37 protein-coding genes and 3 pseudogenes are annotated in these 40,855 nt (G+C 61.2%); 15 read left to right on the forward strand and 25 right to left on the reverse strand.

Annotated features, from left to right (window positions below):
- Nucleotides 1–72 precede the first annotated feature (72 nt).
- The 7 genes and pseudogenes from BG455_RS16480 to BG455_RS16515 all read right to left on the reverse strand — a co-directional run bounded on the left by BG455_RS16480 (nucleotide 73) and on the right by BG455_RS16515 (nucleotide 7,057).
- A pseudogene (locus BG455_RS16480) lies at nucleotides 73–1,432 on the reverse strand (IS3 family transposase).
- Between the two features lie 49 nt (nucleotides 1,433–1,481).
- Nucleotides 1,482–2,267: pseudogene (locus BG455_RS16490) on the reverse strand (IS5 family transposase); the annotation flags it as partial.
- 229 nt (nucleotides 2,268–2,496) lie between these two features.
- Nucleotides 2,497–4,590 carry a catalase gene (locus tag BG455_RS16495; protein ID WP_071471122.1) on the reverse strand — a complete coding sequence of 698 codons (2,094 nt, stop codon included), beginning with the start codon at nucleotides 4,588–4,590 and terminating at the stop codon, nucleotides 2,497–2,499.
- An 82-nt stretch (nucleotides 4,591–4,672) separates the two neighbouring features.
- Nucleotides 4,673–5,695: a DUF3618 domain-containing protein gene (locus tag BG455_RS16500; protein WP_071471123.1), complete on the reverse strand. Its 1,023-nt coding sequence runs from the start codon at nucleotides 5,693–5,695 to the stop codon at nucleotides 4,673–4,675.
- Nucleotides 5,685–6,086, reverse strand: a complete 402-nt coding sequence (locus BG455_RS16505; protein WP_084386545.1) for a phage holin family protein — start codon at nucleotides 6,084–6,086, stop codon at nucleotides 5,685–5,687. Before BG455_RS16505 ends, BG455_RS16500 begins: the two co-directional genes overlap by 11 nt.
- Nucleotides 6,083–6,604 (reverse strand): hypothetical protein, encoded by a 522-nt coding sequence (locus tag BG455_RS16510; protein WP_071471124.1) that lies wholly within the window; start codon nucleotides 6,602–6,604, stop codon nucleotides 6,083–6,085. Before BG455_RS16510 ends, BG455_RS16505 begins: the two co-directional genes overlap by 4 nt.
- Nucleotides 6,605–6,739: 135 nt before the next feature.
- Nucleotides 6,740–7,057 carry a hypothetical protein gene (locus BG455_RS16515; protein ID WP_143079949.1) on the reverse strand — a complete coding sequence of 106 codons (318 nt, stop codon included), beginning with the start codon at nucleotides 7,055–7,057 and terminating at the stop codon, nucleotides 6,740–6,742.
- 157 nt (nucleotides 7,058–7,214) lie between these two features.
- On the opposite strand from BG455_RS16515, the gene BG455_RS16520 reads away from it, so the two are divergent.
- The 5 genes from BG455_RS16520 to BG455_RS16545 all read left to right on the forward strand — a co-directional run bounded on the left by BG455_RS16520 (nucleotide 7,215) and on the right by BG455_RS16545 (nucleotide 13,602).
- Complete coding sequence (locus tag BG455_RS16520; protein ID WP_071471126.1) at nucleotides 7,215–8,696, forward strand: cytochrome c; 1,482 nt, start codon at nucleotides 7,215–7,217, stop codon at nucleotides 8,694–8,696.
- Between the two features lie 4 nt (nucleotides 8,697–8,700).
- On the forward strand, nucleotides 8,701–10,299 hold the full coding sequence (locus BG455_RS16525; protein ID WP_071471127.1) for a flavin monoamine oxidase family protein: 1,599 nt from the start codon (nucleotides 8,701–8,703) through the stop codon (nucleotides 10,297–10,299).
- A gap of 1 nt (nucleotide 10,300) precedes the next feature.
- Nucleotides 10,301–10,738, forward strand: a complete 438-nt coding sequence (locus tag BG455_RS16530; protein ID WP_170124797.1) for a c-type cytochrome — start codon at nucleotides 10,301–10,303, stop codon at nucleotides 10,736–10,738.
- 730 nt (nucleotides 10,739–11,468) lie between these two features.
- Entirely contained in the window at nucleotides 11,469–12,806 is a 1,338-nt protein-coding gene (locus tag BG455_RS16535) for a flavin monoamine oxidase family protein (RefSeq protein WP_071471129.1), read from the forward strand.
- A 394-nt stretch (nucleotides 12,807–13,200) separates the two neighbouring features.
- Nucleotides 13,201–13,602: a class I SAM-dependent methyltransferase gene (locus BG455_RS16545; RefSeq protein WP_425438778.1), complete on the forward strand. Its 402-nt coding sequence runs from the start codon at nucleotides 13,201–13,203 to the stop codon at nucleotides 13,600–13,602.
- A gap of 10 nt (nucleotides 13,603–13,612) precedes the next feature.
- On the opposite strand, the gene BG455_RS16550 is transcribed toward BG455_RS16545, so the two are convergent.
- Nucleotides 13,613–14,755 carry an alpha-D-ribose 1-methylphosphonate 5-triphosphate diphosphatase gene (locus BG455_RS16550; RefSeq protein ID WP_071471132.1) on the reverse strand — a complete coding sequence of 381 codons (1,143 nt, stop codon included), beginning with the start codon at nucleotides 14,753–14,755 and terminating at the stop codon, nucleotides 13,613–13,615.
- A gap of 80 nt (nucleotides 14,756–14,835) precedes the next feature.
- Between BG455_RS16550 and BG455_RS16555 the strand changes: the two genes are divergently transcribed.
- The gene (locus tag BG455_RS16555; protein ID WP_071471155.1) at nucleotides 14,836–15,513 is read left to right on the forward strand and encodes a DUF1045 domain-containing protein; all 678 of its coding nucleotides are present in this window, start codon (nucleotides 14,836–14,838) and stop codon (nucleotides 15,511–15,513) included.
- On the opposite strand, the gene phnN is transcribed toward BG455_RS16555, so the two are convergent.
- The 7 genes from phnN to phnG all read right to left on the reverse strand — a co-directional run bounded on the left by phnN (nucleotide 15,488) and on the right by phnG (nucleotide 20,542).
- On the reverse strand, nucleotides 15,488–16,030 hold the full coding sequence (gene phnN / locus BG455_RS16560) for a phosphonate metabolism protein/1,5-bisphosphokinase (PRPP-forming) PhnN (protein WP_071471133.1): 543 nt from the start codon (nucleotides 16,028–16,030) through the stop codon (nucleotides 15,488–15,490). The genes BG455_RS16555 and phnN overlap by 26 nt on opposite strands.
- Complete coding sequence (gene phnL / locus BG455_RS16565; protein WP_071471156.1) at nucleotides 16,027–16,713, reverse strand: phosphonate C-P lyase system protein PhnL; 687 nt, start codon at nucleotides 16,711–16,713, stop codon at nucleotides 16,027–16,029. The genes phnN and phnL overlap by 4 nt, the downstream gene beginning before the upstream one ends.
- A 57-nt stretch (nucleotides 16,714–16,770) precedes the next feature.
- Entirely contained in the window at nucleotides 16,771–17,541 is a 771-nt protein-coding gene (gene phnK / locus BG455_RS16570) for a phosphonate C-P lyase system protein PhnK (protein WP_071471134.1), read from the reverse strand.
- Nucleotides 17,538–18,386: an alpha-D-ribose 1-methylphosphonate 5-phosphate C-P-lyase PhnJ gene (locus BG455_RS16575; protein WP_071471135.1), complete on the reverse strand. Its 849-nt coding sequence runs from the start codon at nucleotides 18,384–18,386 to the stop codon at nucleotides 17,538–17,540. The genes phnK and BG455_RS16575 overlap by 4 nt, the downstream gene beginning before the upstream one ends.
- A 76-nt stretch (nucleotides 18,387–18,462) precedes the next feature.
- A complete protein-coding gene (locus BG455_RS16580; protein WP_071471136.1) occupies nucleotides 18,463–19,539 on the reverse strand; it encodes a carbon-phosphorus lyase complex subunit in 1,077 nt (358 codons plus the stop codon).
- On the reverse strand, nucleotides 19,539–20,105 hold the full coding sequence (phnH, locus tag BG455_RS16585; RefSeq protein WP_071471137.1) for a phosphonate C-P lyase system protein PhnH: 567 nt from the start codon (nucleotides 20,103–20,105) through the stop codon (nucleotides 19,539–19,541). Before phnH ends, BG455_RS16580 begins: the two co-directional genes overlap by 1 nt.
- Entirely contained in the window at nucleotides 20,102–20,542 is a 441-nt protein-coding gene (gene phnG / locus BG455_RS16590; protein WP_071471138.1) for a phosphonate C-P lyase system protein PhnG, read from the reverse strand. The genes phnH and phnG overlap by 4 nt, the downstream gene beginning before the upstream one ends.
- A gap of 87 nt (nucleotides 20,543–20,629) precedes the next feature.
- Between phnG and phnF the strand changes: the two genes are divergently transcribed.
- From phnF to BG455_RS16605, 3 genes are read left to right on the forward strand one after another with little or no spacing between them, the layout of a single operon-like run.
- Nucleotides 20,630–21,364 (forward strand): phosphonate metabolism transcriptional regulator PhnF, encoded by a 735-nt coding sequence (gene phnF / locus BG455_RS16595; RefSeq protein ID WP_071471139.1) that lies wholly within the window; start codon nucleotides 20,630–20,632, stop codon nucleotides 21,362–21,364.
- A gap of 49 nt (nucleotides 21,365–21,413) precedes the next feature.
- Nucleotides 21,414–22,595 carry an alpha-D-ribose 1-methylphosphonate 5-triphosphate diphosphatase gene (locus BG455_RS16600; protein ID WP_071471140.1) on the forward strand — a complete coding sequence of 394 codons (1,182 nt, stop codon included), beginning with the start codon at nucleotides 21,414–21,416 and terminating at the stop codon, nucleotides 22,593–22,595.
- A gap of 7 nt (nucleotides 22,596–22,602) precedes the next feature.
- A complete protein-coding gene (locus BG455_RS16605) occupies nucleotides 22,603–23,151 on the forward strand; it encodes an NUDIX domain-containing protein (protein ID WP_071471157.1) in 549 nt (182 codons plus the stop codon).
- Nucleotides 23,152–23,166: 15 nt separating this feature from the next.
- Here the strand turns inward: BG455_RS16605 and BG455_RS16610 are convergent, their stop codons facing one another.
- From BG455_RS16610 to BG455_RS16650, 9 genes are all read right to left on the reverse strand, one after another.
- Entirely contained in the window at nucleotides 23,167–23,799 is a 633-nt protein-coding gene (locus BG455_RS16610; RefSeq protein ID WP_071471141.1) for an LbetaH domain-containing protein, read from the reverse strand.
- Nucleotides 23,799–24,446, reverse strand: coding sequence for an SDR family NAD(P)-dependent oxidoreductase (locus tag BG455_RS16615; protein ID WP_071471142.1), 648 nt, complete (start codon nucleotides 24,444–24,446; stop codon nucleotides 23,799–23,801). Before BG455_RS16615 ends, BG455_RS16610 begins: the two co-directional genes overlap by 1 nt.
- Nucleotides 24,447–24,519: 73 nt before the next feature.
- The gene (phnE, locus tag BG455_RS16620; RefSeq protein ID WP_071471143.1) at nucleotides 24,520–25,377 is read right to left on the reverse strand and encodes a phosphonate ABC transporter, permease protein PhnE; all 858 of its coding nucleotides are present in this window, start codon (nucleotides 25,375–25,377) and stop codon (nucleotides 24,520–24,522) included.
- Nucleotides 25,374–26,294, reverse strand: a complete 921-nt coding sequence (phnE, locus tag BG455_RS16625; protein ID WP_071471144.1) for a phosphonate ABC transporter, permease protein PhnE — start codon at nucleotides 26,292–26,294, stop codon at nucleotides 25,374–25,376. The genes phnE (BG455_RS16620) and phnE (BG455_RS16625) overlap by 4 nt, the downstream gene beginning before the upstream one ends.
- A gap of 1 nt (nucleotide 26,295) precedes the next feature.
- Complete coding sequence (phnC, locus tag BG455_RS16630) at nucleotides 26,296–27,114, reverse strand: phosphonate ABC transporter ATP-binding protein (protein ID WP_071471145.1); 819 nt, start codon at nucleotides 27,112–27,114, stop codon at nucleotides 26,296–26,298.
- A gap of 82 nt (nucleotides 27,115–27,196) precedes the next feature.
- Entirely contained in the window at nucleotides 27,197–28,117 is a 921-nt protein-coding gene (phnD, locus tag BG455_RS16635) for a phosphate/phosphite/phosphonate ABC transporter substrate-binding protein (protein ID WP_071471146.1), read from the reverse strand.
- A 99-nt stretch (nucleotides 28,118–28,216) separates the two neighbouring features.
- Nucleotides 28,217–29,143, reverse strand: a complete 927-nt coding sequence (gene phnD, locus BG455_RS16640) for a phosphonate ABC transporter substrate-binding protein (RefSeq protein ID WP_071471158.1) — start codon at nucleotides 29,141–29,143, stop codon at nucleotides 28,217–28,219.
- A gap of 437 nt (nucleotides 29,144–29,580) precedes the next feature.
- Complete coding sequence (locus tag BG455_RS16645) at nucleotides 29,581–30,348, reverse strand: TOBE domain-containing protein (protein WP_071471147.1); 768 nt, start codon at nucleotides 30,346–30,348, stop codon at nucleotides 29,581–29,583.
- Between the two features lie 21 nt (nucleotides 30,349–30,369).
- Nucleotides 30,370–31,281 carry a LysR family transcriptional regulator gene (locus BG455_RS16650; protein WP_071471148.1) on the reverse strand — a complete coding sequence of 304 codons (912 nt, stop codon included), beginning with the start codon at nucleotides 31,279–31,281 and terminating at the stop codon, nucleotides 30,370–30,372.
- Between the two features lie 130 nt (nucleotides 31,282–31,411).
- Between BG455_RS16650 and BG455_RS16655 the strand changes: the two genes are divergently transcribed.
- The 5 genes from BG455_RS16655 to atzF are packed head-to-tail and all read left to right on the forward strand — an operon-like array spanning nucleotide 31,412 to nucleotide 38,350.
- A complete protein-coding gene (locus BG455_RS16655) occupies nucleotides 31,412–33,019 on the forward strand; it encodes an ABC transporter substrate-binding protein (RefSeq protein WP_071471149.1) in 1,608 nt (535 codons plus the stop codon).
- 4 nt (nucleotides 33,020–33,023) lie between these two features.
- Nucleotides 33,024–34,049, forward strand: a complete 1,026-nt coding sequence (locus tag BG455_RS16660; RefSeq protein WP_071471150.1) for an ABC transporter permease — start codon at nucleotides 33,024–33,026, stop codon at nucleotides 34,047–34,049.
- On the forward strand, nucleotides 34,046–34,918 hold the full coding sequence (locus BG455_RS16665) for an ABC transporter permease (protein ID WP_071471151.1): 873 nt from the start codon (nucleotides 34,046–34,048) through the stop codon (nucleotides 34,916–34,918). Before BG455_RS16660 ends, BG455_RS16665 begins: the two co-directional genes overlap by 4 nt.
- A 4-nt stretch (nucleotides 34,919–34,922) precedes the next feature.
- Nucleotides 34,923–36,575: a dipeptide ABC transporter ATP-binding protein gene (locus BG455_RS16670; protein WP_071471152.1), complete on the forward strand. Its 1,653-nt coding sequence runs from the start codon at nucleotides 34,923–34,925 to the stop codon at nucleotides 36,573–36,575.
- An 11-nt stretch (nucleotides 36,576–36,586) separates the two neighbouring features.
- Nucleotides 36,587–38,350 carry an allophanate hydrolase gene (gene atzF / locus BG455_RS16675; RefSeq protein WP_143079950.1) on the forward strand — a complete coding sequence of 588 codons (1,764 nt, stop codon included), beginning with the start codon at nucleotides 36,587–36,589 and terminating at the stop codon, nucleotides 38,348–38,350.
- Between the two features lie 357 nt (nucleotides 38,351–38,707).
- Here the strand turns inward: atzF and BG455_RS16680 are convergent, their stop codons facing one another.
- Nucleotides 38,708–39,112, reverse strand: coding sequence for a (R)-mandelonitrile lyase (locus BG455_RS16680; RefSeq protein WP_071471153.1), 405 nt, complete (start codon nucleotides 39,110–39,112; stop codon nucleotides 38,708–38,710).
- 370 nt (nucleotides 39,113–39,482) lie between these two features.
- Here BG455_RS16680 and BG455_RS16685 point away from each other — a divergent pair.
- Nucleotides 39,483–40,572: pseudogene (locus BG455_RS16685) on the forward strand (IS110 family RNA-guided transposase).
- Nucleotides 40,573–40,855: the final 283 nt, after the last annotated feature.

A 40,855-nucleotide genomic window follows, 5' to 3' on the forward strand; every position in this document is an offset into this window, starting at 1 on the left:
GAAGATAACGCTTGCCAAATAGGGGGCATCCACACACGCCCCGGGTTTACCGGAGGGTGATTTGTTCATATTTCAGGCGACCATATCGAGTGTGTTCAGGTTTGCATAGAATGCCTCCTCTGCTTCTGCGGGTGTGATGTATCCGATGGGTCCAAATAGCCGGCGGTTGTTATACCAATCGACCCACTTCAGCGTTTCCCATTCGACTTCGCGCATCGATTTCCACGGTCCGATCTGGTTGATGACCTCGGTTTTGAACATATGAAGGGGACCGTGGCCCCAGTGGGGCCGCGTAAGCCCCGGAATGGATGACGGATTCAGCGAGAGCATTGTCATAGGAATCGCCTACTGTTCCAACTGACGGATCAATGCCAACTTCGACAAGGCGCTCGGTATATTTGATCGACAGATATTGCGATCCGCGATCTGAGTGGTGGATCAAAGCCTTGTTATCAGGCGTTTTTCTTTGCCATATTGCTTGATCCAAAGCGTCGAGAACGAACTGCGTCGCCATTGATGTCGAGACCCGCCAGCCGACGATGCGGCGCGCGAAAACGTCGATGACAAAAGCCACATAGACCGTTCCCGACCACGTCGGAACATAAGTGAAGTCGGAGACCCAGAGTTGATTGGGTCGATCTGCTTTGAATAAGCGGTTTACCTTGTCATCTGGGCATGGCTGAGAGGCGTCTGGGTTCGTGGTGACAACTTTTTTACCACGAACTACCCCCTTTATCCCCAGGCTGCGCATCAATCGCTCGACCGTGCATCGTGCAACCTCCTCACCGTCTCGTCGCAAGACATGCCAGATCTTCCGTGCCCCATAGAGCTTGCGGTTGTCCTCCCAGGCAGCATTGATCTTGATGCAAAGCTCCGCATCAGACTTTGCACGCACTGACGCCCGATCAGGATCACGCGCGATGGCGCGCCGCTCATAATAGGTGGATGGGGCGATTTGCAGCATTCTGCACATCGGCCTTCGCCATTGGGCTTGAACCAATGGCGCCTTCAATGGCTCAGCCCCGAACTCACCCCTGTGATCTTCAATGAAAGCAGTCACTTGCGAAACGGGCGGTCGAGCATCTCAGGCATCGCTCTAAGCGATGCCGCGCTGCCTTCGATCCTGGGCAAAATAAGCGGACGCCTTCTTCAGGATTTCGTTGGCCTGACGCAGTTCACGGTTCTCGCGTTCAAGCTCTTTGATACGAGCCTTCTCGGCACTGGTCGGTCCCGGCCGCTCGCCACCATCACGTTGGGCTTGACGCACCCAATCGCGAAGACTGTCTGGCGAACAGCCCAATTTGCTGGCGATCGCAGCATGCGCTGCTGCGTCGCTTCGATATTCGTCACGATGCTCCGCGACAAGCCGCACCGCACGTTCGCGGAACTCGGGTGAATACGGCTTCGTGGTCTTCTTTCGATTCTGTTCCATGATGGGCAATTCTCCGAGAGTTTTGCCCTCCGGTAAACTCGGGGCGGTTCATACGGCTGCGGGCGTGACATCCGGTCCAGCGCTTCCAGAACGCCCTGCCATAGTACTGGGTGGCACGCAGGGTTTCGTTTCGGGCGATGGCGGCTGTGCAGTTCGCTTTCCACGGGCGCCCGTTCTTACGGATCGGTATTATTGGAGTGGCCTGCCGGTCGAGGATGGCAGTGTGGCAACGGAGCGTGTCATAGGCGCCGTCGGCGGTCACGGTGCCGATTTCCTCACTCTCAGGGATCTGCTCCAGCAGTTCCGGTAGAATGGGGCTGTCACCGTCGCTGCCGGGTGTGAACTCGACAGCCCGAATGTCCGAAGTTGCCGTGTCCATGGCCACATGCACCTTGCGCCACTGGCGTCGGCCCTGAACGCCATGCTTGCGGGCCTGCAATTCTCCATCGCCCAAGAACTTGATGCCAGTGCTGTCAACCAGCAGGTTCAGCGGACCATCGGCGCGCCGGTAGGGGATCTGGACCGACAGCGTTTTCTGCTGCCGACACAGTGTCGTATAGTCCGGCACAGCTCAATCCAGCTTGGCTAACTTCATCAGGCTGGCCACCATCCCAGTCGTTCGCCGCAACGGCAGCTTGAAGAGAACCTTGATGGTCAGGCAGAACTGGATTGCGGCGTCGGAGAACACAGCAGGCCTACCCGGGCTGCCGTCAGGCGGCGCGAGCCAGGTCATGTCCTTGTCCAACAAGATCAGCAGTGACCCGCGCTTGCGCAGCGATGCCGTGTAGTTGGACCAGTTCGTGGTGCGGTAGCGGGCGGGTGATGGCTTGCTCATGGCGCCCGTCTAACCGCTTGGATTCGCGATGTGTATCCTCAAACGTCAGAGTTCTGCAACAACGCCGAACAACGCGTATCCTGACCCTCGGGAAGCGTTAAAGACAGACCAGAGGATGATAAAGGGCTGCGCTCGATGGACCATCTGTTTGGATGGTGTGCGGCATCGCTCTCCATGCAAGGCCTGCGCGGGCGCAATCCGTCAGATTGATCCCGCGCAGGGCTATGTTTCAGACAGCCAGCATGGCTTCGCGGTCCCAGAAGCGCAGCGATCTGCAGGCGGTGACGAATGCCTCGGCGGATGCGGCATCGCTCAGCGCATGCATGCCATCGTCCTGCGCCCCGTCCAGCCCGCTGGCCGCGATCAGGTCAAGTGCAGTCTCGCTCCACCCGATATGTTTGCAATGCGCATGGGCATCTTGCACGAAATCAATCGCCGCTGGGGACAAGGCAAGATTCTGCGTGCCCGGGATCAGGGCCACGGCGTCGAACAGGACCGAGGGCGCGCCGCCAAGCTGGTCCGTCACCGGGTGCAGATGGTCGTTGTTGCACATCGTCCCGCCAATCTTTGGCGCAATCACCCGCACTACCCCGCCTTCGTCTTCCACAGCGCATGTCAGCGCCATCAGCAGCCCGCCATCAAACCCGTCGCTGATCAGCACACCCAGAATGCGGCCCTTGAAACTGTCGGGCGGGCGCGACTGGATGCTGAGCGCCCGCGACGGTTTCAGATCCATCTGCGTGGGCTGCGCCGCCGGGGGCGGCTTCGGCATATCAGTAAGGCCGAGCTTTTCGGCGGCACCTTCGGCAAGCTCCGTGTCAATATGCATCAGATGCGCAACCATGCGTTCGCGGATCGCGGCTTCCTTGCATTTGGACAATTCGAACACCAGCGCCGCAAGAATATGTCCCTGCTCGGACGCGGTCTGGCTGATATAGAATTGCCGTGCCTGACTGTAATGGTCGGCAAAGCTTTCAGGGCGCAGCCGCAGCTTGTCGCCGGTCACCGGCTGTTTGTAGCTGACATAGCCTTCCAGCGGATGCGCGCGCGGCCCCTCCCCCCAGCCGTTGGGTTCATAGTTCACGCGGCCCTTGCGGGCGTCGGTCTGCATATGCCCGTCCTGCTGGTAGGTGCTGACCGGGCAGCCCTTGGGGGCATTGACCGGCAGTTTGGTGAAATTCGGGCCGCCCAGCCGTTTCAACTGCGTGTCGAGATAGGAGAAATTGCGCCCCTGCAACAGCGGGTCATCCGTGAAGTCGATGCCGGGGATCACATTGGCGGTACAGAATGCGACCTGTTCCGTCTCGGCGAAAAAATTGTCCACCGCACGGTTCAGCGTCAGGGTGCCGACCAGTTCCACCGCGCAGTCCTCTTCGGGGATGATCTTGGTCGGGTCCAGCACGTCAAAGGCGAAGCTGTCGGCAAAGTTCTGATCGAACATCTGCACGCCCAGATCCCATTGCGGGGAATCGCCCCGGTCAATGGCATCCCACAAATCGCGGCGGTGGCGGTCAGGGTCGGCGCCGTTGCTTTTGACCGCCTCATCCCAGACCACAGATTGCAGACCCATGCGGGGTTTCCAGTGGAACTTGACGAAAGTAGAGACCCCTTCGGTGTTCACAAAGCGGAACGTGTGGACCCCGAACCCTTCCATCGTGGTGAAAGAACGCGGAATGGTGCGGTCGGACATCTGCCACATGACCATATGCATCGCTTCCGGGGTCAGCGAGATGAAATCCCAGAAATTATCATGCGCCGACTGGGCTTGCGGGAACCCCCGATCCGGTGCGGGTTTGAGCGCATGGACAAGATCCGGGAACTTGATCGCGTCCTGAATGAAGAACACCGGAATGTTGTTTCCGACGATATCCCAGTTTCCCTCGCTGGTATAGAATTTGACGGAAAACCCGCGCACATCGCGCGCCAGATCGGGCGAGCCTTTGCTGCCCGCCACAGTCGAGAAGCGCACGAAAACTTCGGTTTCCAGCCCCTCACGCGCGAAGGGCGCAGCGCGGGTCACATCGCCCAGCGCGCGGGTGCAGGTGAAGGTGCCATGCGCGCCATAGCCGCGCGCATGGACCACCCGCTCGGGGATTCGTTCATGGTCAAAATGAAATATCTTTTCGCGCAGTACAAAATCTTCCATCAATGTCGGGCCGGGGGCCCCTGCGCGCAGCGAGTTCTGATTGTCTGCAACAACCACGCCTTGCGCGGTGGTCAGACGATCGCCGCCTTCGGTGGCGTGCTGATGCACCTCTCCGCCCGAACCTGTCTTGGAGATCAGCGGTTCGAAATGCGGGGTCTGCTTGGTTGGGTCAGCCATGGGGGCATCCTTTTGCGATATGCGTGCCAAGGGCAGCGAAAGATGGGGGCAGGGATGGGCGCGTGGCCCACCCCTGCAAATGTCAGGTTTTGTGACTGTCGTGTTGCGACGCGGCGGCGTTGTCTTTCGCGCTGTCATAGACCCGCTTGCTCGCCTCTGATGCGCGGTCCACAACCACGTCAGCAACCGACTTGTCATCAGGCATCACGGCATGGGCTTCGGATTTCAAGTCAGATCCGATGTCTGAGAATTCGTCCCTTACATCGCGCGCAACGCCCTTTACGACGGCAATCGCGCGGTCGCGCTCTTCACGATAAACGTCTTGTGCGTCCCTGAAAAGCTGGTCGCTATGCGCGCCCAGTGTGTCATCTTCCAGACGAGTATGGGACAGCATGCCGCCAACTGCGGCCCCGAAGGCCATAGCCAGTGCGCCCGCCACCAACGGCTGGTCCCTGAACATGTCCTTGGCAGCCGCTGTACCTCTGTTCATGGCGGCTTCTGACGCCGCGCGCGCGTCATGGGCCGCACGCCTTGCAGAAATGACGCGGGCTTTTGCTGTGTCGGACAGGTCTTCGAGACCATGCGACACACGGTCCGCGAGGTCAGACGCCTTGTCGCCGATGCCTTCGGCAGTGTCCGACACAGCGTGTCTGGCGCGCTCCATCATGCCTGTTGCGCCGTCGGGGTTTGCATTGCTGTGCGTTGTGCCTTGATCCTGACGGCTGCGCCGTACCTGCCCGTCGTCAAACCAGGAATCCTCGTCATCGGGTGCAAATTGGTCGGGCGTTCCCCCGCGCTGAGCAAAGTTGCGCGGTCTGCTGGCGCGCGCGGCACCGTGGCTGCCAGACACGTTCCGGTTGGCCCCTAGCACAAGCCAGGCAAGACCTGCGCCGACAACAACCATCGCAGCAGGGTTGCGCCCCACGGTCCGGCTGATGGTGCGGCCAAAATCGTCGCTAAGGTCGCGGACCATATGCCCAAGATCGTCGGTGATGGCGTCCAGCGAAAACTTCTGCTGAAGGTCGTTGATCGTGTCGCTCATCTGTGCGCGTTCATTTTCGATATCGCGCTCGATATCATCGGCAGTTCGGGTGTCATGTGTCATTGAATCTATCCTTGATGGCTGAAGCGTCGCGCGAGACATTCTGCGCGGAACGGGTCGGCACGAAGCCGATCTTTTGAAAGGCGGATTTGGCGAAGCTGAAAACCGCGAAGGCGATCACCAGCAGGGCCAGACCAACGGCCAGTGATGCCCAATGCGGCGCAAGGCCTGCCTCGGTGGCGAACACGACCAAGGCCGCAGCAAGCACGTTGAGGCCGACAATTCCCAAGACAAAAGCTATTGCCATCGCCGCAAGCGAGGCTTTCAGCTTGTCCATGCTCTCCGAGATTTCGGCGCGGGCGAGGTCTGCTTCGTTGCGCATCAGACGGCTGATATGCCCAAGAATGTCGGACATCAGCTCGCGCGTGGTTCTGGGGGGGTCCGCCATGCTCATGGCATCGGACTCATGGTCTGGGTGTTCGGGTTCCCCTCACCGACAAACGCGTTGACCTGCGCCTTTTTGGTCGCAGACTCCTGCCGTTGCCTGTTGTGGCTGCCGTCGCCAGAGGCTTTCGCATAGCGACTGGCCGCAAAACCCAAAAGCGCCGCACCGCCAAGAAACAGCACCGGGTTCCTGCGCCCTGTCCGACTGATCATCGCCAGAATTTCGCCAAGATCCTTGTCACGGATCGAGTCGGACGCATCGGCAATCGTGTCGGCGATCTGTCCAAGGGTTCGCTCCTGTGCGGAGCCTGTGCGCAATTCCTCCGACGCCCGCCGCAGCGCCGAGGACACCTGCTTGACCTCATCTGCGACATCGGATTTCGTGTGATCCGCCATAGAGCGGGCCTCTTTGACGACCTCTCCATATTTGTCGGCCGCGGCAGATCGCAGGTCTGACGCGATGCTTCCGATCGAGGGGTCGGGCTTGTTTGGTGAATGCGACATGTCTGCCATTTGGTCATTGGTCATCTGGTTTGCCTTTCTTGTGAATGCGTACGCCGATAGCGACGCAAGAAGCAGATCTTGACGCGCCGATGACTGGCCGGTTGACGCGCTCTGAACTCTGCTATGACAACCCCGCGCGTCAGTCCGGCGTTCCACGTTTCAAAAGGAACCGGCGGAGTTTCGACAATCGGTCTCGAATCTCTCCAGCAGGTCAATCCGGAACCGGAAAAAATTGCGCGTGACGATCAGAGGATGCGCCCCTCGCATCTGATCCATCAGCCGCCGGGCGGCAGCTGCGCCGGCGACGTGACTGCCCGTCTTCCCCAGCACGTTGAGAAGCAGGATATTGCCGCATTGCAAAACAGAGCGCGGCGCAACGCAGGTCTGCATCTGCGATGGGGCGTGCCGAGCGTACCTGCGGGCAAACGCGGCAGGTTTGGGTCGCGCGGTTGCGTTGTCATCGGTGTCACGGGTCATATGCGCGCTTCAGAACACCGGCGTGCGGTCAGGGGGCCAGAGCACGCCGCACCACCCATCTGGCGGCGCGCGGCAGATGGCAGGGAACGCTCTGGACCAGATTACGTTTCCCTAAGGTGATCAAACACGCAACGACACCTGCCAGAAGAAGAAACACATGCGAGTGACGCGCAAGAATGGACCCGACACAACCCGAACGGGGGCTGCCGCGCGTGCGGCCTCCGCGACATGTGAGAAAGTGCTTTGCCACTTCGGGGCAGGCTTTGCGGGGCTGATGCTTGCGGGGCCAGCTGTTGCGGAAACCACCCTGTCGCAGATAGAGCATGGCGCATATGTCGCGCGGGCGGCTGGGTGCATGTCATGCCATGGCGAGGATCTTGCAGGCGGCTATCAGGTCGAAACCCCGATGGGCACCATTGTCGCCAGCAATATCAGCCCCTCGCATGACTATGGCATCGGTGCCTATAGCCGCGACGATCTGGCCGATGTGCTGCGCCGTGGCGTCAGCCCCAATCGCAGGCTGTATCCGGCCATGCCTTATGCGTCCTATCGGGGCATGTCGGACACAGATATTGATGATCTCTATGTCTGGCTGCGCGACCAAGACCCCGTCGAACAAGCCCCCGATGAAGAAACCGACTTGCCTTTTCCCTTCAACATCCGTTTCGGGGTGATTGCATGGAACTGGCTGTATCTGGAGGACCGCGACCTGCCGGTGGCGGATGACCCGATCCTTAGCCGTGGCGCCTATCTGGTCAATCATCTGGGGCATTGCGGCGAATGCCACACCCCGCGCAATGATCTGTTCGCCATGCAGGATGACCAGTACCTTGCAGGCGAGGTGATCGACGGCTGGCTGGCCCCCAACCTGACCCCTGACCCCCTCAGCGGGATCGGGGCATGGTCCGCGCGTGACATCATCGAATATCTGCGCATCGGCACGGCTGGAGATATTGTGCAGGCGGCAGGGCCGATGGCGGATTTTGTCCAGCACGGGACCAGCCATCTGACCGAAGATGATCTGGCCGCGATTGCCGCCTATCTGCAAATCATCCCCGCGATAGACACGCGCGACCAAGACATTCCGGTTCTTGTGCCGATGGACCAGCGCGAGGCCCCCGAACACCGCTTTAACCAGATCCGCGAGGAGATGACCGCAGCTTTGGCGCGCGACGATCTGTCAGAGCCGGAACACCTGTTTCTGGACCATTGCGCTTCCTGCCACGGCGTCACCGGGCAGGGCCAGTCGCAGGCTTATTATCCGCCGCTGGTCCAGAATGCCGCGCTGCGCCGCGAGGATGCAGGCAATCTGCTTCTTGTGCTGGCGCATGGCGTGCCTGCGGGCAAACTGTATCGCGCCCCCGCAATGCCGGGTTTTGCAGATGCATTAAGTCATGATGAGATTGCCATGCTGGCCAATTATACCCGCACCACTTTCGGCGGGCGGCAGGACAGCGATCTGACAGCGGCCGATGTCGCGCGCGCCATCTCACCGGATGAAGAGATGTCAGATACGCTGCGCAGCCTTCAGGTTGCGGCATGGGTCGGGCTGATCGGCGGGATCGGGCTGCTGGTGTTCGTGCCCATGCTTTGGTGGTGGCTGGCGCGGCGGCGCGGCCTGAAACGGCAGGAGGGCTGATGCCATGACATTCCCCACAACCCCAAGCCGCAGGCAGTTGCTTGCCATGATCGGACAGGTCGCCGGCGCGGCGGCCATGTATCAGGCCATGACCAGCATGGGCTTTGCGGCAGAGTCGGGCTATACTGGCACGCCTGATCTGCAAGGCCCGCGACAAGGGCGACGTATCCTGATCCTTGGCGCAGGTATTGCCGGTATGGCCGCCGCCTATGAGATGCGGCGCGCGGGCTATGAGGTGAAAATCCTTGAATACCAGAACCGCACCGGCGGGCGTTGTCTGACCATACGCGGGGGCGAGCGCTATACCGAAATGGGCGGGCACGAGATTACTTGCGACTTTCAGGGCGATGGCTATCTGAATGCAGGCCCATGGCGGCTGCCGGTGCATCACCGCGCCGTATTCGACTATTGCCGCAGACTGGGGGTGGTGTTGCACCCGTTCATCATCAAGAACAATCGCGCGTTTCTGCATTCCGCCAGCGCCTTCGATGGCCAGCCGCAGCGGATCGGCGATGTGGAAAAGGACATGCGCGGGCATGTGTCTGAACTGTTGGCCAAAGCGCTGAATCAGGGGGGGCTGGATGATGCTGTCACCGCCGAGGACCATGAAAAGCTGCTGGAGGGGCTGAAAAACTGGGGCGTGCTGAACGACCGCTATGCCTACCGCGCCAGCGACGATCTGGGCGGGGTACGCGGCTGGGACATACCGCCCGGTGGCGGGCTGATGCCGCAAAAGAAACCCTCACAACCGATTGACCTGTCGCCCTTGCTGCACTCAGGATTGTGGGATCAATTATCCAATTTCAACAGCTATAGCTTCGAGCCGCCGATGTTCGAACCACAGGGCGGCATGGACGCCATCACCGACGCCTTCGCGCGTGAAGTGTCCGATGTGATCCAGCTCAACGCCCGCGTCACGCGGATTGCGCAGAACGAGAATGGCGTGACTGTCACCTATGAAGACGGAGGACGAGGCAGAACAATGCGCGAGGAAACCGCCGATTGGTGCATCTGCACCATTCCCCTGTCGGTTCTGGCGCAGATCGAGGTCGATTGCTCGGACAAGATGCGCAAGGCGATTGCGGCGGTGCCCTATGCGTCGGCCTTCAAGGTCGGGCTGGAGTTCAGACGCCGGTTCTGGGAACAGGATGATGGCATTCTGGGCGGGGTCACATATACCGACCTGCCTTTGGTGCAGATCGCCTACCCCAATTACGGCTTTCTGTCCGACGGCCCGGCGGTATTGCAGGCGGCCTATGACACCGCGACAGGCGGGCGCAGTTTCACCTATTCGTGGTCTACCATGACCCCGCAGGAACGCATTGACGCAGCCCTTGCCCTTGGCCGCCAGATCCACCCGCAATATGATGCCGAATTCCTGTCGGGCACATCTTGGGTATGGCACCGTGTAGACTGGTCATTGGGCTGTTATGGCCAATGGACCGAAGACCTGCGCGATGAACATTATGAAACCCTGTGTGACATCGACAACCGGCTGGTGCTGGCGGGCGAGCATTGCTCGCATATCCCCGCATGGCTGGAAGGGTCGCTGCTTTCGGCGCTGGATGCCATCAAGCGGCTGGATCAACGGGAGAATGCGTAAGATGACCAGACAACCGCTCTGCGCACTCATCGCCCTGTCGCTGCTGGGCACCGGCGCGGCCGCGCAAGAGGCCGCAGCCCCTGCCGCACTGGATACGCTGCTGTCGCGCTTCTCGGATGACCCCGACCGCTTCACCCATACAGATGGCGCGGCGCTGTATCGCACCACCTGTCAGGCCTGTCATATGGAAGACGGGCACGGGGCCGAAGGGGCCGGCGCGCACCCGCCGCTGGCAGACAACCCCAAGATGCGCTCGAAGCACTTCCTCGCGGGCGTCATCCTGACCGGCTATCACGCCATGCCGCGCTTTGGCCACCTGATGTCGGATGAACAGGTTGCAGCCGTCACGAATTACGTGCGAAGCAATTTCGGCCATGACTACCCCGATACGATTTCCGCCGCCGAAGTCGCCAGCTTGCGCCCGCCCGAAGACGAATAGGTATCGCTTGAGCCGCTTGAGAGCACCGCGCCTAGGCCCATTTCTTACGCTGTTGAAGGATAGCACAAAAATGGAAAATAGCCTCGACTTTTGAGTAACCCCGAAAATTGGGACAGGTCAGCCTCTATGCAGGAGTGCAGAGGTCCCGGGTCAGCCTTGGGACGCGCGGGCTTGACACGGTCAACCGCCCTACTGGAACACGCATCCACGAAAACCGGCATCAAGGCCGTTAAGTTATCTTTGTGCACACCTTTAGTATTGCGCAGCTCTTGGGTGCAATCCTAAGCTTTCTCAAGCGTCACAAACAAGCAAACAACATCCAGCCGATCGGCATCTCGATTTCTTATGCAGACAGACATCGGGATTTATGGCCCTAGACTGAACAGCCTTGTTCCTTGAAATAACGAAACTCCCATGGGCGCTGACATAAAGCAATTGGGGTGAATGGCGACTATCCGTCCCATGTTCAGGTGTATCCTGCCCGGACGTACCCTGCCCATCGGCGACAGTCCTTCAATGCGAGGCACCGCAGTGGAGCGTTGTCGAAGCGGTCGCATTTTTTCATGCCAGATTGTGTTTGCGCCAACTTCTTCTAATCTGACCATCAAGATAGTGCTGGCAGGGCTTTGATATTGGGCAGACATGAACAAAAAACGCAACCGAACCCCCTCAAAGGGGCTTTGGTACCATTGGACGGCGATGTCGCGTCGATCTGCGCGGTGCGCCGACCATGAGCGCGACACCCGGCAGACGGCATGTTCTTGCAGGCCTGTGCGCGATGGTCGCGCTTGGAAGTGGCGGCAGACGCATTGGCGCACAGCCACAGCAGCGCATTGTGGTCATCGGTGCGGGGCTGGCAGGGCTGTCAGCGGCGCGCGTGCTGCATGACGTCACCGTGCTGGAGGCCCGCGCGCGGATCGGTGGGCGCATCCATACGTCGCGCCTGTGGCCGGACCTGCCGATGGATCTGGGGGCAAGCTGGATTCATGGTCAGCGCGGCAATCCGCTGACGGCTCTGGCACACGAAGCCGGGGTGCAGGTCGTGCCGACACGCTACGACGCAGCGATCTTGCTCGGGCCGGACGGAACCGAAATCGACCCCGACCTGCGCTTGGCCGAGCAAATCCTCGCGCGTGCGCTGGCAGCGACCGAACGGCAGGCACGCGATGTGTCAGTCCTGCAGGCGCTAGAGGCTTCGGCCGATTGGCAGAGTGCCGGTGCAGATATGCGGCGGCTGGTCACCTATCTGATCAACAGCAGGCTGGAACAGGAATACGGCAGCCCGGCCCGCCTTCTCTCGGCCTGGCATGGGCAGGATGCCAAGGTTTTCGACGGGTCGGATGTCCTGTTTCCGGGTGGGTTCGACCAGATCACCACCCATCTGGCACGGGGGCTGGATATCCGCCTGTCTGCCGAAGTGATCGGGCTCGCGCCGGGGGAAGTGCGGCTGGCCGATGGCAACAGGATCACAGCGGATCGGGTGATCTGCACCCTGCCGCTGGGGGTGTTGCAATCGGGCCGGGTGCAGTTTGGCGAACCTCTTGCGCGGGGTCGGCAGGCGGCCATTTCTGGGCTGCGCATGGGGCTGTTGAACAAATGCTGGCTGCGGTTTGACCGCGTGTATTGGCCCGATGATGTGGACTGGATTGGCTGGCTGGGGCCGCGCGCGGGCCATTGGGGGGAATGGGTTTCGCTGGCGCGCACGCTTGACGCGCCGATTCTGCTGGGATTCAATGCAGCCGATCCCGCGACCGAGATTGAGGAACTTAACGACCGCGATACCATTGCCGCCGCGCATGAGGCCCTGCGCGCAATGTTCGGCACGCGCTTTCCTGCCCCGATTGCCGCGCAGATCACCCGCTGGGGACAGGATCGCCACGCGCTTGGCAGCTACAGCTTCAACGCTGTCGGCACAGACCCTGCAACCCGCCGCGCGCTGGCTGGCGCAGATTGGGACGGGCAGGTCTGGTTCGCGGGTGAAGTGGCATCAGCCGACTACTTCGGCACTGCGCATGGTGCGTTGCTGTCCGGGCGCGAGGTGGCACGCAGGATGATGGGGCACAAGTAACGTGCCCGGCCCCAAGCACCCGGTTGGAAAAGCAATTCTGCCGCAGTGCCCCGTCGCCTGCACGGCCATCCGCGCAGCAGCAGTCATATCGGCTGGTCCATCCCAACTTCACTGATGCAGCCCTTGCGGAAATTTACCGCACCGATATCGGCACCTTGGGGGTACCTGCCGGTTGCGGTCGCAAGAAAAGCGGATAGGGCAGCCGCAGTGATCATTTCTGCGCTTTGAGCGCCCAAAGGGGCCTGCATGTAGCCGTACGGCCCCCCATGTTCTGGTATAGGGGCTTGGTGCTTCTCTATCATCTCGCGGAGTGATCCTTGACCAGCCAGACCCGTGCCGCCCGGTTGGACCGCACTTATCGCCACCTGCGGCGCATCTATGATGAAACGCGGGTCTGTGTCCTGCTTGGGCGCGACCAATCGATCGCGCAGCTTGCCCCCCACAGGGCGGCCGCGTGCTGGAAATCGCTTGTGGCACAGGGCGCAATCTGGATCACATCGCGCGGCACGACCCCGGATGGGTGCTTTATGCGCTGGATATCTCCAGAGAGATACTGCGCAGTGCGCGCGCGAAACCGGGCATGTGCGCCGCGCTTGCGCATGGCGATGCCTGCGATTTCGATACCGATGCGCTGTTTGGCGTGGCGCAATCCGACGGGATCATATTGTCCTGCAGCCTGTCCCTGATCCCTGACTGGCACCGCGCACTGGCCGCCCGCCACGATTTGACGCTTGAGTTCTCCCACCTGCATACCAGCCACGCACTGCATGCTTTCCTTGGGCACTGCGTGGCCTGAAGCGCCGCGTTCAGGCCACCCGCGCGCCCCTGACCCAGACATTGCGCAGCATTGGAACCGAACCCCGCACCGCCACACGGATCACATCAGCACGCAGCCCTTCGCGCAGCGCGCCCCGGTCTGTCAAACCCGCCGCATTTGCTGGGGCCGCTGTGACCGCCCGGAACCCGCGTGCCATGTCACCACAGGACTGGCCCAACCGGATGGCGGCCTGCAACAGCGCCGCCGGGACATAATCTGATGACAGGATATCCAGCCTGCCCGCGGCAGCCAGCGCCGAGGCCGCAACATTGCCCGAATGCGACCCGCCCCGGATCAGGTTCGGCGCGCCCATCATCACTGCGATGGCCTGCGCATGGCAGGCCTCTGCAGCTTCCAGCGTGGTCGGAAACTCTGCCAGACGCACCCCATGCGCCGCCGAGGCCGCCACCTGCCCCACTGTTGTGTCATCATGGCTGGCCAGCACTGCCCGATAGCGCCGCGCAGCCCCCACCGCAGCGGCTTCATGCGGGGCGCGAACCTTCGCACCAAGCGCCTGTTGCCGCGCGACATGGGTGTCAAATTCGCTATCCGTCATGCCATATTTGCCACGCAGATAGACGCGCAACTGCCCCAGATCGGCGAATTGGCGCTGCCCGGGCGTGTGGTCCATAAGGCTGACAATGCCGATCCGGTCCGAGGGGCCGAATTCATCAAACTCCTCGATCAGCGTCTCGGAACAGATTTCCGCGCGCAGATGCAGGTAATGGCTAATTTTCAGCGCGCCCAGGTCGCGCAATTCAAGGATTTCCGAGGCCAGCGCCCGCGCATAGCGCCCCCGCCCGCGCATATCATCGCGGACAAGCGATCCGATGCGCAATGCGTCGAACACTGTGGTGATTCCGGTGCCTGCGAGTTCGCGGTCATGCGCAATCACCGCGCTGGCATGGGGCCAGTCGACACCGGGGCGGGGCGAGAGGTGGCGCTCCAGATTATCGGTATGCAGTTCAATCAGCCCAGGCGCGATCAGATCGCCGTCGCAATCCTCAGACCCCTTGGGCAGATGCGCGCCATCTTCGATGGCAGCGATCACCCCGTCACGGATCACGACAGCGCCGCGCCTGATCTCATCTGGCAGCACCAACATGGCATTGGCAAGAACACGCTCGGTCATATACGGCTCCTTGATCTTTGCGTCATCGCCCTGTCACAGTCCTGTGCGAGGCAAGCTGAAGCGCTTTGGGGGGACAGATATTGGATAATTTCCAGAGATTTGCGATTTACTATGCGCCCGCTCCGGACAGCACGCTTGCGCGCGCAGGTTCGCAATGGCTGGGCTGGGACGCGGATGCAGCGCGCCCCTGCCCCCATCCAGAGCTGGGCCTCGATCTGGCGCAGATAACGGCTGCCCCGCGAAAATACGGGTTGCATGGTACTCTCAAGCCGCCCATGCGGCTTGCCTGCGCGCAGGCCACATTCTTCGACGCGGTCGAAATCTTGGCGCAGGGGATGGCGCGTGTCGATATGGGCAGGCTTGTCCTGCGTCCGCTTGACGGCTTTCTCGCCATCGTGCCTGACGTCCAGTCCGAGGCCCTGAACGATGCCGCAGCCCAGATCGTCACAGCCCTCGACCCGTTCCGCGCGCCCCTGTCGCAGGCCGAACTGCACCGTCGCCGCGCAATAGGGCTGAGCCCGCGTCAGGACGCGTTGTTGCTGCGCTGGGGCTATCCTTATGTCATGGAAGAGTTCCGCTTTCACATCACACTGACAGACCGGCTGGCACCGAAGATCATGACCGACGCGCTGCGCACCGCCTATGCGTGGTTTGACCCTGCACTGGCAGCGCCGCAGTCCCTCGATGCGCTGTGCATCTTTGGCGAGGATGCGCAAGGGCGTTTCCATCTGCTCAGGCGCGTGCCGTTGCGCGGGTGATCACCGCCAGCATCTGCGCCAGCGCCGCATCCGGGGTGGTGTCATTGCGGATCATGATGGCACCTGCAGGTGCGGCCAGTTCCGCGCGTTTCAGGCGTGCGCCAATCTCCTTGTCAGTCTCGCGCCCGCGTGCCTGCAACCGCTGTGCCAGCACCTCTGGCGCTGCCGTCACCATCAGCACCAGAAGGCCGGGATAGGCCTTCTGAATATCCGGCAGCGCCTTGCGCGAGCCGTTGAACACCACAACATGGCCCTGCGCCAGATCAGCGTCAATGCTGGCAGGGATGGCATAGCGCGCCCCATGTGCCTGCCAGTGAAACGCGTAATGGCCCGCGGCGCGCTGCGCCTCAAACTCGGCTTCGGAATGGGCAAGATGCGCTTCCCCGCCTGCATCGGCCGCGCGGGTGATAATGCGTTGCACCACCTTGATATCGGGGCGCGCACGGGCAAGCGCGTCAAGCAGCGTGTCCTTGCCCACACCAGACGGGCCAACCACAGCTATAAGCAGCCCGCTCACGCGGCCGCCCCCGCAGGGGTAAAGGCCGTGACATCCACCTCGCGGTCACAAATGGCGGCGCGCGCATCCGCGTCATGGAATATCCCCAGAATCGCTGCGCCCCGCGCCTTGGCCTCGCGGATCAGATCCAGCACCACCGCGCGATTGGCCGCATCAAGGCTTGCTGTCGGCTCGTCCAGCAACATCACCGGCCAGTCCAGAATGAAGCCCCGCGCAATATTGACGCGCTGCTGCTCGCCGCCTGAAAAAGTCGTGGGCGAGAGCGACCACAGGCGCTGCGGAATATTCACCCGCGCCAGCATTTCCGACGCGCGCGCGCGCGCAGCCGCGTCAGACAGGCCCTGCGCCAAAAGCGGCTCGGCCACCACCTGCAAGGTCGGCACGCGTGGGATTACGCGCAAAAACTGGCTGACATAGCCCAGCTTCGTGCGGCGCAAGTCAATCACCTCGCGCGGCTCGGCACCGCAAAGCTCGACCCCGGCAACTTGGATCGAGCCGTCGTCACAGCGGTAATTGCCCCAGATCATCCGCATGAGGGTCGATTTGCCTGCCCCCGACGCGCCCACCAGCGCCACACATTCACCGGCTTGCACAGACAGCGCCGCCCCTTCCATAACGGGCAGCACAACCCCGGCCTGATTATGTAACACGAAGCGTTTGCCCACGCCCGAAATCTCGATCATCGCTTTGCTCATTTTCTTGCTCCAAATACTCATGCCCGGGCGGCCACCCGCGCAGCCTCAGACCTGAAGCACCGAACTGACCAATAGCTGCGTATAGGGGTGTTGCGGATCATCGAGCACCTGATCGGTCAGGCCCTCTTCCACAACATGTCCGTCCTTCATCACCATCAGCCGGTCGGCCAGCAGCCGCACCACGGCCAGATCATGGGTGACAATCACCGCCGACAGGCCCAGCCGCCGCACCAGACCGCGCAACAGATCCAGCAGGCGCGCCTGCACGCTGACATCAAGCCCGCCAGTCGGCTCGTCCATGAAAATCAGACGCGGCCCAGTCACCAGATTGCGCGCGATCTGCAGCCGTTGCTGCATGCCCCCCGAGAAAGCGCGCGGGCGCTCGTCCATGCGGCCTGCATCAATCTCGACACGGCCCAGCCAGTCTTCCGCCTGCGCGCGGATATCGCCATAATGGCGCGCGCCGACGGCCATCAGCCGCTCGCCCACATTCCCACCCGCGCTGACCGCCATGCGCAAGCCGTCGCGCGGATTTTGATGTACAAAAGCCCAGTCTGTGCGCGCCAGCCAGCGGCGCTCGCTCTCGCGCATGGTGACCGTGTCGCGCGGGCCGCGCTCGCGCGTGTCAAAGATGACCTTGCCTGTATCGGGTGCCAGATGGCCTGCAAGGCAATTCAGCAGGGTAGATTTGCCGGATCCGCTCTCGCCCACGATCCCCATCACTTCACCCGGCCAGAGCGTGAAATTCACGTCCCGGCAGCCCGGATGCGTCCCGTAGGATTTACTCAAACCCTCTACGCGCAGAAGTGGGGTCATGCGGCATCTCCCTGCTGGCTCGCGGCGCGGCTGCTACAGTATTCCGTGTCCGAGCACACAAACATCCGCCCCCCCGCGTCATCAGTGATCACTTCATCAAGATAGCTGTCCGCTGCCCCGCAGATCGCGCAAGCCTGCCCGGCGGCCTTGCTCGGCGTGAAAGGGTAGTCGTCGAAATCGAGGCTCTCGACGCGCGTAAAGGGTGGCAGCGCATAGATGCGGCATTCGCGCCCTGCCCCGAAAAGCTGCAAGGCGGGCGACATGTGCAATTTAGGATTGTCGAATTTCGGGATCGGCGAAGGGTCCATGACATAGCGCCCCTCAACCCGTACCGGATAGGCATAGGCGCGCGCGATCTCGCCATGGCGTGCGATATCTTCATAAAGCCGTACCTGCATCAGACCGTAATCTTCCAGCGCATGCATGGTGCGCGTCTCGGTCTCGCGGGGTTCCAGAAAGCGCAAGGGTTCGGGAATGGGCACCTGAAAAACCAGAATCTGCCCCGCCGCCAGAGGGGTCTCGGGGATGCGGTGGCGGGTCTGGATCACGCTGGCGCGCGCTGTCGCCTCGGTCGTGGCGATGCCTGCGACGCGGGCAAAGAACTTGCGGATGGAGACGGCATTGGTGGTGTCATCCGCGCCTTGGTCGATGACCTTCAGTGTATCTTCCGGCACAAGACACGCAGCAGTCACCTGCACCCCGCCCGTGCCCCAACCATAGGGCATGGGCATTTCGCGGCTGGAAAAGGGCACCTGATAGCCGGGAATGGCCACGGCCTTCAGGATGGCGCGGCGCAGCATCCGCTTGGTGGCTTCATCCAGATAGGCGAAATTATACTGTGTCATGTCATCCTCCTGCGCGCCCTTGCGGAGCGGGTGGGTGGGTGGGCGACGCAAGGGCGCGCTTGAGTGACATCAACCTTCATTGCGCCGCCTCTGGCATCGCTCTGCGCCGCAATTTGCGGATCAGCTCCAGTTCGGCCTGAAAATCGACGTAATGGGGCAGCTTTATATGCTCCAGAAACCCGCTCGACTGGATATTGTCGCAATGCGACAGCACGAATTCCTCGTCCTGAGCAGGCGCGCTGCCTGTATCCTCGCCCAGTTCCCGCGTCCTGAGCGCACGATCGACCAGCGCCATCGAGATCGCCTTGCGTTCGGACTGGCCAAAGACCAGCCCATAGCCGCGGGTAAATTGCGCCGGTTCGGACTTGGACCCCTGAAACTGGTTTACCGTTTCGCATTCCGTCAAAAGGATTTCCGCAAAATCGATCTCGAAGCCCAGTTCGGGCAGATACGCGCTGACCCGCACATGCCCGATCCGCAATTCGCCTATGAAAGCATGATTGCGCCCGTAGCCGCGCTGTGTGGAATAGGCCAGCGACAGCAAAAACCCCTCATCGCCGCGCGCAAGTGCTTGCAACCGCAAGGGCCTGCTGGCGGGAAATTCCAGCGGTGCGCGTGTCAGGTCCGGCACCTCTGCGCCGCCCTCGCGCTCGGGCTGGATCAAACCTTCTTCCCCCAAATGCGACAGGATATGTGGTACAGCACCAAGGCTAGAGGGGGCTTCGGGTGCAGGTGCAGGCGTGGCGCTTTCAGCCAGACCGAAATCCAGCAGCCGGTGCGTGTAATCAAAGGTCGGCCCCAGCACCTGCCCGCCCGGTGCGTCCTTGTAGGTGGCGGAAATCCGGCGGATGATCTGCGCCGCGCCTGTGTCAAGCGGCGCGCTGGCCCCGAAACGCGGCAGGGTGGTGCGAAACGCGCGGATGAGGAACACAGCCTCGACCACATCGCCGCGCGCCTGTTTCAGTGCCAGCGCGGCAAGGTCGGGGTCATACAGCGACCCTTCTGCCATCACACGGTCCACTGCCAGCGCAAGCTGTTCGCGGATCTGGTCCACCGCCAGATCCGGCACAGTCGCGTCCCCGCGCCGCGCCTCGGCCAGCCAGCCATGCGCATTCTCAATCGCGCGTTCCCCGCCCTTGACGGCAACATACATCAGCAGACCTCCAGTCTTGTGGAACGGGGCAGCGCGGCAAGCGAGGGACCACAGGTCAGCAAAAGGTCGCAGCCCAGCGGGAAACGGGCCGCATTGGCCTGCAACGCCACAGCGTCCGGCAGGTTAAGCCATGCATCCTTCTCTATGCCCGGCCCTGTCAGCCGCACGCCGTCATTGCGCAATTCGGGACACTCGACAATCAAGGTGGCCGAGCGGTCAGGATAGTCTGGCACCCCTTGCGGGTAACGCGACAGCGGAGCAAGCGCTTCCCATGCCCCCAGCGCGAACACGGCTTCTTGCGCGCCACATAGCGGTGCCCCCAGATGAAAGGCGACCCAGTCGCGCAAGGCGGCGCAATCATGCGCGCCTGCCAGATGCAGCGGCGTGGTGCTGTCTGCCAGTACCATCAGCGCAATCGCTGCCGCGTCAGAGCACGGCGCCGGGGCCAAGGCGCCTGTCAACGTTACAATCCGCCCCGGATGGGCCATCGCGTCCAGCACCTGCCGGAAGGCGCGCGCAGCGTCGCGGGCGGGATCGGCAAATCCGGTTGTCAGCGGCGCGTTCATCCTTCCCCCCGCGCCAAAGTGAAGAAATCGACCTTGGTGGCTGCCGCACGTCTTGCGCGGGCCTCCTGCGCCGCGCGCTCTGCGGCCTGCAAGGGGCCAAGGACGCGCGCTTGCAACTCTGGCCCCGCCGAAGTCTGTAGCAGCGCATCCAGAAGCGCCGCGCGTTCCGCCTTGCGCAGCCCGCGCCCCTGCACCATCGCATGTCCGACCGTGCCGCAAGACAGGCGCAGCGCGGCGCGGGTGACCGTCACTTCGCCCAGATTAAACGCTGCACCCACAGCCCCCGCACGGCCCTGCACCATCATCGTGCCGATCTCAGGTGCGCGCAGCCACATGAACGCGGGCGGTTCATCAGGCCAATGGGTGTCGAGCCGCGCCAAAGGCGCACGCGCAAGCAGCCCCATCCAGTCACGGCGGGTCAAGGAGGCGGAAGTCATGTCGGATCTCGCAATTTTAATATACAACTAGACAAATACGCGGTTTATACGTTTCATACAAATAGATTTTTGTGAAAGTTTCACGACATGACCAAGCCCGCCCCCCTTTGGCAGAACATCCGCGACACCTTGTACAGCGAGATTGCGCAGGGCGCATGGCGCGCGGGGGCACGCCTGCCAACCGAGGCCGCACTTGCCCAGAGATTTGACGTCAACCGCCACACAGTCCGGCGCGCGCTGCAATCGCTGGCCGATGAAGGATTGGTGCAGGCCCGGCGCGGCGCAGGCGTTTTTGTTCTGCCCGCCCCGCTGCGCTATCCTATCGGGGCGCGCACGCGCTTTCGCCAGAACCTGCTCTCTGCGGGGCGCAGCCCGTCGCGGCGATTGCTGCATCTGGCGCGGCAGGCAGCGTCCGCCCCAGAGGCGCAGGCACTGGGGATTGCACGCGGTGCGCCCGTGCATATCATGGAGGCGATCAGCATGGCCGATGATTTGCCCATCTCGCTGGCACGGTCGTGTTTCTGCGCAACACGGTTTCCCGATCTTGATACAGCCCTGCGCGCCACAGGGTCGGTCACAGCGGCACTGGCGCAAATGGGCATTTCAGACTATCTGCGCAAATCGACACGGCTGACCGCGCAAACCGCTGATCCTGTTCAGGCACGGCATTTGCAAATATCGTCTGGGGATATGCTCATCCTGTCAGAAGCGATCAATGTCGATATTTCAGGGCTGCCGATCGAATTCGGGCGCAGCTATTTTGTCGGGTCTCGTGTAGAGCTGGTGCTTGAAAGCGACGGGCCTGCACCATTTGTCACATGACTGCCACATAGCTGCGATACTCGCGCCCCAAACGCGAAGGAACGATATCATGCCGACTCAGACTCTGCGCCTTAACGGAGCATTATGCCTATTGAACGGCTGCCTGGAGGATTGTGATCTTTTCATTTCCGATGGGCATTTTGCGCCCACAAGCGCGAGTGCGGCTGAAATCGACCTGTCGGAATATTGGCTGTTACCCGGAATTGTCGATCTGCATGGCGACGGGTTCGAGCGCCACATCCGCCCGCGCCCCAGCGCACCGTTCGACAAGCGTGCAGCGCTGCAATCGGCCGATGTGGAACTGGCCAGCCAAGGCGTAACAACAGCATGGTTTGCCCAAAGCTGGTCTTGGGAAGGCGGATCGCGCGCCCCGGACGAAGCGGTGGCACTGCTCGAAGCACGCCGCCAGATCGCCCATCGCCTGATGACCGACATCCGCATCCAGTTGAGGTTTGAAACGCATATGCCGGGCGACCAAGCCGCCCTCATGGCAGTCGTGCGCGATTATCACCTTGATTATATCGTGTTCAACAACCACCTGCCCGAAGCGCTGGAGATGGCCAATACCAAGCCCGCGCGCTTCGCGTCATGGGCCGCAATGAACGGGCATGTACCCGATGACCTGCTGGCCATTGTGCGCGCGGCCCATGCCGCCGATGCACAGATACCCGCTTTTCTGACTGCACTTGCGGCCGATCTGCGCAGCGCGGGCGTGATGATGGGCTCGCATGACGACCCAGATCCCGAAACCCGCGCCTTCTTTCGCGGCATAGGGGCGCATATCTGCGAATTCCCCACTTCGGTAGCGGCGGCCCATGCCGCCCGCACCGCAGGCGAACCCGTGCTGATGGGGGCGCCAAACATTGTGCGCGGCGGGTCGCAATCGGGCAATATCGCAGCGATGGAGCTGGTCGAAGAGGGTCTGTGCGATGCGCTGATCTCGGATTACTATATCCCCGCGCTGGCGCAGGCCGCTTGGGTGATTGCCGATGCGCGCGCGCTGTCCTTTGCCCATGCGTGGGAAATGATCTCGACCCGCCCAGCGCAGATCATGGGGCTATCGGATCGCGGCAGCCTGACCGAAGGCCGGCGCGCCGATCTTGTCGTCCTGAACCCCAATACCCGCCGTGTTGAGGCGACAGTCGTGCGCGGCCAGATCGCATTTGCCAGCGGGCGGGCCGCGCAGCGCCTGTTGCAGGCCCATAGCCCCTTTGCGCTGGCCGCACAGTGAGCCTGACATGACCTATGCCGATATGATCGATGCAGAATTGGGCCAGATCCGCCCTGTCGATCTGCTGGAATTCGACCATCTGACCCGCGCGCGCGACTGGGTGCGCTCGGGGGCGGTTCTGTGCCGCATAGCGCCGCCTGCGACCCCGCCCATGCATCTGGTCAGCTATTTTCCTGTGATAGATCAGGAATATGTGCTTCTGGGTGATCATATCAGCTCGGGCCTGTGGCTGCCGCCGGGCGGGCATGTCGAGACGGGTGAAGACCCGCGCGACACCGTGATCCGCGAATGTGCCGAGGAATTGCGCATGTCGGCGCGCTTTGTGCATCCGGGGCCTGTATTTTTGACCATCGCAAAAACAATCGGGGCCAATCCGCATGAAGATGTCTCACTGTGGTATACGCTTCAGGGCCAGGCGGGGCTTGTGCCCGATTATGACCGGCGCGAATATCGCCGTATGCGCTGGTTTCATTTCGACGATGTGCCGCTGGATGACACCGACCCCAACCTTGAACGGTTCCTTGGCAAACTGTCCGAGCGCTTCGTGGCGGCGTGATCCGGCTGCACTCACTTAGTGCAACAAGACATCCTCGTATTTGGCCAGAAACTCCTCAATCTCCAGATGGCGGAAATCGTGTAGCGCCATATGCAGCCGGTCATGGTCCCAATCCCACCAGGCCAGATCCATCAGCCGCCGCGCTGTCTGCTTGGGGAAGCGGCGGCGCAGTTTTTCTGCCGGCACCCCCACCACAATCGTATAGGGGGCGACATCGCGCGTAACCACCGCGCCTGCGCCCACAATCGCGCCATGCCCGATGGTCACTTCAGGGCGAATAATCGCGCCATGACCAATCCAGACGTCATGCCCGATCGTAACCCGCCGCGCCGCGCGGGCCGCGAAGAAGGCATCATGCGGTGCCGCATCATGCCAATACAGGTCCGAGCGATACAGAAAATGATGCAGGCTGGCGCGGTCCATCGGGTGATCGGTCGGACCGATCCGCACATTGGCTGCGATATTGACGAATTTGCCAATGGTGGCATTGGCAATATCGCAGCCCCGCGCGCAATAGCTGTAATCGCCCAGCACAACGTTATTCAGAATCGAGCCGCGCCCTACTTCAGTATAGGCGCCTGTCTCGCAGTCGGTCAGTGTGCAATCGGGGTGAATCAGCGCCCCTTCGGGGGTCAGCTCTCGGGGCATCAGAAGTCTCGCTCCTCTCCGGTCCAGCGCAGGAAACGGCCAGTATCGGCCAGCCCCTCGCGCGCGGCAATCTCCAGTATTCCGGCGGCCACCGGCTGCGGGTCGTGCTCTGCCGCTGGCCCGCCCATATCCGTGCGCACCCAGCCAGGGTCGATCAGCAGCACGGCAATGCCGCGCGGGCGCAGATCGGTCGCAAGCCCCTGCATCAGCTTGTTCACTGCCGCCTTGGACGCGCGGTAGGCAATGCGGTCCGATTTCGCATAGCCCATCCATGCCATCTGGCTGGACAGTGTAAGAATTCGTCCACCCGCGTGCATCGCGGGCACAACCGCTTGCGCCATCGCAAGAGGGGCCAATGTGTTCACCCTCAGCGTTTCGGCAAAGCCCGCGAAATCCATATCCAGCGCAGACTGACGCGCAGGGCCGATCACACCTGCATTGTTGATCAGCACATCCACGGGCGCAACTTTTGCCCCCAGACTGTGTAAACTCTCTACCTCGTGCATATCGGCAACAATCTCGCGCACACCAGCGGGGGCCGCGCCCGCGCGCCTTACTGTTCCGGTCACATCCCACCCCCGCGCCATAGCCTGAACGGCCAGTGCCAGCCCGATACCGCGCGACACTCCTGTGATCAGTAGATGCATGGCCCCCTCATTTTCTTGCTGCAAATACTCCCGCCGGAGGCTCCGACGGAAGCAGCAGGCGCATCAGCCGGGTTTAATGTCCGCGCTCGCCGATAAACCGCTTGCGGATCAAACCAGACCCCCAATCGATGATCGCAATCACCACCAGCACATTCAGCACCACAAAGGCCACCTGATCAAACAACCCCGCGCGGAAGCGCTCGATAATGATCATCCCGATGCCCCCTGCCCCAACCAGCCCCAGAATCGTGGCCGAGCGGGTGGAGGATTCGAACGAATAAAGCGACAGCGAGATAAACACCGGCAGGATTTGCGGCAGATAGCCATAGCGGATGATCCGGCCCGTATCGGCGCCCGTGGCGCGCACCCCTTCGACCTGTTTGCGATCGATATTCTCGATGGCCTCGGAATACAGCTTGGCCAGATTGCCCATATCAGACACCCAGATCGCCAGCACCCCCGCCAAAGGCCCAAGACCCACAGCGCGCACAAAGACCAGCCCCCAGACAATTTGGTCAATCCCGCGGAACACATCCAGCAACCGCCGAACCGCGTGCCGGAACACGCCCACCGGCATGGTGTTGCGCGCGGCCAGAAAGGCCAGCCCCAGCGCGAAGATCGTGCCCAGCAATGTGCCCACAAAGGCCATTGCGATGGTCTGCGCGATACCCTTGTAGATATTGGCATATTGCCAAGTGGCCATATCTTGCCACACCACCATACGGGTCATCAGCGCCCAGGCACGGTCCGAGGCATTGAGCAGTTTGCCAATCTCGAAAAAGCCGAGTGACCAGATCAGATAGATGGTGATGAAGGCCCAGCTTGCGGCTTTCAGTGTTGTCACCAACGGGTCGCCAAACGCCTTGGGGTGGCGTTTGCGGGCAGCCGCAATATCGGCGTCAGATACCGCATGGAAGGTAAGTGTGCTCATCTCAGGGACTCCTTGCCGATCAGGCGGTGGCGGACACGTTCGGACAAAAGGTCGATGGCTGTGACCGTCAGAACCACCAGCAACAACACCGCAGTCACACGGTCATCAGAAAAGAAACTGATCGTGTGGCTTAGTTCCGCCCCGATCCCGCCTGCGCCCACAAACCCGACCACGGCAGAGGCGCGCACATTGATCTCGAACCGCCACAGCGCGTAAGAGGTGAAATTCGGCAGCACTTGCGGCAGGATGCCATAGCGCATCTGCTCGAACCACGACCCGCCAACTGCCTTGATCCCGTCCACAGGGCGCATCGAGGCGTTTTCATTGACCTCGGAAAACAATTTGCCCAGCGCACCCGTGGCGTGGATCGTAATGGCCAGCACACCTGCAAGGGGGCCGATCCCCACGGCAAAGACCAAAATCAGCGCAAACAGGATTTCCGGCACACCGCGGCAAAATTCCAGAAACCGCCGCGCCAGCGCCCCTGCCCAAGGAAAGGGCGTACAGTTGCGCGCCGCGATGAAAGACAGCGCAACAGCAAGCCCGGTTGCAAGAATCGTGGCGGTCAGCGCCATCAGGATGGTTTCCCAGATCAGCCGCAGGTATTTCCAGAAATCATTGTACCAATACCCGATAGAGCCGGGCGGGAAGCGTCCGGCCTCATTTCGGCTGTCAAATAGGACATCCCATTGCAGCGATGGCATGACCGAGCCGAAATATTCAAAAATGCGCGGCAGGCCCGCGGCCAGCCTGTCCGGCGTGAAGCGCGATATCCACAGCGACCATAGAAGGAAGCCCAGAAACACCACGCCCAAGGTGACATTCACCACCATCCGGTCGCGGATCATCTGGCGGCGATGGGTCTCGAACAGGGAAACCGGGTCCTGGTCCTGCCCGTTTGTCGTGACACTGGCCATCTCAGTTCACCACGCGGACTTCGGGCTGCGCGGGTGCCGAAGGCTTCAGCGCGGTCGAGGTCATGGCCTCGGAAAACGCCTCCTCGGCCTCGGCGCCGTAAATATCGCGCGCGGCTTTGTCTGTCAGTTCCTTCGGCGTGCCATCAAACACAATGACGCCGTCCTGCATGCCGATGATGCGGTCGCAATACTGGCGCGCTGTGTCCAGCGTATGCAGGTTGCAGATCACCGTCAGCCCATCTTCCTGGTTGATGGCGCGCAAGGCATCCATCACCACTTTGGCGTTCAGCGGGTCAAGGCTGGCGATTGGCTCATCCGCAAGCATGACGCGGGGTTCCTGCACCAGCGCGCGGGCAATGGCCACACGCTGCATCTGCCCGCCTGACAAGGTGTCGGTCTGTTGCAGTGCCACATGCGCCATGCCCAGCCGGTCCAGCGCGCGAATGGCAAAGGCGCGTTCCTTGGCCGAAAACACGCCCAGCATGGACGTGGCGAAGCCATGATGGAACAGGCGGCCCGACATGACATTGGTGATCACATTCAAGCGGCCCACAAGGTTGAACTGCTGGAACACCATCGCGCATTCATTGCGCCACTGGCGCAGGTCGCGGCCCTTCAGCGCGGTAATGTCGCGCTTCTGGAACAGCATCTGCCCGCCCGAGGGCTCGTTCAAGCGGTTGATCATGCGCAGCAGCGTGGACTTGCCCGCACCAGAGCGTCCGATGATGCCAACCATCTGCCCATCGGGAATTGTAAAAGTGGCGGGTTTGACCGCAACAGTGCTGTTGAACTGCTTAGTAAGTCCCTTGAATTCGAGCATGGAGTTTCTCCTGTCAATGCGCGGCGCGCAAATGAGCGGCAGGCCCTTGCGCGGGCAAGGACCTGTTGTGAAGGCAGCCGAGCTAGCGAGAGCTTGCGATTTCGTCTTCGCGCAGGCGCACGGCGGTTTCGTAGAAGTCATGGCCGATTTCCACAAAGCCACCACCCTCGCCGCCGATTGTGGCGTTGTAGCAATCTGGCTGGCGTTCTTTCATATTCAGGAACAGGTCCATTACCAGCGCGCGCGCCTCTTGTGGCAAATCCTTGCGCAGCACGGTCGGGCCATTCGGAATCAGGTCGGATGTCCAGATGATCTTGATATCATTCATGTCCAGCAGACCGTTATCGACCATGCGGCGAATATTGCCGCGGCTGTAGCCTTCGGCATGTTCGCCCAGCAGTGACGACCACGTGGCGGCGGCGTCATACTGGCCCTGCAACACGGCGATCACGCCTTGCTCATGACCGCCCGAAAACCCGACGCGCCCGAAATACGCATCCTCGATCCCCGCAAGGCGCAGTTCTGCGCGCGGGAACAGATAGCCGGATGCCGAATTTGCATCGGCATAGGCAAGGCTGCGGCCTGCCATATCCTCCAGCGTTTCAATGCCGCTATCGGCGCGCGTGACAATGACAGAGTAATACCCAAGCGAGCCGTCCACATTGGCCGAGGTCATCACCACGTCCACGGCTTCGGGGTCTTGCAGATATATGCCAGCATAGCCCGATGCGCCCAGTCCGGCATGGTGCAACTGACCGGCCAGCAGCCCCTGCATCACGCCTGCGTAATCGGCGGCGGGATACAGCTCGACCGGAACGCCCAATGTGTCGGTCATCAACTCTTGCAGGCAGGAATAGCGGCGCAAACGGTCGGCTTCGTTTTCGCCGGACAGAATGCCAATATTGTAAGTGCCGAAATCCGCGCGCCAGTCGGCAGCGGCGGGGGTCACAGTGGACACAAGACACGCAAGTGTCGCGGCTATGCCAGTGAAAGTCTTGGTCATGGTTTTCGTCCTTGTGGTGGATGAAGAACACGCCCCCGCAACTCTCCTCCCGCGTGGGCAATGAAAAAGGGCAGCCCGAACGGGCCACCCTTGTCTTGCTTAGCGCGAACCGGCCAATTCCTCGCGGCGCATCTCGACGATGCCCTCGAAGAAGTCATGGTCAACACTCACCCAACCCTGACCCTCACCGAAAGAGATGTCGTAATAGCACTGCGCGTCGGTTTCGAGCTGGTTGGCCAGATAATCGCTGACGATGTCTTTAACCTCTTGCGGCAGCGCCTGACGGATCACCACAGGGCCATTCGGAATGATCGGGCTTTCCCAGATGATCCGCAGATCGGACATATCCAGCAGTCCATTGTCAATCATGCGACGCAGGTTGCCACGGGTATACCCCTCTGCCGGATCGCCCTGACCGGAAGCCCATGTCACGCCAGCATCATACTGGCCTTGCAAAACAGCGATCACAGCCTGTTCATGACCACCGCCGAAACCTGTGCGGCTGAAGAAGTCTTCTTCCACGATCCCGGCGCGGCGCAACTCGAAACGCGGCACGATATAGCCGGAGGTTGAATTAGGGTCCGCATAGGCCAGCGAATGGCCTTCCATGTCTTCCAGCGAATGAATATCGCTATCCGCGCGCACATACATCGGCGCGATGTAACCTGTGGACCCGTCCGCTTCTGCCGAAACAAAAATCGGCTCTACAGCATTGGCGTCTTGCAGATAGATACCTGCATAGGCCGAAGCGCCCAGTGCTGCATAATCCAGTTGGCCGGCCAGAAGCCCCTGCATCACGCCTGCATAATCGGGGGCGGGGAACATTTCGACCGGGACGCCCAGACGCTCTTCCAGCGCCACGCGCAGACAGTCGTTATTGCGCAGGCGGTCGGCTTCATTCTCGCCGCCCAGCAGGCCAATGCGGAAGACAGGCAGGTCTGAGCGCCAGTCAGCGCTGGCGGTCAGGGGAAAGGTGCTTAGCGCGGTCGCAGTGACCAAAAGCGCGGCGATAGCCTTGGTTTTCATGAATGATCTCCAGATCAGGATGGAAGCAATGATCCCCATCGCGGGAACTCCGGTCTGATCTCAGGATTCGGTAACTTTGGCGTAACGGTTCTGTAAAGAATTCATGAAATTTAGCACGCGTCTTGGCGTAAAGTGGCGGTTCTGTGAAATTGCGCCAGCCATGACAAGGATACCCCGGCCCGATCTGCCGCAGCGGTTCGGGCTTGCAGTCGCTCTCAGGACCGCGCGCAAACCGAGTGGGAACACGCGGGGCATGCGCAACAACTGGCACATACCCAGCGGCATCTTGCACATCAATCTTCCGCCCCGGCGCGCCGATCTCACGCAGGCAGCGAAAATTGTCATGCGTGTTTCCCCGCCCGATACGGCTTGCACCGCGATGACCATAGGCACCGGCACCCACGGGCGATAGAAAGGGCCGGACGCTGGCTTTGTCGTCACACCACACGCTTGCCTGTGGCTGCGTCGAACGGATGCAACCTGTCACGTTCGATGCTGAAGGTCAGGTTTGATCCTTCCTGGACATCAGGCATATGCGGCAGGCGGGCGACCATGGTTTCCTTGATACCCGCGAAACTTAGGTGCAGGTGGCTTTGCGCGCCCGCGGGTTCCAACACCACCAGTCGCCCGCTGAGTGACCTCTCGTTCTCGCAGGCGCGCTCCAGCGACAGATCCTCGGGGCGGATGCCGATCAGATCGGCCCCAATTGGCAAATGCGCCAGAGACTCGGCCGAGACCAGCCCCCGCATGTATTCGGCAGGCAGCATGTTCATGGCGGGAAAGCCGATGAAGCCTGCCACAAAAGTAGTGGCTGGGCGGGAGTAAACTTCCATCGGAGTGCCGATCTGTTCAATCTGGCCATTGTTCAAAACCACCAGACGGTCGGCCATTGTCAGGGCCTCCAACTGGTCTTGGGTCACATATAGCAATGTGGTCCGAAGGCGTTTTTGCAACTGGCGGATTTCCACCCGCATCTGCACATGCAGCTTTGAGTCAAGGTTCGACAAAGGTTCATCAAACAGAAACGCTGCCGGTTCACGCACCAGCGCCCGCCCCATTGCGACCCGCCGGCGCTGGCCACCCGCCAACTGGCGCGGCTTGCGATCCAGAAACGGGCCGATCTCCAGCATGGCAGCGGCTTCGCGCACGCGGCCGTTTATCTCGGGCGCGTGAAGCCTCGGTTCTTCAACCCGTTTCACCGCCACATTGCTTGGTTTGACCCAAGATTAAGATGTCGCCAATTCCGCGCAACTTTCCAGCGCTTTCCCAAGCTGCATGGCGAAGCGGAAACTGGCCACGGGCAGTGAGCGCCCTCGTTGTTGCCCCAGAAGCAGGACACCCGGCGCCACATCACGTTCCGAGATCGCGCGGATTACAAGGCCTGACTGGCGCTGCGCATTCAGGCCGATGGGTATCTGGAACCCGATTGTCCGCTCGGTCTGCACATAGTGGCGGATCAATTCAAAAGATTCTGTTTCCACTACTGGCGTCACCTGCCGACCTATGCTTTTTGCCGCACCGTCCAGCAGTGATCTGACCCCGTATTCCACCGAAGGCGCGATATGGGGATGGTTCAGGCAGTCCCGTAGTCGCAAGTCAGATTTTTGCGCCAGGGGGTGGTCCTCTGCCATTACGGCGCATACGGGTTGAGGGCAGTGGGCAATAACTTCGAAATCGACCATCAGGACCGGCTCGAAGACAAGCGCCAGATCGCATTTGAACGCGGCCAGTTCGGCCTCGGCCCGCGAGCGATCGCGCACAATGGCGGTGAACGTCACCCCCGGATGATCGCTGCGATAGCGCGAAATCTGCTCGGGCAGAAAGTAGGGCAAAAGCGCTTGTGAGCAGGCAATACTGACATGGCCACGCCGCACCCCGGAGAGATCGGCCACCTGACTTTGCACCCGCGCCATGTCCGAGCGCTGGCTGCGGTAGTGCTGCAAGATCAACTCGCCCGCCGGGTTCAGCCGCACACCACGCGCCAACCTCTCGAAAATCTGGGCACCGAATTCATCTTCGAACCGCGAGATGCGGCGGTTGAGCGCAGAAGCCGTCAGCCCCGCATCTTCAGCGGCTTTGCGGATAGAGCCCGCGCGCGCCACAGCTTCGATCAGGCGAAAGGTCTCCATATGGCGCATAATTGGGCACTCTTTAGTTGTTCATTAAATACATCACTCCTGTGAAAACATAGCATTTCCGGAACAACACGCAACGGGGTAACTTGGTCATACCGCATATTTCTGCGACCAGAATCATCAGGAGCCTGCCATGTCCTCTTTCAATCGCCGCGCGTTTCTTGCCTCTGCCGCCGGGGCTGGAATGCTACCTTTCCTGCGGGTCTTGCCTGCAACGGCCCAGACCCGCGATACGCTGGTCACGGTTTTTGGCCAGACCATCAACAGCCTTGATCTGCACCGCGTGGGCACCAACCGTGCCAGCTATCAGGTGGCGATCAACTGCTATGACCGCCTTGTGGGCTTTGGTGCAAAGCAACTGCCCTCGGGCGAAATGTCCTATGACTATGACACCATTGTGCCAGAACTGGCTGAAAGCTGGACCACGTCCGAAGATGGCCTGACCATCACTTTCAAGCTGAAGCCGAACGCCACCTTCTGGGATGGCAGCAAGGTCACGGCAGAAGATGTGAAATGGTCGCTGGACCGCGCTGTATCCGCGGGCGGCTTTCCGACCACGCAAATGGCGGCAGGGGGCTTTTTCCGCCCCGATCAGTTCGAAGTGGTCGATGAAGAAACAATCAATGTTAAGCTGGACTATCCGTCAAAACTGGCACTGCCGAACCTTGCCGTGCCGGTGCCCTTCATCATCAACTCGTCGGTTGCCAAGGCGAATGCGACCGAGGCCGACCCTTGGGCCATGGAATACCTGCACACCACCCCTGCGGGTTCAGGGGCCTTCAAGGTTACCCGCTGGGATCAGGGCCAGCAACTGGTGTATGAACGCAATGACGCCTGGATCGGTGGTGAGTTGCCTGCCGTCCAGCGCGTAATTGTGCGCGAAGTCCCCTCCGCCGCGACACGGCGTGCATTGGTGGAACGGGGCGATGTGCAGATCAGCTTCGACATTCCCGACCGCGATGCCTCTGAACTGGCCGATAAGCTGACAGTCCATTCCACACCGATCGAAAACTGCATTCATGCTCTGTGTCTGAATACTAAATTTGCCCCGTTTCAAGACGCGGATGTGCGCAAGGCCGTGGCCTATGCCACGCCTTACGATGCGATTTTCGAGGCCGCAGCTTACGGGCGCGGCGCAAAGCTCTGGGGTGGCGACACGGAAATCACCGACATCGCATGGCCGCGCGCCTTCCCCTACACCACCAATCTGGACATGGCGCGCGAGCATATGGCGAAATCCGGTTTTCCTGACGGGTTTGAGGTGACGCTGTCGATCAGCCTTGACCTGGTCAGCTGGATGGAACCTGCGGCGCTGCTGATACAAGAGGCGATGGCTCAGATCGGCATCAAGGTGACGGTGGACCGAATTCCGGGGGCCAACTGGCGCACTGTCGCGCTGGTGGACAAGACGCTGGACATGCATCTGGAAAACTTCGGCGGCTGGCTGAACACGCCGTGTTATTACTTCTTCTGGGCTTATCAGAAGGACCGGTTGTTCAATTCGTCTGCCTATGACAATCCGGTGGTGCATGAGCTGACCGAGCGCACGCTGCACATGGCCATCGACGATCCGGAATATGCGCCGCTTATCAAGCAGATGTTCGAGATCGTGATCGAAGACCTGCCGCGCATTCCGCTGTATCAACCGGCGCTGAACGTTGCGATGAACGGGGCCGACGGATACGAGTTCTGGTTCCACCGTCAGCTGGACGTGCGCCCCCTGACCGGCGCAGGGGCATAAGCCAATGGCAACCCGGTGGCTTCCGATCCTGTGGCGGCTGGTTCAGACCATTCCGGTGGTCATCGGGGTCGTCATCATCAGTTTTGTGCTGACACGCGCGCTGCCGGGCGACCCGGCAGTACAATTCGCAGGCCAGATGGCCACGCCGGAAAGCATTGAACAGGTGCGCGTGGCCTTGGGTCTGGACAAATCCCTGCCGCAGCAATTCCTGATCTATTGCAAAGCGCTGCTGCAAGGCGATCTGGGCCAGTCAATTGCCACCGGGCGGCCTGTCCTGACAGACCTCGCCACACGTTTGCCTGCATCTTTGGAACTGACGTTGACCGCGCTCATCCTGTCCTGCCTGATTGCAATTCCGCTGGGGGTGCTGGCCGCGGTGCGGCAGGGGTCATGGGTGGATCACCTGTGCCGCGTGCTGGTGACTGCGGGAGTGTCCCTGCCCACATTCTTCACCGGCATCTTGCTGATCTATGTGTTCTATTACCTGTTGGGATGGGCCCCCTCGCCGTTGGGTCGGCTGGATTTCATATATTTCGACCCGCCGCGCGTGACCGGGTTTTTCCTTGTCGACTCGCTGTTGGATGGTGATCTGCCCACCTTCGCTGGCGCGGCGAAACAACTGGCCCTGCCTGCGATCACCTTGTCACTATTCACACTGGCCCCGATTGCGCGGATGACACGGGCGGCCATGCTGACAGCACTCTCATCCGACTACATCCGTACGGCCCGCGCCGCTGGACTTGCCCCGATGCGGGTTCTGTTCGGCTACGCGTTTCGCAACGCGCTTTTGCCGGTCGTGACCACGCTGGGCATGGTATTTTCCTTTGTGCTGGGCGCGAATGTGCTGGTGGAAAAGGTCTTTGCATGGCCCGGCATCGGGTCTTACGCGGTCGAGGCGCTGGTGCAATCCGACTATGCCGCTGTTCAGGGCTTCGTGCTGGCGATGGCGCTTCTCTTCGTGCTGATCAACCTCATCATCGATCTCAGCTACACGCTGATCGATCCGCGCATCGGGTTTTCTGCAAAATGAGCGACATTTCCCCCACCCAATCCGGCAACGGCATGCTGGCCCATCTGGGCCATGTGATGAAGGAAAACCCCGTCACGGCGCTATCTTTCGGCCTGTTTGCCTTATTCGTGTTGCAAGCGTTTTTCGGGCATTGGTTGGTGCCATATGACCCGCTGGCCACCAATTCGGTGCGCGCACTCGAAGCGCCCTCGGCTGATCACTGGTTCGGCACAGACCAACTGGGCCGCGATGTGTTCAGCCGCGTGATCGTGGCGACGCGGCTGGACCTGACCATCTCGGTGCTGGCGGTGGCGATTTCCTTTGTGATCGGGTCGGTTCTTGGCGCGGTTGCGGGATATTGGGGCGGCTGGCTAGATGCGGTCCTGAACCGCATTCTGGACACGATCATGGCCTTTCCGCTCTTCGTGCTGGCCATGGGGATTGTCGCAGCACTTGGCAACACTGTGGAAAACATCATCTACGCCACTGCGATCATCAACATTCCTTTCTACGCGCGCGTTGTGCGCGCCGAAGTGAACATTCGCCGAGAGGCCGGTTTTGCCTTGGCCGCGCGCCTGTCGGGCAACGGGCATCTGCGCACGCTGGCCTTTCACATTTTCCCCAACGCGCTACCGCCGATGATGGTGCAAGTCTCGCTTAATATGGGCTGGGCGATCCTGAATGCGGCAGGGCTGTCCTTTGTCGGGCTTGGTGTACGCCCACCGACGCCGGAATGGGGGATCATGGTGGCCGAAGGCGCGAATTACATCATCTCCGGCCATTGGTGGGTCGCGCTGTTTCCGGGGCTATGGCTGATGCTGGCGGTCTTTACCTTCAACCTGATGGGCGACGGTCTGCGCGACCTTGTCGACCCGCGCAGAAGGACTTGATGCGATGTTATCTGTCAAAGACCTCTCCGTCGCGTTCAAGACCCGCAAGGGACAGGTGGACGCTGTGCGCGGCATCTCGTTCGACCTCGCCCCCGGCGAAACCCTTGGCATTGTGGGCGAAAGCGGGTCTGGCAAATCGGTCACCAGCTATGCGCTGATGCGCATCCTTGATGCAGGTGGACGGATCAGCGCAGGCGATGTCACATGGAACGGGCGCGACCTGCGCGCGGCCTCTGAGTCCGCCATGCGACAGGTGCGCGGGCGCGAAATCTCGATGATCTTCCAGAACCCGCGTGCGGCGTTGAACCCGATCCGCAAAGTGGGCCACCAGATCGAGGATGTATTGCGCCAGCACGGTCGCGCCACCCGCGCAAATGCCCACGCCAAGGCAATCGCAGCGCTGGAAGCTGTGAAAATCCGCAATGCCACAGATCGCTACCATGCCTATCCGTTCGAGCTGTCGGGCGGCATGTGCCAGAGGATCGTGATTGCCATTGCCCTTGCGTGCGACCCGAGGCTGATGATCGCGGATGAACCGACCACAGGGCTGGACATCACCACGCAAAAGGCGGTCATGGACCTGATGCGCGATCTGATCCGCGAGCGTGGCATGTCCTCCATCGTGATCACGCATGATCTGGGGCTGGCGGCGGAATATTGCGACCGGCTGGCCGTGATGAAAGACGGCCAGATTGTCGAGGCCGGTCCCTCGGTCAATTTGTTCGCCAACCCGCAACACCCCTATACCCGCAAACTGGTCGATGCCACGCCGCGCCCGGGTGTCGCAATCCGTGACCTGCTGCCGCCAGAGGCACGCACGCCCGACCTGCCGCACGAAGTGGGCAGCCGCGCGCTGCTGGAAGTTGTCGATCTGGTAAAAACATATCCGGGCAAATCGGGGCCGGTCCATGCCGTGAAGGGGATCAGCTTCACCATCCGCGAAGGGCAATCGGTGGGCTTGGTGGGCGAGTCGGGCTGCGGCAAATCCACGACTTCGGCCATGTTGGTCCGGTTGCTGGACCCGACCTCTGGCGCGATTGTCTTTGACGGTCACGAAATCGGCGGTATTCCGGCAGAACGCTTCCTGCGCGACCCGCGTCGCGGCCAAGTGCAGATGGTGTTTCAGGACGCGACCGACAGCCTGAACCCGCGCCACAACGCCTTTGACAGCATCGCAGAACCTCTGCGCCGTCTGGGCGGTCTGCGTGGGGCCGCGCTACACGCACGCGTGGAGGAACTGGCGCATCTGACCGGCCTGCCCGACCATTTGCTGACCCGCTACCCGCACCAGCTATCGGGCGGTCAAAAGGCGCGTGTCGGAATTGCGCGGGCCATCGCGCTTGATCCGAAATTCCTGATCCTGGATGAACCAACAGCAGCGCTGGACGTGTCCATTCAGGCGGTGGTCCTGAACCTGCTGGCGGATCTGCGCGCGCGGCTGGGCATGACCTATCTGTTCGTCAGCCATGACCTGAATGTGGTGCGCTTGCTGTGTGACCATGTGATCGTCATGCAAGATGGCCAGATCGTCGAACAAGGGCCAACAGCCACGGTTATGGACGCCCCAAGCCACCCTTACACGCGCGATTTGCTGCAATCCGCCCCCACACCGCCCGCGCCAATCGCCGCGCATGCGCCTGCCAAAGCCGCAGAATGAAGGACACCAAGATGAGCCTGTTGCCGACCCCCATTACCCTGACAGACCTGCAATCCGCCTATGCGGAAGGCATGTCGGTTTCCGATGTGCTGCACGATGTGTTCGCGCGGATTGCGGCGGTAGCTGATCCCGGTATCTTCCTGCATCTGGCTGATCCTTCGGCATTGGAGGGCGAGATCGCTGCACTTGGGGCCTATGATCCGGCGCGCCCGCTTTGGGGCGTGCCGTTCGTGGTCAAGGACAATATCGACGTGGCCGGCATGCCCACCACCGCCGCATGCCCGGCCTGGACCTATACGCCAGACCGCGACGCATTCGCTGTGGCGCGCCTGCGGGCTGCTGGGGCCATTCCCATCGGCAAGGCCAATCTGGACCAGTTCGCCACGGGGCTTGTGGGCACGCGAACCCCTTGGCCTGTGCCGCGCAACGCGCTGGACCCCAACATCGTGCCGGGGGGGTCTTCCTCTGGGTCCGCGGTCGCGGTGGGCCACGGCTTCGTGCCCTTCGCGCTTGGCACCGACACGGCAGGGTCGGGCCGCGTGCCCGCTGCGCTGAACGGGATTGTCGGGCTGAAACCCACCTTGGGCATGATTTCTGCCAGCGGTGTTGTGCCAGCTTGCCGAACGCTCGACACAATCTCGATATTCGCGCGCAATGTCACCGATGCCTATGCGATTTTGCAGGCCATGGCGGGCTATGATGCGACCGATCCATATAGCCGCAAGATACCTGCCCCTACCCTGCGCCCTGCGCCGCCCGCAATCCGTGTGGGTGTGCCAGATGCCACGTCGCGCGAATTCTTCGGCGATGCGCTTCAGGCGGCAGCATTTGCGCGCGATCTGGACAGCTTGCGCGACCGCGGCGCACACATTGTCGAGATGGATTTCACCCCGTTCTATGACGTCGCCAACATGCTCTATGATGGGGCATGGGTGGCAGAGCGGCATTCGGTGATCCAAGACCTGTTGTCGGCGCAACCCGATGCCATCCACCCTGTCACCCGCGCGATCATCTGCAAGGCAGAGGGGCTGAGCGCGACGGACGCCTTTCGCGGTATCTACCGTCTGGCAGAGTTGCGACGCGCCTGCGAACCCCTGATCTCTGCGGTGGATATGCTGGCCGTGCCGACCATCCCCACCTTCTACAGCTGCGGCGACCTTATGGCCGACCCGGTGACGCCCAATTCCAACCTCGGCACCTACACCAATTTCGTGAACCTGCTGGACCTGTGCGCGCTCGCAATTCCCACACCCGCACGCGATGATGGGCGGCCCGGCAGTCTGACGCTGATCGGCCCTGCAGGGCAGGATGCCGCACTCGCTGCGGTGGCCTTGGCACTTGATGGCCTGACCATTGCCGCTGAAGGCGTGCCCGAAGACCAGATCGCAATCGCGGTCTGCGGAGCGCACATGTCGGGCTTGCCCCTGAACCACCAGTTGACCGAGTTGGGGGGACGGTTCTTGAAAGCGACATCAACCGCGCCTTGCTACAGTTTCCACGCGCTTGCGGGTGGCCCCCCTGTGCGTCCGGGCCTTGTGCGCAGGCAAACCGGCGGGGCCAGCATTGCGCTGGAACTATGGTCGCTTCCAAAGACGGCACTGGGGCATCTGATCTGCCAGATCCCCGCCCCCCTTGGTCTGGGAAGTATCGAGCTGGAGGATGGGTCGCGTGCGACAGGGTTCCTTTGCGAAGCCGCAGGAACTCTCGGTGCGACAGAGATCACATCGGCAGGAGGATGGCGTCAGTACCTGTCCGACGGTGTCGCGGCCCAATAGGTCGTTTTCATCATGCGCGTTCGAAAGGTCGCCCTAATTCCCTTGCTGCAGGAGGGAATAGTCAAGTGTTGATCTGGCCAAAGCCCGCTCTGCAACTTTCGAGGCCAGAATGTAGAGGGCGACAGCAGCTGACCTATCGCGCTTGCTTGGGGTCAACAGTACAGATTGCAGCGCTGTGCCTGAACCACCGCTTCCGCGTGTCTCGCCTTAAATCTCGACCGGTCGCTCAGGGCCGGGACCGTCGAACCGAAACACTTCCCGAGAGGAGAGTGAAGGCTACGATTCAGGTACGGCAACGCGGTGGCGACATCCAACCTCTGCACAGGGCTGTTATCCGTAACGGGCCCCGCTCGGCGATCAGAAGTCTCTCGGGCCGTAATCCGCTTCGCTCACAGGCTCCAGCCAGTGAGCGCCCACGCCATCCTCAACTTCTTGCATCGCGATGTGGCGCATCAACGTGTCCGGGCCGGCGCCGTGCCAATGTTCCTCGCCGGGCGGTATCCAGACCCGATCACCAGCGCGGATCGTTTGCGCAAGGCCGCCTCTGCACTGGATCAGACCGCAGCCCGAGACGACCAGCAGTGTCTGACCCAGCGGATGTGTGTGCCAATGTGTCCGCGACCCGGGCGTGAAGGTGACCATAAGGGAGATCAGGGCTCTGGTCTCGCTGGGGTCGCAGATCGGGTCCTGCCAGACGGTGCCTGTGAAATATTCACTTGGCGCGGGCTGTGACGGGGTCGAACCGGCGGGTCGGATCTCCATGGCGATCTCCTCATGCTGCTGACACTCTAGCCGATCCAGGCAAGGTCTGCGACACCAAACCCACCGCGCATCTCGGTCTATAAAGGGTATGCAATGTTGATTGTCACTGAGAACTGCCCCGGCAACAGCAGAAATTGTCATTGAGAATTGACCCATGTGCAACCTTGCCCCTGCGCAAAGCAGTCGGGGGCTTTTGGAGTGATAGACATGGGATTTTTGAGGATTATTCGGAAATGGGCGCTGCGGGAGAAATTGCCCATTCGCGAGATCGCATGACGGACGGGCGTACTGAACTGATGCGGTGGATGCCCCCACCCGCCGGCATCGTATACCATGACGGTTCTATATTCGCTTAGTGGAGGGCACATCGATGACATCAAAGATCAGTATTTTAGCGATCGACTTGGCAAGAGGCAGCTTTCAGGTCTGCGCTGTTGGGCAAGACGGGATGGTTGTTTTCAACCGCGCTATGTCAAGAACGCGTTTGGCAACGCTGCTGGCTGACCACCCTGCCTGCATTGTGGCAATGGAGGCTTGTGCCACCTCGCATCACTGGGGCCGTTTGGCGCAAAGTAACGGTCATGAGGTTCGGCTTGTACCGGCTGCTTACGTGAAGCCGTTTGTAAAGCGACAGAAGAATGATCGTGCGGATGCAGAGGCCATCGCTGAAGCTGCGTTGCGCCCGACAATGCGGTTTGTGGCAGTAAAGAGCGCAGAAACCCAAGGCCGTGCTGTCGCATTCCGAACGCATCAATGCATGGTTCGACAGCGCACGCAGCTTATCAATGCCCTGCGCGGCCATTTGGCTGAGTTCGGGTTGGTGGCACCCAAAGGGCCCGCAAGTCTCAAGCTGCTTGAGAACGCGCTTGCTGACGAACGCACAGATTTGCCCGAGCCAGTCCGCCACATGGGATCGATCTATGTCGAGCAGATTGCGCGTCTCACCGACGTTATTGACCGGCTTTCCGATGAATTGGAAAGCTCATCGAAGACAGATGAGCAATTGCGTAGGCTATGCACTATCCCCGGTATCGGCCCTGTCACCGCAGGCGCTGTTGCGGCATTCGCCCCTGATCTTGATACGTTTGACAGCGGCCGCAACTTCGCCGCCTGGCTGGGCGTGCGGTCCGTCTCTCGGACGGATCGCGTTCCGGTCCGCACTGCCTCGACAAAGGTCGACGGGCGGAAAGGCCAGACTGGGATCGGTCAGCAAGATGGGGCAGACCGACATCCGTCGATTGCTGATCATCGGTGCCATGAGCGTGATCCGCTGGGTGGTTCGCAAAGGCGGTAGTGCAAACCGCTGGCTGGCCGCACTGGTCGCGCGCAAGCCGAAGATGGTGGCAGCCGTTGCCTTGGCGAATAGTGAGCGGTGCAGCGCCACTGGTTCAAGCGCACCGCGAACGGCCCGGATGATCTGGGCGCTTTCGACAAAGCAGCAGAACTATAGAATGGCGTGACCTGATCCTGAGAAGGAGAAAGGCACGACATGGCCGCAAGGCCAGGGTGAGCGATCGACGAGGAGTACGCGATACGGACTTCGAAGTTCAAGGCAGGGAAATTCAGACCCGGGGCTCGAGCGCTCGGCACGCTCTCTGAACCGATGTGAACCCAGCCTTCCGAACAGCATGACCCACCCGTGGCGTCATAGAAGGCCACATCGTGAGGCCTGACACACGTCCGATCGAAGACCCCGCCGAAAATCGAAGATAACGCTTGCCAAATAGGGGGCATCCACACACG

Source organism: Roseinatronobacter thiooxidans (assembly GCF_001870675.1).
Classification (GTDB): domain Bacteria; phylum Pseudomonadota; class Alphaproteobacteria; order Rhodobacterales; family Rhodobacteraceae; genus Roseinatronobacter; species Roseinatronobacter thiooxidans.

What these genes read in the sequence shown, in the direction of transcription:
- BG455_RS16500 (WP_071471123.1), bottom strand. Translation starts at nt 5,695, where the DNA reads ATGACACATGACACCCGAACTGCCGATGATATCGAGCGCGATATCGAA.
- BG455_RS16495 (WP_071471122.1), bottom strand. Translation starts at nt 4,590, where the DNA reads ATGGCTGACCCAACCAAGCAGACCCCGCATTTCGAACCGCTGATCTCC.
- BG455_RS16655 (WP_071471149.1), top strand. Translation starts at nt 31,412, where the DNA reads ATGTCCTCTTTCAATCGCCGCGCGTTTCTTGCCTCTGCCGCCGGGGCT.
- BG455_RS16535 (WP_071471129.1), top strand. Translation starts at nt 11,469, where the DNA reads ATGAGCGCGACACCCGGCAGACGGCATGTTCTTGCAGGCCTGTGCGCG.
- BG455_RS16660 (WP_071471150.1), top strand. Translation starts at nt 33,024, where the DNA reads ATGGCAACCCGGTGGCTTCCGATCCTGTGGCGGCTGGTTCAGACCATT.
- BG455_RS16520 (WP_071471126.1), top strand. Translation starts at nt 7,215, where the DNA reads ATGCGAGTGACGCGCAAGAATGGACCCGACACAACCCGAACGGGGGCT.
- phnC (WP_071471145.1), bottom strand. Translation starts at nt 27,114, where the DNA reads ATGCTCGAATTCAAGGGACTTACTAAGCAGTTCAACAGCACTGTTGCG.
- phnK (WP_071471134.1), bottom strand. Translation starts at nt 17,541, where the DNA reads ATGACCCCACTTCTGCGCGTAGAGGGTTTGAGTAAATCCTACGGGACG.
- BG455_RS16575 (WP_071471135.1), bottom strand. Translation starts at nt 18,386, where the DNA reads ATGACACAGTATAATTTCGCCTATCTGGATGAAGCCACCAAGCGGATG.
- BG455_RS16650 (WP_071471148.1), bottom strand. Translation starts at nt 31,281, where the DNA reads ATGCGCCATATGGAGACCTTTCGCCTGATCGAAGCTGTGGCGCGCGCG.
- BG455_RS16515 (WP_143079949.1), bottom strand. Translation starts at nt 7,057, where the DNA reads ATGACCCGTGACACCGATGACAACGCAACCGCGCGACCCAAACCTGCC.
- BG455_RS16530 (WP_170124797.1), top strand. Translation starts at nt 10,301, where the DNA reads ATGACCAGACAACCGCTCTGCGCACTCATCGCCCTGTCGCTGCTGGGC.
- BG455_RS16615 (WP_071471142.1), bottom strand. Translation starts at nt 24,446, where the DNA reads ATGCATCTACTGATCACAGGAGTGTCGCGCGGTATCGGGCTGGCACTG.
- BG455_RS16600 (WP_071471140.1), top strand. Translation starts at nt 21,414, where the DNA reads ATGCCGACTCAGACTCTGCGCCTTAACGGAGCATTATGCCTATTGAAC.
- BG455_RS16525 (WP_071471127.1), top strand. Translation starts at nt 8,701, where the DNA reads ATGACATTCCCCACAACCCCAAGCCGCAGGCAGTTGCTTGCCATGATC.
- phnE (WP_071471143.1), bottom strand. Translation starts at nt 25,377, where the DNA reads ATGAGCACACTTACCTTCCATGCGGTATCTGACGCCGATATTGCGGCT.
- phnD (WP_071471158.1), bottom strand. Translation starts at nt 29,143, where the DNA reads ATGAAAACCAAGGCTATCGCCGCGCTTTTGGTCACTGCGACCGCGCTA.
- BG455_RS16510 (WP_071471124.1), bottom strand. Translation starts at nt 6,604, where the DNA reads ATGACCAATGACCAAATGGCAGACATGTCGCATTCACCAAACAAGCCC.
- phnH (WP_071471137.1), bottom strand. Translation starts at nt 20,105, where the DNA reads ATGAACGCGCCGCTGACAACCGGATTTGCCGATCCCGCCCGCGACGCT.
- BG455_RS16680 (WP_071471153.1), bottom strand. Translation starts at nt 39,112, where the DNA reads ATGGAGATCCGACCCGCCGGTTCGACCCCGTCACAGCCCGCGCCAAGT.
- BG455_RS16550 (WP_071471132.1), bottom strand. Translation starts at nt 14,755, where the DNA reads ATGACCGAGCGTGTTCTTGCCAATGCCATGTTGGTGCTGCCAGATGAG.
- BG455_RS16580 (WP_071471136.1), bottom strand. Translation starts at nt 19,539, where the DNA reads ATGTATGTTGCCGTCAAGGGCGGGGAACGCGCGATTGAGAATGCGCAT.
- phnE (WP_071471144.1), bottom strand. Translation starts at nt 26,294, where the DNA reads ATGGCCAGTGTCACGACAAACGGGCAGGACCAGGACCCGGTTTCCCTG.
- BG455_RS16665 (WP_071471151.1), top strand. Translation starts at nt 34,046, where the DNA reads ATGAGCGACATTTCCCCCACCCAATCCGGCAACGGCATGCTGGCCCAT.
- atzF (WP_143079950.1), top strand. Translation starts at nt 36,587, where the DNA reads ATGAGCCTGTTGCCGACCCCCATTACCCTGACAGACCTGCAATCCGCC.
- phnF (WP_071471139.1), top strand. Translation starts at nt 20,630, where the DNA reads ATGACCAAGCCCGCCCCCCTTTGGCAGAACATCCGCGACACCTTGTAC.
- BG455_RS16610 (WP_071471141.1), bottom strand. Translation starts at nt 23,799, where the DNA reads ATGCCCCGAGAGCTGACCCCCGAAGGGGCGCTGATTCACCCCGATTGC.
- BG455_RS16505 (WP_084386545.1), bottom strand. Translation starts at nt 6,086, where the DNA reads ATGAGCATGGCGGACCCCCCCAGAACCACGCGCGAGCTGATGTCCGAC.
- phnD (WP_071471146.1), bottom strand. Translation starts at nt 28,117, where the DNA reads ATGACCAAGACTTTCACTGGCATAGCCGCGACACTTGCGTGTCTTGTG.
- BG455_RS16605 (WP_071471157.1), top strand. Translation starts at nt 22,603, where the DNA reads ATGACCTATGCCGATATGATCGATGCAGAATTGGGCCAGATCCGCCCT.
- phnL (WP_071471156.1), bottom strand. Translation starts at nt 16,713, where the DNA reads ATGATCGAGATTTCGGGCGTGGGCAAACGCTTCGTGTTACATAATCAG.
- phnG (WP_071471138.1), bottom strand. Translation starts at nt 20,542, where the DNA reads ATGACTTCCGCCTCCTTGACCCGCCGTGACTGGATGGGGCTGCTTGCG.
- BG455_RS16670 (WP_071471152.1), top strand. Translation starts at nt 34,923, where the DNA reads ATGTTATCTGTCAAAGACCTCTCCGTCGCGTTCAAGACCCGCAAGGGA.